Here is a 57,671-nt window from a genome sequence, read left to right as displayed (position 1 = left end):
ATTTTATAAATTTCATAGAGTTATCTTCAAATTAATAAAGTGCAATCAGTTTTCTCTAGTAATAGAGTTCACTGTTTTCTTAATCTCAATCTTTTATCGAAAGTTTACCTGACGGGTTGATTTGTTATTTACCCGAATTGGTAAGTTAAATTCACCCCAATTGGAAAAATGGGGAATTAGGAGAAAGTTTAGTAATAACTTCAAAGAGGCAAAGATATACTAAATAGAATCCTTAGCTGACAGGTATTTTTAGAAGATGCATTAGCGTAGCTCGCCGCAGACATCGTCTATTCACATATCTAAAGATTTTTTGCTTAAGGCTATCAATCGAAATTCAACTTTGTTTTGGTAATTAACTTTCCATACCAATATGCTAGAAAATCTTTATGATGGAAACAAATGCTTTTAATTTTCCAATTGATAAAAAAAAGTGATTGCAATTAATATCTAGAGGAAAATCCTCCAACTCATTGCCTTTTCGTGACTTCTGAACTATTTTGGCAGCGTTACGGTTCCATAAATTCACTACAAATAAGCTGATAGTGTCAAAATGTTATATGTATAGTTTATTTACAAAGTCATTTATGCCGAAAGCAATTTGGAATGGAGCTGTTTTAGCCGAGAGTGATAATACTGTAGTTGTGGAGGGCAACCATTATTTCCCTGTTGACACCATTAACAAACAGTACTTTACTGAAAGCAACACTCACACTACTTGTCCTTGGAAAGGTGTTGCCAGTTACTACAGTATCGACGTTGATGGGCAAGTCAATAAAGATGCTGCTTGGTATTATCCCAGCGCTAAGGAGAAGGCTAAGAATATTGAAGGCCATGTCGCCTTCTGGAAGGGTGTAAAAGTTGAGGCTTAATCAAGGTTCCTGAAAGTATTTAGTTTCAGGTAATTGATATTACATTCGACTAATTGCCCATAAAATACTTAGCCCGTGCACGTGGGCTAAGTATTTAAATTTATTTGCGAATTTATTTTAATACGTAATTATACCTTTGCTTTGCGAAATGCTGCTTGCTTTCTCTTCGCCAGCCAAGCCAGACTAACAGCAAGTATAGTACCAGCGATCGCACTTGGTTCGGGTACTCTTGTCAGTAAAACAACGTCACTGGCTGTAACAACTATATTGCCTCCTGCTCCTGAATTATTGCTACCACCAGCGATCGCACTTGGTTCGGGTACTCTTCTCAGTAAAATGTCACTGGCTATAAGAGTAATGTTGCCTGCTGCTCCTGAATGATTGCTACCAGTAGCGATCGCACTTGGTTGGGGTACTGGTTTCGATATAACAGCACCGGGTCTCACTGTAAGAGCATCGGTTGTAATAGTTAGGGTGCCTGCTGCTCCTGAATGATTGCTACCAGCAGCGATCGCACTTGGTTGGGGTACTGGTTTCGATATAATAGCACCGGGTCTCACTGTAAGAGCATTGGTTGTAATAGTTAGGGTGCCTGCTGCTCCTGAATTCTTGCTACCACCTTTAATATACAGTTTATCAGTAGAGATAGTTAAATTGCCGCTAGATGCAGTTAAATTGCCGCCGATGGTGATGCTATCGAGAGCCGTTACATTACTATCATCGATTCCCGTTAGTCCACCATTGATTACCAAACGCTTGCTGCTGATAGTACTATTAATAAGTTTTAGATTACTATCTATATTTACATTGTGACCGCTAATAGAGCTATTAGTAAACGTTATGTTACTAGAATTGTAAGCATTGAAATTACCAGCGATCGCTAACCCAGAAAATTTAACATCGGCGTCACTAATGTCAAATACGGGAAAGTTATTATTGCTACTGATAGTAAGTAAGTTAGCACCTGGGCCATTAATAGTAAGATTTTTAGCAATCGCAAGTGCCCCACTTGTCAGGGTAATTGTATTGGGATTACTACCCAATAGGAACTCTATCACGTCATTGCTAGTTGCAGTGTTGATAGCGTCTCGCAATGAGCCAAAGCCACTGTCATCAAGATTGTTAACCGTCAAAGTAGCAGCTTGGGCTGATTCCACTTGCATTATCACCCAGCCCAGAGCAACAGCTGTGGAAATAGCTTGAGCAACAGCCTTTTTTCTATTATTTTTTGTCACTTAAAATTCCTCAGATTTAAAGTAAGCATGTATATTGAATGATGTTCAAGTTTATAACGTTTAAGAAAATAAAATATAAGTATAATCTAGGGGTGCTGATGTTGATTGATTAAACATACGCTTGACTATCCAAATTTATGCCATCCCAGACTGAAGAATTTACTATTGGTGTCGAAGAAGAATATCAAATTATCAATCCCACGACGCGAGAACTAAGTTCGCGTGTCGAGCATATTCTTCCAAAAGCCCAGAAAGCAATTGGTTCAGAGGTGCAGCCAGAAGCCCAGCAATCGCAGATAGAAATTGGTACGCCCATCTGTAAAACACTTGCAGATGTACGCTCTGAGCTTGTTCGTTTGCGCTACGAAGTGATTGCGGCGGCTGCTAAGGACGGTAAGCAAATTGCTGCTGCTGGGACGCACCCGTTCTCACATTGGGATGAACAACAGATCACGCCCAAAGAACGTTATGAAGATTTGATGCGAGATTATCAACAACTCACCCGTGAACTAGTCATCTTTGGCTGTCATGTGCATGTGGGAATTAGCGATCGCTCTACTGCTATCCAGGTGATGAACCGGACTTGTATATGGCTTTCCCCACTCTTGGCACTGGCAGCATCTTCACCTTTTTGGTTAGGTAGGGATACAGGCTATGCAAGCTATCGTACCGGAATTTGGAGCCGATGGCCTATATCTGGAGTACCACTGATTTTCGAGTCCTTAACCGATTACGAAGCGCTTGTACAAGTTTTAGTAGAGACAAAAAGTGTCGCAGAGGCGACGAAGATTTATTGGGATGTGCGTTTGTCTGAGCGCTTTCCAACAATAGAGTTTCGAGTCACAGATGTCTGCCAGACAGTAGACGAAGCAGTAATGGTAGCAGGGCTTGTACGTGCTTTGGCGCGAACTTGCTACGAAGAAGTCATAACTGATAAACCGTTTCACCCAGTGCGTCACGAACTTATACGTGCTGCTCACTGGCGTGCCGCACGTTATGGATTAGATGAGGATTTAATTGACGTTAGCGCTATGAAAGCTGTTCCGGCACGGGAGATGGTTGAGAGCTTTCTCAGTTTCGTGCGTCCATCGCTTGAGGAGTACGGAGAATGGGATGAAGTCTCGTCTCTTGTACATAGAACGATGGAGTTTGGAAATGGTGCAACACGACAACGCGAAATTTACAAACAAACGGGGCGTTTTTCAGATGTCGTCGATTTAATCGTCCAAGATACAGCAAAAGGGATAGCTTCAGTATAAAGCTTTGGATATTGCAGTCCTAGCCAAAACAAGTGGATTGTCTGGATTTGCCTGCTTCGGTGTACCATACAAATAATGATCGTGTTCGCTAGACCAATCCTGGGGTACATCAACAGTTCCCGTCATCGCCTCCAGAACATCCCAAGCATCACCCGATGATTCTGGCAACTCTTGAATTGTAATTACGTAACGTGTGTTAGGTGCTAAATCCAAAGGAACATCTGGGCGCAAAACACCTCCATCAAATACAACTGTTACCATCTTGTTCATAAAAAAACCTTTAGAACTATTGCAGTCGTGTAATTTAATGTAAACTACCCGACGCTGATTAAGCATCAATACTACAGCTATACAGTGCCAGACATGATTATTTATAAGTTTTGCTTAAGCTGTTGTAACGATCGCATAAGCGTTTGCCACAAATGGATAAGCTTTGGTAACGAAACAACTTCATTGATAAGTTTTATTTAAGCGTTGTTAACGAGCGCATAAGCGTTTGCCACAAATGGATAAGCTTTGGTAACGAAATAACTTTATTGATAAGTTTTATTTAAGCGTTGTTAACGATCGCATAAGCGTTTGCCACAAATGGATAAGCATTCGTAACCAAACAGGTTGTGTTAGTGACGAACGCATAAGTTTTCGTTACCAACGGATAAGCATTCGTAACCAAACAGGTTGTGTTGGTAACGAACGCATAAGTTTTCGTTACTAACGGATAAACATTCGTAACCAAACAGGTTGTGTTGGTAACAAATGGACAAGCTGTTGTTACCACAGGAACTTCATTTGTAACGTTGCTGCTGCAAAATTGCTCAAATTCTTCTGAAGAGGATTTTCTTTAAGCTTTGCATCGCATGAGTAACAACATGATGCTGAGATGTATGTAGGGTAGAGCGATTGCGACACCCAACACCAAGATCCATATTGGGTTGGACTGCGCTTCACGCAACCTACATCTAATTTAAAACAACCTCTAATGCTTAACGTGAAACGATCAGATAATAGAAAAAATGGACGCAGTTATAGCCGTAGTCATATAAGTTAGCACATAATGACAATCGTGAACGTCAGGAAGAGTAATGTTTTTACCTCTTGCCTTCTACCTCCTGCCCCCTGCCTCCTGCATAATTCTTCAATCTAATAACCCCACATAGCGAGGTAACAACCATGCAAAATCTCACCAGAATTACCCGCAATCCAGAAGTGATGGGTGGTAAACCCTGCATTCGAGGAATGCGTATTACTGTTGGTACTATCGTTGGGTTAATGGCATCTGGACACAGCAATAACGATATTCTTAAAGCATATCCCTACCTCGAAGAAGCTGATATTTATGAGGCACTCGCCTATGCTGCATGGCGAGTTGAAGAAATTGAAGTGCCTCTAAAAAGTGCATGAAAATTTTGATTGATATGAACCTTTCCCCTGATTGGGTTGCGGTTTTTCAGAGGTACAATATTTCGTCTGTCCACTGGTCTACCATTGGCAACCCCCGTGATAAAGATGCAATTATTATAGAGTGGGCAAGAACTAACAGTTATATCGTCTTTACTCACGATTTAGACTTCGGTACTTTGTTAGCTGCAACAGGTGCTGATACCCCCAGTGTAATTCAAGTTCGTGCTCAGGATATTTTGCCAAACAGTATCGAAAATCTAGTCATTTCAGCCCTGAATCAGTTTGAGTCCTTACTGGAGTCAGGTGCATTGGTTACTATTGACCAAGCTCAATCTAGGGTGCGTATTTTACCAATTTGTAAATAGCTGACAGCTTTGATTTAAGCATTTACCACAAATATGACGAAGTTCGTTACCACCACAACTAGATTTGTAACGTCACTGCTGCAAAAGTAGTTAAATTATTCTTGTGAAGAGGATTTTCTTTAAGCTTTGCATGGCACGAGTAGCAACATTATGCTGATGCCAAGCTTGATAGAAATCGGGGTAAGGCATATTCTGGGCACATTTCCAAGCTAAATTGTAGTATTCACCATTGAATTGCCAATAACCGCTTAAAGCTTTGACTACTGCAAAGCGATGCTTATTATTCTGTAGAATTTCCCCTAAGCTTTCTACTGCCTGCCAACGGATGAAGAAATGCACATTAGTTGATTGCAGCAGTTGTACCAAGGTAGCGATCGCAAATTTATTGCCTGGGTCGATTGTCCCTAAGCTACCTACTGCTCCAATACGGGTGAAGTCATTCACATCAGTTAATTGCAGCAGTTGTACCAAGGTAGCGATTGCAAATTCATTGCCTGGGTCAATTTTCCCTAAGCTTCCTGCTGCTTCAATACGGGTGAAGTCATCCACATCAGTTAATTGCAGCAGTTGCACCAAGGCGGCGATCGCAAATTCATTGCCTGTGCCAATTTCCCCTAAGCTAGATGCTGCCCACCAATGGGTGTTGTCATGCACATTAGTTGATTGCAGCAGTTGCACCAAGGCAGTGATCGCAAATTCATTGCCTGTGCCGATTTCCTCTAAGCTAGATGCTGCGTACAAACGGATGTCGTCGTCATCCACATTAGTTGATTGCAGCAGTTGCACCAAGGTGGTGATCGCAAATTCATTGCCTGGGTCAATTTTCCCTAAGCTTTCTGCTGCTCGCCTACGGGTGGAGTGGGTGTAGTCATCCACATCAGTTAATTGCAGCAGTTGCACCAAGGCGGCGATTGCAAATTCATTGCCTGGGTCAATTTTCCTTAAGCTTTCTGCTGCTTCAATACGGGTGAAGTTATCCACATCAGTTAATTGCAGCAGTTGCACCAAGGCGGCGATCACAAATTCATTGCCTGTGCCAATTGTTCCTAAGCTTTCTGCTGCTTGCCAACGGGTGTCGTAATCCTCATTAGTTAATTGCAGCAGTTGCACCAAGGCGGCGATCACAATTTCATTGCCAGAGTCGATTTTCCCCAAGCTTTCTGCTGCCTGCCTACGGGTGTGGTGATCCACATTAGTTGATTGCAGCAGTTGCACCAAGGCGGCGATCGCTGTTTCATTGCTTGTGCCGATTTTCCCTAAGCTTTCTACTGCCCGCCTACGGGTGTCCTCATCCACATCCTTTGATTGCAGCAGTTGCACCAAGGCGGCGATTGCTGTTTCATTGCTAGTGCTGATTTCCCCTAAGCTTTCTGCTGCCTGCCTACGGGTGGAGTCATCCACATTAGTTGATAGCAGTTGCACCAAGGCGGCGATCACTTTTGTGCGGTCTGTTTGTTGCAGTGCTGATTTAGCTTCCTCTTTGATTGAACTCGGACTATCAATTGTCCACTTGACAATTTGTGTTACTATTTCATCTGCTCTGAAATAATCCTTAAACTCTGCAATTCCTGCGGCAGCTAAAAAATAGGCGCGATATTTATAAAATTTTTGACATCCATCTTTAAAATGAACTAAAGCATCAATAAACTCTTGCTTTTGCTGTTTGAGGTTTTCTTCTTTTTGCCCTAACCAAAGTAATATTGTTTGCTTCCATTGCGGCTCAAAGATGCGATAAGTTCCTTGACTGGGATTTTTGGGAACATGGTTAAGAAAGAAATGCCAGTTATCAATTGCTATAGCAGCAAAATATTCTTGAAATGAAGCATGAAAGAAAGCGTAAACAGGTTTTCTATTTGTATCTATGCCTACACAGTTCAGCCAGCCCTGATTTAGTGCCAATTTTAGCAGCGACTTTTCATCATCAGCATTCCCCAAAAACTGACTAACAAAATCCTCCCGCAAGCGAAAACGGGTTGCTTCTTTGTCTATTGCTGCTTTCGCTAATTCCCCTAATTTGACATTGAGTTGCTGACGCTGGTCAGAGTTTGTAGCAAATTCGTCTTTTTTCCACTTATAGAAGTCATCTACAAATTGCTGATAGAGTCCCGCTTGAGTATCGGGTAATTTACCTTCTCCTGATTGCCAATTCAAGCACAGCAGTGTCAAACGCAGAGGATTTTTCACTAAATCCTGAATCCGTTCTTTACCTGATTCTTTCAACGCAGTACATAACTGCTCCCCTTTTTCTCGATTAGCAGCGAACCATTTATGAATAAATCTCTCTACCTGTTGTGGATAAGAAAAATCTAAACTGCGATAGGTATCAAAATCATCAAGTGCATTAATGCTACCATCCCACAGATTAATCCGACAGGTTAGCACAATTCGCGCTTGAGAAATTAACCTGACTTCACGGAATTGTCGTGCAATTTCTGTGAGAGGATTACCTGAAGATGCGGACATTTCATCTAACCCATCTAGCAGCAACCAGACATTATTTTGATTAAACAGAGCAACAAAATCATTCTTCAGTTGCTCAGTGGGTTCAGCTTTACCTGTTTTTTCGGCAACCTGAGTTAACCAACTCTCGAACAGATAAGACTTTAGTTCCTTCTCTCGCAAATCTGCTAAAGATACCCAAATGACAATTGACTGGTGAATCTCACGAGATACCCAATCAGCAATCTGCTGTAATAATGTTGTCTTTCCTGCTCCCGGTTCGCCAATAATTGCTATTAGCTTACCTTTACTTTTAGGCGTGTTCTTCTGTTTGAGAACTTCTTCAAGAAAAGCATCATGCTCAAATGTTTTGGTGATTTCTGTCTCCTTGTACAGTTGTGACCCCTGTTCTGGAGAAACATCGCCCTGACGCTTGGATTGTTTTTTGCGCTCAACTAATCCCAGTGGTACATAAACATCATCAACTTGCAGGGTGACTCCTTCAGTTGATGTCAGAGGATTTGTAGTCAGCTTTCGCCGTTCTGCGAGTATTTCACAGCAGATTTTACGCCAGTCATCGGGAGTTAACTTTGTCCCATCCTCCCCTGGAGACGACTGTAGTCAAAACGTGATGTTATTAGTTTGATTATTTATCTGTCCTTGATTTACAACCCCAATTTTTTCTGCTAGCTGCGTCAGATTTTGAATGGTTGGCTGTTGAGACTTGAGGGTATTTTCGATTTCTTGAATTTTTTGAGTGAGTTTTGGTTCTGCTTTTGCTGCTGCTTCCACTTCTACAACAGCTTGAGCAATTTCTGGATCTGCGTCTGCTGCTGCTTTGAGTTCCAGCACTGCTTGACCATAATCTAATCGCTGCGGTTCATTTGCCTCAACAGCACTGGTGAGTGATGGCGATTTATTCTTTTGGCGGAGTAATCCGATTAACTTACCACCTAGCGTCCATGTAGCATCACCAATATTTTCGCCAATTTTCTCCTGTGCTTTAGTCCAAAGCGTAGTTGCGATCGCAGTAGCAACAGCTGTCAGTGTTACAGTTACCATAAATTCACTACAAATTGAATTGATATAGAAATTTCTCGGCTCAATACCTTTTGCAATTTTTCACAGAGAATATCACGAATACCACGCACAACCTGGTAAGTTGAATTTTAACCCAAATAATTTGAGTGGTTTGACTGGAATCAGCGTTGAAGAATAAGAACACTTAATTAAAACCCAAGCAAATCCTCAAATGACCAATCAGACTTTCATTAATTCATTGAAGGAAGAATAATCTTATGAAGACGATTATGACGAAAGATGGCATCCAAATCTACCAGAAGGGCTATTTATGTTCATCACATTGATTTCTGCATTTTTCCTTGGATTAGTTGCGGGACTACGAACGTTCACAGCTCCTGCTGCTTTATTTCTGGCACGTGGCGGCATTATAGGGATCATTCTGGCTGTACTGGCAGTGGCTGAGTTGATTGGCGATATGCTGCCGCAAATCCCGTCTCGCACCAGTCCCCCTGCGTTGATTGCTCGGATTGTCAGTGGTGGCATTGTGGGATGGCTAATCACCGGAGCAAACAGCAGTTTTGCACCTGTTGGAGCGCTCTTTGGTGTTGTGGGTGCACTGGTCGGTGCGTATGGAGGTAGGGCGGTACGGATAGCCGCCATTGAAAAGATTGGTGCAGTTCCTGCTGCCCTTGCTGAGGATGTTGTAGCGATCGCTCTGGCTGCCTTTATCGTTACCCGTTGATGTCACGAAGTGCGTAAGTTCTAAGTTAACTGGCATTTTAACTCTATCCAAACCCTACCTTAATGGGTGGAGAGTTTTTAACTTTGAGTGTGACAGTGTTATGAAAGCAAACTATCTCCAAGGAGTTTAGCACTGATGGAAACAGCAGATGTGATTGTAATCGGCAGTGGTCAAGGAGGCATTCCACTGGCGGCTGATTTTGCCAATGAGGGACGTAAGGTTGTCTTGTTTGAGCGGGATGCTTTAGGCGGTAGTTGTATCAATTATGGCTGCACTCCGTCCAAAGCGTTCTTAGCTGCGGCTCATGCAGCAGGGCGGGCGCGCCAGAGCAAGAAGTTAGGCATCCACACGCAGGTTGAAGTGGATTTTCCTGCTGTCATGGAGCGAGCTCGGGGAATCCGCAGCAGCTTTAATCAGGGGATTCGCAAGCGATTGGAGACTGCGGGTGTCAAAGTCATTTGTGCCGAAGCTTCTTTTGTGGGTGAACGGACGGTCAAAGGTGGGGATGTTACTCTTCAGGCTCCTCTAGTAATCATTAACACAGGCACGTCATCGCTGATTCCTGACATTCCCGGACTTGCAGGAACTCCCTACCTGACCAACCGCAACTTCTTTGACTTGAACACCTTACCAGCCCGTTTATTGGTGATTGGAGGCGGCTATATTGGCTTGGAATTGGGACAAGGACTAGCGCGTTTGGGCAGTCAGACTGACTTAATTGTGCGGGGCGATCGCGTCCTTGATCGGGAAGAGGCTGATGTCAGCAAGGTCTTAGCAGAAGCATTAGAACAGGATGGGATTAAGCTCCACTTTGGAGTCAATGTGAATCACGTCGCCCACGAGAGTAATGTGTTTAAACTGACCCTGAGCAATGGCGAACAACTCCAGGGAGAAGCGTTGCTGGTTGTGATTGGACGCAAACCTAATACAAGTCGATTAAATGCAGCGAAGAGTGGAATTGAGCTAGATGATCGAGGGTTTATCAAAATAGATCAGCAGTTCCATACTACCTGTTCTGGAGTCTATGCGATTGGGGATGCTGCCAAACAGCCTGCCTTTACGCACGTCTCCTGGGAGGACTATCGCCGCTTAAAAGCAATTTTGTGTGGAGAAAACCGGACACGGAGCGATCGTGTCCTTGGCTATGCGGTTTACACAGAACCCCAGGTTGGGCGAGTGGGTATGACGTTAGAACAGGCTCAGAAACAAGGCATCAACGTGCGTGCTGTCACCTTACCCATGAGCCAAATTGCGCGGGCAATCGAGTGGGGGCATGACCTCGGATTTTACCGCATGGTGATCGACAGTGACACAGACAAAATCCTGGGAGCAACCCTGGTGGGGTACGAAACTGCTGAATTGGTGCATGTATTTTTATCCCTGATGGAAGCAGGAGCAACTTGGCAGTTGTTAGAGCGATCGGTTCACATCCATCCCACCTATGGTGAAGCTTTACCCAGTTTGGCACGGTTGCTGCTTGGAGATAACATGCCAGGGTGTCCGAATATGTGAAGAGGTTTTATTGAAAGCGACGGGAAACTCCAGAGAGCAAGTGGCGTGGAGAGGGATAGTCGCCCCGTCACTTGGGGCATTGGGCATTGGGCATTGGGCATTAGACCTCTTGCAAAAGTCAAAAAATTAGGAATGTCATTCTGAGCAGAACGCAGTGGAGAGAAGAATCTCATCAGATGTTTCACTCCGTTCAACATGGCAATTTAAGCATTTATGCAAGAGGTCTATTGTACAGGCTTTTTCGTGTTTGTCTAGCCGCAAATTCAATTTTTTACCAAGACTCACGAATACTCAATCACTACAAACACAGGAGAAAATTATGGTTAATTCATCATTGAATCTCTCTGACCTCAACGGCATTAACGGCTTCACTATCAACGGCATCTCAAGCTTTGACTTTTCAGGCTGGTCTGTCAGCAGTGCCGGAGATGTCAACTCAGACGGCATCACTGACCTGATTATCGGGGCATGGCAGGCCAAACCCAACGGCAATTATTTAGGGCAATTGTCAATTTTTAATTAGAAACTGCCTTTTCTGCAACATTACGAATTATTTCCTCCAGCGTTTGGAGTAATTCTTGCTCGTTATAAGGTTTAGAAAAGTAAGCTCGCGCCCCCAATTGCATTGCTAGTTGCCGATGTTTATTGCTACTACGAGAAGTCAGCATCGCCACAGGAATATTTTTTGTATCAACGTCTGAATTTACCTTACCTAAAAAGCCATAACCATCAAGGCGAGGCATTTCAATATCGCAAATTACTGCCTCTACTTTCAAACCACTATGAAGTTTTTCTAAGGCATCTTGACCATCTTTAGCTTGCTCTACTTGATACCCTCCTTTTTCAAGGGTCAAAGCTAAAAAGCGGCGAACATTAATTGAATCATCTACGATTAAAATTGTGCCTTTCTGTTTAATAGATGTTGCTGATATTTTCTCTTCATCAAAAATCAGGAACGGTGTTTTTAACCTTGCTGATGGTAATTGAGTGCCTCTGGGAGTCCGCTGATTCGTAGCAATCCAATACAGCAACTCATTGACATTCACTAGTGGCACGACTCGACCATCACCGAGAATTGTACAGTTGCTAAAGCCTTCAGGTAAAGGTATATTCCCTTCAACTTGGCGAATCGCAACTTCTTGTTCGCCCCAGCAACGATCTATTTGGATTGCGACTGGCTGATTATTACCTTTGACTACTAATACGCTGTTAGTACTAATAGCTGCCGGAATTTCCAACTCTGGGCTATCGTAGCGTAGACAATTAAACTCTAAATAACGAGTTAGGCGAATCAGTGGCAGCATGGTTCCTTGCCAATTTAAAACTTCGCTACCAGCCATCTCGAAAACTCGCTCGTCTTGCAGTAAAGATATTTCGGAAATGACATCTGTGGGAAATGCTAATAGAATTTTGTTAATTTCTACCAGCAGAACTCGGGCAACCGAAAGTGTAAAGGGTACTGAGAGGGTGAAGGTAGTACCAACTCCTGGTTCCGTATCAACTTTTACATCTCCTCGAATCAGTTTGAGGTTGTTGCGAACCACATCCATACCGACACCGCGACCAGATAATGCTGTGACTTGCTCGGAAGTGGTAAAACCTGGTTCAAAAATTAGTGATAACAGTTCTTCATCACTAGCATTAGCAAGTAAAGAAACATCCAATCCCATAGCTAGAGCGCGGGTACGAATTTTCTCTACAGAAATGCCCCAACCATCATCACGGATGGTAATGATAGTGCGATTACTGCGATGAGTAGCTGTAATTTCAATCAACGCTTGTTCTGGTTTACCCAAAAGGCGACGCGTGGTAGAGTCTTCGATCCCATGATCGAAAGCATTCCTTAATAGGTGCATTAAAGGTTCGTTTAAAGCTTCTAAAATGCTGCGTTCAATTAAAGTGTTGCCACCTTCAATTTTTAACTGAACATTTTTCCCATACTCGACATTTAAATCACGTAAAGCTCTCGGAAAACGTTCGATTAAATCAGACAGCGGTCGCATTCGGATGTGATTTAGTTTGGTTTGTAACTGTTTCGATGTTTTATTTAGTTTCCGAGCAATATGGTCTGTATCATCTACACTGAGTTGCACATCTGTTGTCACTTCCTGTACTTGAACAATGGTTTCCATAACTTCCTGCGATCGCAGGTTTAATTCGTTATAGCGATCCATTTCTAAGGCATCAAATTCTGTGTTTGTACCTTGTACTTGGTGGCCATTTCCAACTGGCATCTGTGCCCCATTAGACATGGTAGCTTGAGTGGAAATTTTGTCGGAGACTATACGTAATTCCTGGTTTTCACGGTCGAGAACTTGGACTCGCTGGTTGAGGTTACGAACGAGTTTGCGTAATCTTTCTAGTTGTGAGTTTAACCCATTGCGCTGAACAATCAGTTCGCCAAATAAATCATTAATTTGCTCTAGTTGTTTGCTGGGAACTCTGACGCTGTTTTCATGAATTTCTCGTTCTTTCCCAACGGCAATTGGCTCTCCTTTACCTTCGCTAAATTTGGCGTCTGGAGGATTGTCTTCTCTAGCAAATATTGTATTGTGCTCCGTGACATTGACAGCATTTACCTCATCGGCAAATTCAGCATCTATAAATGTAAAATTAGCTGCGATTGCTTCATCTTTAGTCCAAGTTTCTGGAGTGATCTCTGCTTGCCAAACGCGTGTTGACACCGCTTCTGTATCAATGACATCTGTGGGGAAAAGCTGTGGTATCACTTCTGCTGGTAATAGTGGCTGAGATTGCGTAGAACTATTTAAGTCAATTGCTGTAGGCAAGCTATCTAACTGATTTGTCAGCACCAAAGCTTGCGATCGCCGCCATGCTTGCAATGCTAACTGGGCAATTTCGGGAATGCGCTCGCTACTAGCAGTTTCCAATAGCTGCGTTACTGACTCACAAAGCTTGCTAAAAGCTGGTAACTGGAGCATTTCCCCTAAACCGCCTAATTCAGCTGCCAGGATCGCAATTTCTTCATGCAATCCGGCTTGTTCGCTATCTGCCAATATAGATTCTAGACGCTGCAAACATTCTTCTACTTCTGTGGCAAATAGCAAAGGGATAACGTCTTGTCCATCCTCTGGAGATAGCATGGTTGAGGCATCCTCAGGGGTGGGGTCGCCCAAGCGATCGTGCAACTCATCAAAAATTGGATAACAAAAAGTTGCTAACCACTGCTCTTCAACAACATTCCCTTCTGCCAGCAATTCTACAATTTGACGCAGCCAGTCAACTCCAGATAGCAATAAACTTTGCAACTGAGTATCAATTTCTAAAGAATTTTTTTTAGTTTTTAAAACTTTAAAAGAATCTTCCAGACGGTGAGATAAATCACTTAGCGATTTAAATCCCATCATCGCTGCGCCACCTTTAATAGAATGAGTGGCCCGGAGTGCAGCATTGATTTTATCCAAATCGATGCGGTTACTAGTATCGATTTCCAGCAATACCCCTTCTAAGGTATTTAAGTAATCTGTTGCTTCTTCCAGAAACTGCATCTGGATTTCTAATTCTTTGTCTTGTAGCATAGTTTTTGTCCTTAGTCATTGTTTATTGGTCATTAGTCATTAGTCATTAGTCACTGGTCACTTGTACTAAGCGACTTGTGCCGAGCGATCGCGTAGCGTCTCGTAGAAAAGCCGAGGTAAGTCGAAATATTGGTCATTAGTAAAAGGACAAAGGACAAATGACAACGGACAAATAACAAAAGTCATTGATCATTAGTCACTAGCAAATAGCAAAGGACAAAAGAAAAATGACAAATGACAAACTTAACTAACTTTGAAAGCCTCGACAGTCTCTTGCAACTGCTGGGAAATATCCACAGTTTGTTGCAGAGATTGGGAAACTTGGTGAGAAGAATCGCTGGTGCGTTGTGATATAGCAGCGATATCTTTCATCAATTGGCTAACACTTTGCGATGTTTCCACCTGAGATGCTGTTGCAGTAGAAATCGACTGCACTAAGGAGTCAATTTGACACGATACATCTAAAATTTCACTCAGACTTTGTTTAGCCTCCTCTACAATTCGAGTACCTTCTACCACTTGGGTAGTGCCTATTTCCATTGCTTGTACCACTTCACTGGTTTCTCGTTGGATATTTTCAACAATTTGCTCAATTTCTTGGGTTGCTGCGGCACTCCTAACTGCTAGTTCGCCGACTTCTTCAGCCACTACAGCAAAACCTTGACCTTCTTCACCCGCACGTGCTGCTTCAATACCGGCATTGATAGCAAGCAAGTTGGTTTGAATCGCGATTTGATTAATCAAGGACACCACGCGAGAAATTTGTTGCGAAGACTCTCCCAAACGTTTCACTTTCTTGGCAGTTTCACCCACTGTTTCCCGCAAAGAGAGGATATTTTGTACTGTCAAATCCATCGCGTGTCCGCTATTGGTGGCGGTGTGAGCAGCATGATTAGCAATGAAGGCAGCTTTTTCGGCACTTTCGGCTACAGCTTTCATTGATTGAGTCATTTGGTCAACAGCATCAAGGGTGTGGTTGATTTCGGCAGCTTGGGTGAGCGCTTCCTCTGCTAGGTGGCGGATGGCTCCTTCGTTAGAGCCAATGGCACTATTTACATGAATAGCAGCTTGTTTAACTTGGGTAACAATATCCCGCAGGCTTTCGACAATGGAGTTGAAAAAGTCGGCAACAGTGCCGATTTCTCCAGCGGTTACGTCTGCACGCACTGTCAAGTCGCCTCTAGCTGCACCTTCTACGTCGTTGAGTAGTTGTAAAAGTTGTCGTTGCAGTATTTCGTTTTCTTGCCATTCTTCGTTTGATCCGGTTACAGCAACATTTCTGACTTTTTCTATCTCTTCTAATAACTTGGCTTGTTCTAAGGCATAGCCGACTTGAGTTGCTATTTGTTGAAACAAGTCAATTTCTACCTGTTGCCAAACATGAGGAGTTTCGCAATGATGAGCTATTAACAAGCCTAAAAGTTTTTCTTGAGCAAGAATTGGTACGATCAAATAACCTTTGATAGCAAATTTTTCCAACAGTTGGATGTAACCGTCGGCATTTTTCAGGCTTTGGTCTTGATGAATATTAGCAACCGCTTGCACCTCTCCATCGTGATAAGTTTCTAGATAACGTTCCTGAAAATAGGGGTGATTAATTTGCACTCCCAGCATTTTTGGCCAATTACTAGTTACCGATTCTGCAACGACAACGCCAGCCAAAGTATTTGGATTCAGACTATAAATGATTACCCGGTCTGTTTTTAACGCTTGCTGAACTTCTTTGACTGCTGCATGATAAATATCTTCAGTTTTGAGAATTCTCCGAATCTGTAGGGTAATATCTGCTAGTAATTTTGCCCCTTCAACGTCAAGTTCTTGTTGCTGTTCTTTAACTAAGACCTGCAATTGTTCGGCCATCAGGTTGATATTTGTGCTCAATAACCCTAATTCGTCTTCTCTTTCGATTTGTAGACGGGTATTAAATTTACCTTGACCTAACTTTACTAATGCCGCAGTTGCATCGAGAATTGGCTGTGTAGTCAGTTTAGCTAATCGAGATGCGATCGCACCCACAATCAATGCTGTCACTGCTGTACCAATGGCTATAGTCCACAATAATTGTCTTTGCGGTTCAAATACAGTTGCGGTATCTGTAGATAAAAGTACCTGCCAGTTTAAATCAGGTAAGCCATCTAGGGTACTAGCTGGTACATAACTAACTAGTTTTTGTTTTTTGTGAGTTTTCGGAACTTCTATAAAACTATCTACCTTTTTAGCTACTAGCAGCTTAGGTAAATTAGAATACTCTCTCTTGGCCTCTTTCCCCAATAATTCCTTTTGGGGACTCAAGAAAACTGTTCCCGAAGCATCGAGTAAATGGTATTGTTGTCCATTGGCTACGTAGTTTTTAATGACTTCCTCTAAAGATTTTACAGGTATACGTGCTTGTACTACACCAATGGTTTGGTTTGTCCTTGTCTCTTTCACAGGTGCAGCTAGATAAATACTCACAACACCAGTATTTTTGGCTGCTTCCGGTTTGCTAATCACAGGAGTATCTTTTTGTAAAGCGTCTTGAAAATAGCTACGGTCTTTTTGATTTTCTAGGGGTTCGCCTGTGGATTGGACAATCAAGTTACCTTGGCGATCAAAAACAGCAATACTGTCATAAGCTTTGTAGGCTTCGACAACTTGATCTAAGACTGCTTGCTTTTCTTGAGTAGTGATATTGACACCAGCTTGGGGACTTGTCAAAAATAGCAAGTTTGATATTACCTGAATATCACCATAGCGTCCCAGCATGAAGCGGTTAACTTTATCACTTAAGTCAGCGGCTTGGGCTTGTTGAGATTGAGTAATTTGCTTAGTAATAGATTTGTTGGCAAAACCAAAAGCGATCGCACCGATGCCCAAAACTGGTATTGTACCGATTGCGATCGCTAAAATAGTCGCTTTCTTAATCAATCCCAACCTTGTAAAATAGGCAATCCCCTGATTCCAAGAAGAATTATTAGCACTTTCAGTAGTCAGCTTAGTTGGTGGCTTTACTACAGTTCCAATAGCTTTTTGAGATGAAATCAGCGATGCTCGGTTTTGAGCGCTATTACCTTGATTCGTGTTAGTTTTATTAAACATAAAAGTAGTTCTCCTAAGTATGTGAATAAGAACACTAAAAAGTTTTTTTTAGTAGTAAACTCTAATCACTGCGGAGAATAGAAGACTGCACAATCGCCTGGGCATCTAATACTAGTAGTATTTCCTTCTGTTGCACAACACACCCACATAAATAAGGAACTAAACTGGATGCCACTTGTCCTATAGGAGAATGAATATCATCAACTATGAACTTAGTTGTACCTTTTATTTCTTGTACAACTAAGCCCAACACTAATGATTCAACTTGAATAATGATTACATTGTACTGTCGCAGTCGATAATCTAGAGATTCTAAATTGAGCATTCTTGGTAAATCAACTACCCAAATTACCCGACTCCGCCAATTCATTAATCCTAATATGCAGGATGGCATATTGGGCATTGACGTAATAGATTCAACAGGCACAATAATTGCTTCTTGCGTATGCCTCATTGATAAAACAGCAGTAGTTTGTTGATTTAGCTGAAACTTTAGATAACCATCTGCTAAATTATTTGGGATTGATTTTGAAGAAAGAGTAATGTTTGTACTAGTCATTGATTTAAATTACCACTGATTTAATAGTACGTAGGAGATGTTCGCGGGTGTAAGGTTTAGTTATATAGGCATCTGCACCTTGCCTCATTGCCCACAAACGGTCAATTTCTTGATTTTTGGAACTACAAACCACAATCGGCACTTTTGCAGTAATTGGATTTCTTCTCAGAGAACGACACAATTCAAATCCACTCATTTCTGGCATTACTACATCAGTAACGATCGCATCTGGTTTTTCTAACACAGCTTTTTCTAAACCTTCTTTTGCACCACTTGCTTTAATTACGTTGTAACCACTCTCTTTGAGATAATGGCTCATTAATTCCAATTCGCTGGGAGAATCTTCTACAATCAAAATTGTGCCAAGTAAAGTCAGGCTCACTATCAAATCTCCTGAAAAAGTAAATTAAACATATTTTGTTATTTTTATTTGCCTTATTTCAATCAACCAAGATGCTTAAAAACCATTTTTAGCAATTCTGATTGTGTAAAAGGCTTGGTCAAATATCCTGACGATCTGACCATTTTAGCCTTTGCCCTGTCGATAAATCCTGTTCTACCAGTCACCATAACGATCGGTGTATTTTTAAAAGCTGAATGTTTACGTAATAAAGAACATAGTTCATAGCCATCTAAACTTGGCATTTCAACATCTAGTAAAATTAGATCGGGCTTACTCCGTAGAATTTGCATTAAAGCTTTTACGGGATCATTGATCATCACAACTGAAAATGTGTTTTCATCCAAAAAGTGTTTGATGGAATTCAAAACAGTTTGGCTATCATCAATGCAGGCAATTGTATATAGTTTTTTGCCAACAGGTAACTGAGTATTTTTATTATTTTCAGTAATATCAAAATTGATTGGTATTGGCAATTTTTGCCCAATTTTTATTTGCGGCTGTGGCTGAACTTGAGACGATTGTGTTGTAGAAAAAACTTGAGAACTCCCACCAGCCGGAATTGATGATTGAATATTTTGCCGATTTCGTAACTGCTTTTGACAGTGTTCAACAAGTAACCGTAAATCTAGGCGACAGAACTTTGGTAATTCATCCAAAGAGCTTTCTGGACTGAATTCATAGCTACCTTCTTTTAAACACAAAAATGATTCCATTACTTCTTTTGCTAATTCGTCTATCAGGTTTCCTGCTTGTACAGAGGTAATATATTCCTGATTTACTAACCAACAAATAGCTTGGTAATCCGCATTTGGTATTGATTGATGTTCATTCTTCGTCTCAAACATCAGCCGCATCTGTACACGAGTGGCGCTGTTGAGAGCAGGAATTTGCTGACTCAAGCGCCGTAAGTGACTGTCAAGGCGCTCAAATAGTTTATCTGAATAGGAGGCATAAGTAAGTTTACCGTCCTCTAGATAGATTGACCAAGAAACTATCCCGGTAAATACGCTTAAGCAACCCGTAGTATGTCGACTTGTTAATTGTGCCAACAGAGATAGCGGATGTAGTTTCTGGAACAACCTGTAGTTACCTATAGGAGTTGTGCTCATTTTGCTTTTACTTCAGCTAAATTCGATACGTCTAAGCTAAATTCGTGTAGAGTTATTCCACAATTAAAATCAATTAAAAAGCATTAAACTTTTGTGTTTTAAAGTACATCAGTTTACATCTAGGTTTGTGGTGAAACTCAACGAAAGTAGTGTATTTTCAGATGAGCAAATCTTAGTAAATTCGTAAATTGTGATTAATCTACTTACTGTTACTGAGATTTATAAACATCTTTCGAGAAATAAGACATAAAAATGTCAAGACTAGATGAAGCCACTTTCCATTGAGTAACCCCTATCTGACCACAGGAATAATACTGATTTTGTTGATGGTAATATATTTGAACTTCTGTATTTACACTTAAGTAAAATCTAGTTTTTAAACAAATAAGAACTATATAAAGCCACTTTTCATTAAATAGCCCGATTATGACTACAGGGATAATACTGATTTTTTTGATAAAAATAAAACATAATTCACAAGGGTTAACAACCGTAACAGGAAAAGGTGTGAAATTAACCGACGTCTCCAAGTTAATTTTTCTGGTTGTCCAAAATGCACGATCGCAGAGCAAAATTGTTCCTACTGTAGATATTGTGTGAGTAAGATAATATATTGGTTTTATCGTGCCCACTTCCTTACTCACTTGGGTGTCATTAGTCATTTGTCCTTTGTAATCACAAATTGACTAATGACGCGCCAGCGGCTGACCGCAGGGTAGGACAAATGACCAAGGACGACCATAACAAAAATTTTCACAATCTCATTTAGGATTGCTACATATAGAATTCCTATTTGATTTTTGAACAAGACTCAGTACGTATCTATCCCTTTTTTTCTGTACCCTGTACCCTGTTCTCTGTTCCCTCTCCACGCAAGTAAATTCAGGAATCAAACCGGATTCCTATATACCTGAATTTATGGAACAGGTTAGATATAACCAAAAGTCAATCAAAACTTATGAATCCACAATAAAAACCTGCCATTGGTAAGCAATACAATACAATGACAACCCAATAACAAAAATTGAGTAACATTATGCGTTATTCTGTATTGGCTACTGATTACGACGGTACACTAGCAACTGATAATCATGTAAATGAAAATACTTTGGCAGCACTTTCACGTCTGCGAAGTTCTGGTTACAAACTCATCTTGGTGACAGGTAGACAGCTAGATGAATTGCTGCAAGTTTTTCTAGAAGTAGATTTATTTGATTATGTAGTAGCAGAAAACGGCGCTTTGTTGTACTCACCAGCTACCCATCAGGAGAAACTATTAGGTTCGCAACCATCAGCAGAATTTATTAACGCATTGCGCGATCGCCAAGTCAAACCCCTGTCAGTTGGTCGTGTAATTGTTGCTACATGGCATCCTCATGAAACTACAGTTTTAGAAACTATCCGCCACTTGGGATTAGAATTACAAGTCATATTGAACAAAGCTGCGGTAATGGTGCTACCGTCAGGAATTAATAAAGCCACAGGGTTAGCCGCCGTTTTGACCCAGATGCAGTTATCATCTGAAAATGTAGTTGGGATTGGCGATGCAGAAAATGACTGTGATTTCCTGAGTTTTTGTAGTTATTCAGTAGCAGTTGCCAATGCTTTACCGATGCTCAAAGAGCGCGTGGATTTTGTGACTAATGGTAGTCGGGGGGATGGTGTTATCGAACTAATTGAAAAACTCATCACCTCAGATTTAGATGAATTAAAGCATTAATTATCGGTTTTAATATTAAGTCTTGTAAGTTAATTTAAATGCGTGTAACGTTGTTGCTTTATTGTGGCAACTGCGATCGCCTGTTTGAAAGCAAACCAACGCTCATAGTGCAGTACTGCATTCAATGACGAAGCCCAGCCACAGCCTGAAACTGCCTCTAAATAATTGACAGCTGCGATCGCTGATTTTTATAATTTGTCATAATTTCTGATGGTTGTTTATAACTGATAATACAACTTCTATAAATAGACTATTCAATCCATATTTATATAATTCATCCATGACTCTTCCGAATATTCTTAGTAACTATTTTTGTATTATTTGTAATACGTTTGCAAGTGCGGAAGATGGGCAAAAAGCGATAGTTAAAAAGCTTATACAGTAATACTTTTAGCCTATCTTCTCCCTGGTGTCAGCTATGCTATATTTACCCCTTTACTCATGTTACTCTCTCAGTATATGCTGTCTATTATCTATTCACAGCATATACTGAAAGAGCTTTTACAGCATCTCTTCGACTTTTCAAACACCCTCTAAGGTTGGATGAAGTAGAGGAAGGAATGAATTTTATTACTCGGGGTCAGAAACCGTCAGATCGGTGGTGTTGCCAATACCAAGGTAGGTTTTGTTAATATTTTGATCGACGTTGCGATAGCCAACAGTGCCATCTTCCTTGCGGAAGTAGACTCCGCCTTCGGATTGAGGGTCGCCAACTAACTGCACGCGATTGTCAAGATCGTTATAGATATCCCAGCGCAAATAGGGATCAGGTGCCCAACGTGCCCAGCGCCCATCAGTGGTAATCGCCCATAAGGTACCAGATTTGCCGACTGCGATTTGTTTGGCAGTAATACCAGGGAAAGTCTTATTGACACCTTGGTCAACGTTGCGGAAGCCGACACTACCGTCCGACTTGCGGAAATAAATTCCACCCTCGGACAAAGGATCACCAACTAATTGCACACGATTGTCAAGGTCATCATAGATATCCCAGCGCAGATAGGGAGCATCTGCCCAACGTGCCCAGCGCCCATCAGTGGTAATCGCCCATAAGGTACCAGATTTGCCGACTGCGATTTGCTTGGCAGTGATACCGGGGAAGGTTTTGTTGATATTTTGGTCAACGTTGCGATAGCCGACACTACCATCTGACTTCAAGAAGTAAACGGCACTTTTAGTTGTTGGATCGGCAACTAATTGCACGCGATTGTCAAGATCGTAATAGAAATCCCAGCGCAGATAGGGAGCAGGTGCCCAACGTGCCCAGGAATAAGTACTTTGAACAATCGCCCAGGGGCTTGAGGTATCTGGGCCTGCTAATGCCGAGTCGTGCAGTAAACAAATAATCGAGAAAGTAGTCAGCCCTACCATTGGAATACTTACCAAGGGTTGAATGAATCTCGGAAACTTTGCGATCTTCATAGTTTAACTGTGGTTAGAGTATAGGATAGATTCCAATACTGCTCGGTTAAGGAAAGAAAGTAGGCTCAAACCTTTGAAATATCCTAGTCTATAATGCCCAAAAGAGGCTTAACCGAGTAGTATTGGGATAGATTTTCATTTAGCACTTAAGAGCCTCTCCAAAAATGCAACCGTTCACACTCCCCCCTACTGCTCAAAGAAAAATCAAGAGTTTCGACAATTTTGCAAGGGGGGAGTGAATAATTACCCGAAAACTCTCCAAGGAGTTTCTCGGTTAAATTTTAAGTAACATTACGTAAAAGAAAGCAATTTGTTCTTTAAACGCACAGAAATTATAGAGGAAATCCGTGCAATTACACAATACCTTAGCCAAAAAAAGAGTATGAAGAGAGAGGGCGATCTGTAGTAGAGTTATTGTCTTCCACAACGACAACTCAGAAGCTACAATTCGCCCATGTTCGATATCCTATAACTCTTACAATGCTTGTTACCGCAGATCAACGTTACAACGATGCGGCAATTGAACCATTTTTGCCAAACTTACCTCTCTCGGTCGTATTCACAATGTTTCTACAGCCGTTGAACCTTCGTAAATTGGCGAAGGTATTGTCATTAGATTCATTTATCATTTATCATGCCCATGAGTGCCGAATATTCTGAAGACCGCCTAGTGCAACAAACTCCCGCTAATTTCTTTGAACAAACCCTGAAATGGTACTCGGTTTACGCATACAAAAAGGAAACGTTCGGGATTAACGGCACACTAGGACGCAAGGATAAACGGGAAGTTGTTTTTACACGCTACTTGCGCCAAGCACTGGAAAAATTTAACCCTGATCATCCAAATCAAGTATACGAGGATGCGATCGCCCAATTCACCAGCTACAACATCTCAGATCAATTAATCACCATCAACCAGAAAAAATGCCAACTCATTCGCGAAGGTATCCTAGAAAAACCCTACAAAAACTCAGAAGGTGAAACCATCAATCCTCGCCTGAAAGTGATTGACTTTCAAAACCCAGAAAATAATCATTTCCTAATAGTGCGAGAATTGTCTATTAAAGGTTCTCTCTATTCCAAACGACCCGATATCATCGGCTACAAGAGCCACAATTAAGAGTTTTATTTATAATTACTTGTACAGCGAAGACACAGGTTTACCTCTAGATGCCTATGATGAGCGTGATGTAGACAACCTAAGTAATATAGTATTTCTCCATATTTATCAGCAGTATAAAAGTGCTAATAAACATCCTTATGCAGCGTAAGCACAGATGAGCCTATTGACTCATGCAGTTTTTGATAATTACAAGTGCGGATGAAAGGACTTGAACCTTCACTCCTCTCGGAACTAGAACCTAAATCTAGCGCGTCTGCCAATTCCGCCACATCCGCATCAGTCTACTATATTACCATAAGAAATTATTTTTGGGAATAGAGAATAGGGAATAGGAAGTGGACAATAACAAAGCAGAGCAAAAGTTGTAGTAAGTCTTCTTCCAATGCCCAATGCCCTTCAGGAGTGCTGAGTGCTGTTAGCGGAAGCGGGGCATTTAGCCCGTGCTGAGTGCTGAGTGGGGAATCTCACTTCTTTACTCTAAGCCAAGGAACTCGAAACTCGGAACTATTTTGCCCCATGCCCAATTACATAACTGCAACACGAGGCAGACGATGCTTGAATCCACAAAGAATTTCCCAAGAAATAGTGTTTAATTGTTTTGCCCAATCGTCTGCTGAAATTTGTTCTTTTCCCTGTTTCCCTAATAAGGTGACTACTTCCCCTTCTTGGATATTAGGTATGGCACTTACATCCAGCATCAACTGATCCATTGTAATTGTCCCGATTTGCGACACGCGCTGACCGCGAATTAACGCCTGCATTTTGTTGGAAAGACTGCGAGGAACACCGTCAGCATAGCCAATTCCCACGACGGCGAGGCGAAGTTCGCGCGGGGCAATAAATTGATGTCCGTAGCTAACAGCAGTTCCTGCAGCAATTGTTTTGACTTGGGTAACTCGTGCCTTAAGTTCCAAAACAGGCTTGAGGTTGATCGCATTTTGTAAATGCGGTGCTGGATATAGTCCGTAAACAGCTAAACCTACACGCACCATGTCGTAGTGCAATGATGAATCTGTGAGTGTGGCGGCTGAGTTTGCCAAGTGCAAACAGGGTACTTGAATTCCCATTGCTTTGATTTGAGCGATCGCCTCCTCAAATCGTTTATGCTGTTCTTCCATTGCCGTGGTATTGGAATCGTCTGCTGTCGCCAAATGAGAATAAATACTGGCAATGTCAAGATGTGGTAATCGCTGCACTAATTGCACAAATTCGCCAGCTTGCTGCCAATTAGTTCCCAACCTCGACATTCCCGTGTCTAATTTAATGTGTACGGGCACTGGAGAACCATGATTCATCGATTCTAGGGTATCAGAAAATACTAAAGCTTGTTTAGGGCTACAGAGTGTGGGCTGAAGTTTCCATTGGGCGATCGCATGAATCTGCTCTAGTGTATGAGTTGCCCCTAAAATCAAAATGGGCGCTTGAATCCCGCCTTCTCGCAATTGAATAGCTTCTGGAACTGTAGCCACTCCTAACCAACTAGCTCCCGATTGGATGGCAATTTGAGCGACTGTTACGGCTCCATGTCCATAGGCATCAGCTTTTACTACTGCCATCAACTGGGTACGCGGCGATAAAAACTGCACCAATTGCTTTACATTGTACGACAACGCCTCTAAATCAATTTCAACCCAAGCTCGTTGCGAAAACCACGCGTAGGTGTCGCACTGCTGATTAGAAACTACACCAGGGATTTGTTTGCGACTTAACATTTGTACTGACTCCTATCCCACCACGGCTAAACTTTCAAGTTATCTATCTATACACGCTCCTAAAAGCGAGATCAGATTAAATAGGAAGTTTAACCTTCAGATTGGAACTGATACAAGATGTTGCGGCGCTAAAGTAGAATAGGACTTACGCAACGCCGATATTGTAATTGCGACCGAAACGGAGTGTAGGGAAGCAATAAGAGCGTCAGGGGGATTACTTCTCTACGAGACGCTCCGCGAACGCTATCACTCGTAATGACGAAATTACGTTATTTTTGCGTAAGTCCTGTAGAAGTTATGAGTGAGAAGTTAGGAGTTAGTCCGTTCTTCTTTACGAGACACTGCGCGATTGTGTCAGTCTACGTAAGCTATTTATTTTAGTTATAAATTTTATCTCATAACTTATAACTTAATTTCCAAATTCTCTCCCAAGTATAATTTCTTCTCATCTCCTTAGCAGGGTGTATTTGTGTTAATATATTGTAAAACTCATACCCTGAGCGCAAATAATGGGGAAGGTTTTAGTCTTAAATGCCTCTTACGAACCTCTCAATATAACGAGTTGGCGTCGTGCTGTAGTTCTTTTAATCAAGGGTAAAGCAGAACGCGTGGAACACAACGGTAAATTTCTGTACACGGATTTCCCGTTGCCGACCGTGATCCGGTTGCGTCATTATGTACGCGTTCCTTATAAAGAAATCCCTCTAACTCGCCGAAATATATTGCACCGTGATGGTCATGCCTGTCAATACTGTGGTTATATAGGGGATGAGTTGACACTAGACCATGTAATACCGCGATCGCGCGGTGGGGGCGATACTTGGGAGAATATTGTTACCGCTTGTGTCCGTTGCAATGTCAAAAAAGGCAGTCGGACTCCTCACGAAGCTCACATGCCTTTACGTCATCCCCCACGCCAACCTTATAGTAGTCTTTATTTCGAGGTCAGCAAACATCTTAAGAGTGGACTACATACAGAATGGCAAAAGTATGTTATAGGTCTTTGAGCAAAAAATTAGAGGAGCAAAGGTAAAAGAAGAAATACCCTCTTTCTTTAAGACACAGCCAATAACTTTTAGTAGTTATGGAGTGTTAAAAAATTGGTAGCTATATGGCTTGCAACGAAGGCAATTGTATCAACTATCAAGCTTTCAAATTTGTTGTATGTATATGGAGTTTCCCCTTTGCTGTTTATTCTCCCTGTCTTTTGCCTTTTCCATTGGACTTTACTCTAAATTCTCAGAATTCTCAAAGGGGATACGAAACACACGTTGTTCATCAAAAATAAGTGTTAATTGCTCAATAGTCACAATAATGAGAATATTAAGCATAAAAATATTTCAAATATCAAGGACTAATCCTAAAGTATAAAATAGAGAGTAGACCCTAAGTTAGATAAAAATCACCCCGATTCAATTTACGAAAGAGAACAAAACTCCTAAAGCATATTTATCCTGCCAGATACAGCCCGATATTCTAAACTTCTTTACTGTATGCCCTTTAGTAGAAGTTAGTTGATTGTTAAGCGCTGTTACTGACAAGAAGTATACTTAGATGTATAGTGCAATGTCTTAAGATTTTTGCGAAGATCATAATAATGTGGCTAAATTCAGTGAATTGCTGCTCGTAGTATTTCTGAATTAAAGGAGCCTCACACTTTAAAAAAGTTCCCTATGTACTTTAATTCTCCCGTTACTCAGTTTGAGAGTTTGTCATCGACCACAGAGCCAAACCCAGAGGAACCTGAAATAGAAAAAGCGCCAGTGGAAGTTTCATTTAAAACTCCCTCATTACCGCCATCGGTAGGTGAAGGAGCTATATATCTGAGTCAGCGTGGTAATTCTCTGGCACAACAAAAGTCAGAAGAACTGCAAAGAACCCTTCTGGCACACCGTCATGATCGCCAACTGGTCATTCTGCAAGATTTTCCTGACCCTGATGCCCTTTCCTGCGCCTGGGCTTATCAGTTAATTGCCCAGCAATATGATATCAAGTGTGAAATCATTTATGCTGGCGCATTGAGCCATCAAGAAAATATTGCCTTGGTAAGGCTGACTAATTTACCTATCCAACGCTGGACAACACAAACCTTAAAAACAAAAGATTTGTCATCTTATCAAGGTTTTGTCTTAATTGATAATCAGGGAACCACTTCACAACTACTGTCAACGGTACAGCAGGCTGGAATACCCCTAGTGGTACTCGTCGATCATCACAGCATCCAAGGCGATCTGCAATCAGAGTTTGAGGATATCCGTCCTTATGTAAGAGCGACAGCAACAATTTTTACTCAATACCTGCAAACGGGATTATTAGCATTAGATAGCAGCATAAATCAACACGTTAAATGCGCTACTGCCTTAATGCATGGCTTGCGATCAGATACAGATCGGCTCATGCAAGCGCAAGAAGAAGATTTTATGGCAGCAGCGTATTTAAGCCGATTTTATGACGCCCAACTGCTGAATGCGATTTTACAGGCGAACCGTTCCAAGCGGGTAATGGATGTGATCGAGCGATCGCTAAAAAATCGCATCGTCCAAAATAACTTTTCCATCGCTGGTGTTGGTTACTTACGCTATGAAGACCGTGACGCCATCCCCCAAGCGGCTGATTTTCTTGTCACTGAAGAAAACGTTCACACCGCCGTAGTTTACGGCATTGTTCACGATGAAGACGAAGAACTAGAAATAGTCATTGGCTCCCTGAGAACTAGCAAACTTACCCTTGACCCTGATGAATTCATCAAAGAAGCTTTTGGGCAAGATAGCACAGGGCGCTTTTTCGGCGGTGGAAGAACAAGCGCAGGTGGCTTTGAAATTCCGATGGGCTTCTTATCTGGCAGCAACGAAAATTCCGCTTATGCGAAAATGAAATGGGAAGTATTCGACACTCAAATTAAGCAAAAACTGTTGAGATTGGTTAATCCCAGAGACAACCCGATTCAGTCGGAGTAGAGATATCAAGGAGACGCAAAGAACTCCTAACTCATGCAGCAGTCAAAGTGTTTGTTCAGATAGTATCCCTAAGTCATTCGCGATCAAAATTCCCGACGTTTCTTCTCAAAAGTCGGGAATTTTGATCTTTTCACAGAGGTTGAACTGATTGAGAATTTAGTTCGTACCTAATATTAAATACTGGAGTTTAGACTTGCTGTTTAGACTTTTATCCTAACGTTGACGAATAACCATGTAGAATTTTTGTATAAGTGTAGATATGCTCAATATGAGAAGGAGTCATCTATGAAAATTGCTGTAAGCTTGAAAACTTTTTATCAAGATATGTACTTGGAATGCGAATAATACCTTTTGAATTTCTCATTCCCAGACGACCTGTTTCGTTACAGACAAAGAAAAGAGAAAATCTTCAGGCATGGAAGAGTTTTGTGCGCGTTGAAGCCCAAAAGGTTTGGAAAGATAACAGTCCCATTAAAGACGGCGATCTACAACTGACGCTAGTTTATCTTTGTGATGAGTTTCCGGCTGACATCGATAACATTATCAAGCCAATTCAGGATGCACTTGTCAACTTAGTTTTTGAAGATGATAGTTTAGTATCAGATGTAGATAGTCATCGTCGATTTATATCTGACCCGATTGAGATTATAAATCTACCTTCCTTATTACAGCGCGCTATCATTACAGGTAAAGAGTGTGTTTATGTAAAAGTGAGTGAATCTCAACCACTGGAAAAATACTTATGATTAACAATACTAAAACTCTATATGATGAAAAAGTAAAATCTCTGGCCGAGAAGTACGAAAGCAAAGGATTTCGTGTTTTCATTGAACCTAAAATAGATGAATTACCATTCGATTTTGGTAACTACCAGCCAGATATAATTGCTATTAAAGACGGCTCAGGTTTGGTAATTAATGTAAAAACCAGCCTCAGCCGAATGTCAGTTGATCGTTTACAGGCTTTAGCAGAGGAAGTGAGTAAACATCCAGGCTGGCGTTTTTTATTGCTAACACTTGAAGACATACAAGCCAAATCCTTGCCTGGAACATCCGAAGAACTTCCTTCATGGCAAGATTTAGCTGATCGTTTTCACGAAGCTCATAGGCTGATTGAGAATGATGAAATTGAACAAGCCTTTAAAGCAGCCTTTCTTTTGCTATGGAGTACTTTTGAAGGAGCGTTAAGAAAGCGAGCAGTTGATGTATCGATTCCTATTGAATATTTCCCAGTTATAGGCTTACTGAAGCACATGTACTCTTTGGGAGAATTATCAATTTTTCAATTTGACTTTGCTCAGTTTTGTTTTGAAGCTTGGAATAGTTTTGCTCACGGATACATTGGAACTCCATATTGTGGAAATGTGCTAGAGTTTGATAATTTGGTTGGTGAATTGTTGGACGAATGGACACCTGAGGATCAAAAGGAGTCATTAATAATTAGTGCCTCGCGCGAGTTTTTGAATTCTGTAGTGAATGATGCTTTGGTAAAATCGCAAAAAACATATCCACTAGTTGAACCTGCCTTCCAGTCACCAGATTTTGACTCGATAAATGATAACTTTATTGGCATGTGGAGCGAGCGCCAAGATTTAACTGATAGTACTATTTGGGTACGTGGTGTTCGAGAAAATCAGTGGTCAAAGTCACATGACTAACTCAACTATCATTGATACTGATATTCTAATTGATACAGGTCGCGGTGTTCTCAAAGCAGTAAAGTGTTTGCAAAATCTGAAAGCTAGTTCTGGCATAGCAATTAGCATAATCACACAAATGGAACTAATGGTTGGTTGTGCTAACAAAGCAGAGCTACAAATACTAGAAAATTTCCTCAAACAGTTTTACATTATTAAGATTGACCAGGCTGTATCTGACACAGCAGTTGATTTGTTGCGGTCTTATCGGTTTAGTCATGGTTTAGTCATTCCTGATAGTCTTATTGCAGCTACAGCAATAGTGGGAAATTACCCGTTTATCACAAAAAACCAACGCGATTACAGATTTATTCAAGGTTTAAACCTATTGCCATATCCATAATACTTAGAATGTCTAACACCTTACTGTAAAGGACAGATGGCAGATCGACGAATACGTAATAATGATTAAGATTAGGATAGATGAAGTCACACCAGACTTAACTCCTAATTCAGTACAGGCTATACCCCGCTACGCTAATAATATTAAAAATATGGAACTATATTTAATTCGTCATGGCATTGCCGAAGACAAGGAATTAGGCATCAAAGATGAGGAGCGCAGCCTTACCAAAGAAGGAAGGCAAAAAACCGAAAAAGTTGCTCAGAAACTTGTTAAATTAGGTTTAAACTTTGATTTAATTCTCACCAGTCCCTTAGTGCGTGCCCGCCAAACGGCTGAAATCCTGATAGCAGAAAAACTAAGCTCCCAGTTAGAGGAATCTAGCCACCTCGCCCACGATGGTCAAATTTCTAGTTGGCTAAAAGACTGGTTAGAACCGAGAAATTATTCCCAAAATATCCAACTGGCGCTCGTTGGACACGAACCTGATTTGACCAGATGGGCAGAAATTCTCCTGTGGGGTACCGAACTTCTGATCGGCGGAAGCCGCCGCTCAGAGTTCTCGGAAGTCAAAGCAAGCTTCGTCTTGAAAAAAGCAGGTATGATTGGGATAAAACTACCAGAAACAGGTTCTGCTCTGGGTCGTAGTCAGATGTTTTGGTTGACACCACCCAAGTACCTGCTATAACAGTTTTTCAACATTTTCGATTGTTGTTAGAACGACTACTGTTATGGCGACAATAAATTTCTGGTAAGTTAGCTCCAGCAAATATTTCAACAAGCAAATGGTGTTGCCATGATGGTGTGTGAATACAAGCCTGGTTTAGAAGGCATTCCCGCCGCTCAATCAAGTATTAGCTATGTTGATGGGCAAAAGGGAATACTAGAATATCGTGGCATTAGGATTGAAGAACTAGCAGAAAAAAGTACATTCCTAGAAACTGCTTATCTCTTAATCTGGGGCGAACTTCCAAGCAAAGAAGAACTGGAAACATTTGAACATGAAGTTCGTTACCATCGGCGGATAAAATACCGCATTCGGGACATGATGAAATGCTTTCCAGAAAGCGGTCATCCAATGGATGCCTTGCAAGCCTCCGCTGCTGCTTTAGGCTTGTTTTATTCGCTCCGCGATTTACATAATCCTGTCTATATTCGAGATTCAGTAGTGCGCCTGATAGCAACCATTCCCACAATGGTGGCGGCGTTCCAACTGATGCGAAAAGGCAACGATCCGGTACGTCCCCGTGATGACTTAGACTACTCCGCTAACTTTTTATACATGCTCAATGAGCAAGAACCCGATCCCCTGATGGCGCGGATTTTTGATATCTGCTTGATACTTCAGGTCGAGCATACAATGAATGCTTCCACTTTCAGTGCCAGGGTGACAGCTTCCACCTTGACCGATCCTTACGCTGTGGTTGCTAGTGCTGTGGGAACCTTGGGCGGGCCTCTGCATGGTGGAGCCAATGAAGAAGTAATTCAGATGTTAGAAAAAATTGGCTCTGTGGAAAATGTCCGTCCCTACATAGAGGACTGTCTGCAAAGTAAATCTAAGATTATGGGCTTTGGACATCGTGTGTATAAAGTGAAAGACCCACGAGCCACAATTTTGCAAGGACTTGCAGAGCTATTGTTTGAGAAGTTTGGGCATGACAAGTTCTATGACATTGCTCAAGAAATGGAACGAGTGGTAGAGGAAAAACTTGGTAGCAAGGGGATTTATCCCAATATTGACTTTTATTCCGGTTTGGTGTACAGAAAGATGGGAATTCCCACAGATTTGTTTACGCCAATATTTGCGATCGCCCGCGTTGCCGGTTGGCTAGCCCACTGGAAAGAACAACTAGCAGAAAACCGGATTTTCCGTCCTACACAGGTTTACAACGGTCATCACGAAGTTACTTATACTCCCATTGACCGACGGTAAATGGGCATTGGGCATTAAAAAGTCAAAAGTCAAAAGTCAAAAGTCAAAAGATTCTTTTTTTACTTTTGCCTTTTAGCTTTTGACTTCCTCTCTTGTCCCCGCGTCCCCATCTCCCCTCATTCCCCGTCTCCTCAATAGCCAATTTCAATGCCAACCATAAGTAGAAGTTCTCATCTCGCTTCAGGGTGCTCAAACCATCCAACGATATACTAGGCATGGGAATTGGCAACAAATCTTCAATCGGGCGTCATCACAGTAAAAATTAAAAATGAGTGAATTTACAGGTATTAATTTAACTAATAGTTGTAACTCACCATGACTCGATGTCTTAAAGAGCACCAAACATGAACTCAGGAATTGACCTCCAAGGAACTTTTATTGAATCCCTCCGGGATTTAGGTATACCAGCAGGAACAGCCAAAGCGATTTGGATGCCGCTGCCAATGATACTGATGCTGATTGGGGCGACAGTAGGAGTATTGGTTGCTACTTGGCTAGAACGGAAAATTTCTGCCTCCGCACAGCAGCGAATTGGGCCAGAGTACCAAGGGCCTTTTGGGTTGCTGGTACCTGTAGCAGATGGTCTGAAGCTAGTATTTAAAGAAGATATTGTACCAGCCAAGTCTGACCCTTGGCTGTTTACCCTTGGCCCGATTATTGTTGTAATTCCGGTGTTTCTGTCGTTCCTGATTGTGCCCTTTGGACAGAATATCGTAATTGGCAATGTGGGCATGGGCGTATTCTTGTGGATTGCCTTGTCAAGCATTCAACCCATTGGCTTGCTGATGGCTGGCTATGCATCTAATAACAAATATTCCCTCTTAGGAGGCTTGCGGGCAGCAGCGCAATCTATTAGTTATGAAATTCCTTTGGCGCTGGCGGTGTTAGCGATCGCTATGATGTCTAACAGCCTCGACACCGTTGATATTGTCAATCAACAGTCTGGCTACGGTATTCTGGGCTGGAACATTTGGCGACAACCAATCGGTTTTGTGATCTTTTGGATAGCCGCCCTCGCTGAATGCGAACGATTACCCTTTGACTTACCGGAAGCGGAAGAAGAAATCGTCGCCGGCTATCAGACTGAATACTCAGGTATGAAATTCGGTCTGTTCTACCTGGGTTCCTACGTTAACTTAATCCTTTCTTCCTTACTAGTAGCGATTCTCTACCTGGGCGGTTGGGACTTTCCTCTTCCCCTCAACCTCATCGCTGGTTGGCTGGGAGTCAGTGAAGTAAATCCCGTGTTCCAGATAGTAACTGCGGCTTTAGGTATTACCATGACCGTGTTCAAAGCCTATTTATTAGTGTTTGTCGCCATCCTGTTGCGCTGGACAGTGCCACGGGTACGGATTGACCAACTGTTAGATTTAGGATGGAAGTTTTTGTTGCCAGTTGGTTTAGTTAATCTGCTATTAACCGCCGCCTTGAAACTAGCCTTTCCCTTCGCTTTTGGTGGTTAGTTATTAGTCATTAGCATACACAAATGATTAATGACGAAAGACAAAGCGCAAAGTCGAGCCAGTCGCACAGTCAGGGTTTCCCGACTTGGGCGAACTGGCGTTGAGCGGAGGTTTCCGACGCTTGCGGACTCGCTAACGCTGCGCTATCCGTTGCCGCAGCCCGCCGCAGGCATCAGACGGCAGTTCCTTTAAGCGGAGGAACCCCGCTAACAGACTGCCTCAACTTTGTAAGAAAGGACAAAGGACAAGGGACAAATAAGGCTGATAGCTTGAAAAGAGAGAGTGAAACACAATGCTAAAGTTCCTAAAACAAGTTGGTGATTACGCCAAAGAAACGGTACAAGCCGCGCGTTACATTGGTCAGGGACTTTCTGTCACCTTCGACCACATGCGGCGGCGTCCAATTACTGTACAGTACCCTTACGAGAAACTAATTCCTGGCGAACGGTTTCGCGGTAAGATTCACTTTGAATTTGATAAGTGCATCGCTTGCGAAGTTTGCGTTCGCGTTTGTCCAATTAACCTACCTGTAGTAGATTGGGAATTCGACAAAGCCAGCAAAAAGAAAAAACTCAACCACTACAGCATTGACTTTGGAGTTTGTATCTTTTGCGGTAATTGTGTGGAATTTTGCCCAACTAACTGTCTATCTATGACAGAAGAGTATGAGCTTTCCACTTACGATCGCCATGAATTGAACTACGACAGCGTAGCGCTAGGTCGTCTGCCCTATAAGGTAACAGATGATTCAATGGTTACACCACTGCGCGAACTAGTTTACCTACCCAACGGCGTCCTCGAACCACATGGATTGCCCGCAGATGCCCCGCGTGCAGGTGCGCGTCCAGAAAACCTGGTAGAACAAACAGAAAAATAAATGTCATTTGTCCTTTGTTATTTGACCAATGACCAATGACTAATGACCCTTCGGGTGACGCTCCTGCGTCGCTAGCGCTGCGCTAACGCCAGTTGCTCATGGGGGAAACCCCCAAGACCGCACTGGCTCACCAATGACTAATGACCAATGATTAAGGACAAAAAACAGTGAATCTAGCAGAAGGAGTACAGCTTGTATCGCTTGGCATATTGGGCGTGATGATGATTGGGGCGGCCATTGGTGTGGTGCTGTTCTCCAACATCGTCTATTCTGCCTTTATGCTGGGGGGCGTGTTCATCAGCATAGCGGGAATCTACCTGTTGTTAAATGCTGATTTTGTTGCAGCTGCACAAATACTAATTTACGTTGGGGCGGTTAACGTGCTGATTTTGTTTGCCATTATGTTGGTGAACAAGCGGCAGAATTTTGTAGCATTTCCCAACTCTTGGGTGCGGAAAGCACTTACGGGTGTAGTCAGTGTAGGATTGTTTGGTCTTTTAAGTACGATGGTGCTGGCTACTCCTTGGGCCTACTCAACTGCTTCTGTGGCTGGTGGTAAAAGTTCTATAGTTTTAATTGGAGAACATTTTTTCACTGACTTTTTACTGCCTTTTGAACTAGCTTCCATTTTGCTGCTTATAGCAATGGTAGGAGCAATTATTTTGGCACGCCGCGAGTATTTGCCAGACCTATTGACACCATCCCAACTGGGGCAAACTGTTTTGACTTTGCAAGAACGCCCTAGAGAACTAGTATCAACAACCAGTGAAACAAAAGAGTAAGATTTGCGACCTGAGTCACAGATAAACAGCCAGATTTTTGAGGAGGAATACTTAGATTAATGCAACTTCAGTACTTCTTATTACTAGCAGCAGCTTTATTCTGTATCGGTATCTACGGTTTAATTACCAGCCGCAACGCTGTGCGGGTGCTGATGTCAATTGAATTACTGCTCAATGCTGTTAATCTGAATTTAATGGCATTTTCCAACTTCCTCGACTCAACATTAATTAAGGGTCAGGTTTTCACAGTATTTGTGATTACCGTGGCCGCAGCCGAGGCGGCGGTGGGTTTAGCGATCGTGCTGGCCATTTATCGCAACCGCGATACCGTCGATATGGAGCAGTTTAATCTCCTGAAGTGGTAATTGTGCGTGCAACTCAAGCAGGTAATCATTGCTTATAAAGCGCGAGATGCCCGGAGTAAACAATGGGCAGAAATTTGTGCGAAACAACTAGAAAGTCGCGAGTGCCAGGTGTTGATGGGGCCTAGCGGACCGAAAGACAACCCTTATCCAGTCTTTTTGGCTTCGGCGGGTCAACCAATCGATCTCGCTTTGGTACTCGGTGGCGATGGTACTGTTTTAACTGGTGCCAGACATTTAGCCCCAGCTGGTATCCCAATTCTGGGAGTGAATGTGGGAGGTCATCTGGGGTTTTTAACTGAGTCAGTGGAAGAGTTTCAGGATACAGAGAAAGTTTGGGATCGGCTGTTTGAGGATCGCTATGCTATCCAACGACGGATGATGTTACAAGCTGCGGTGTATGAGGGTCATGGGTCTAATTTGGAACCAGTGAGCGAACGTTACCTGGCTTTGAATGAATTTTGTGTCAAACCTGCCTCCGCTGACCGAATGATCACCTCAATTCTGGAAATGGAAATCGATGGTGAGGTAGTCGATCAATACGTCGGGGATGGGTTGATTATTTCTACTCCCACAGGTTCTACAGGTTATACCGTTTCTGCTAATGGCCCAATTATGCATGATGGTATGGAGGCGCTTACCATCACTCCCATTTGTGCAATGAGCCTTTCTAGTCGTCCCCTCGTTTTACCCCCTGGTTCTGTGGTAAGTATTTGGCCTTTGGGGGATTACGATTTAAGTACTAAGCTGTGGACAGATGGCGTGTTGGGGACTTCGATTTGGCCCGGACACCGTGTTGATGTGCGGATGGCAGAGTGTCGGGCTAAATTTATTATTTTGCGCGAAAACAATTCCTACTATCAGACGCTACGGGAGAAGTTGCTGTGGGCAGGTACAAGGGTTCACTACAGCAATAATCACCGTAATTAATTAAGTATTTTAGAGTGCATTTACCACAGATTGCGATCGCGTAACGACTGTAGGCGATCGCAACCAAAATTATCGCAGCCCTTGGATTCATCCGGGGGCTTTCTGCTCTGATGGTGACTTTCTTTGCTGATAACGTTTATTGGTGACAATATAGAGTGATGTGAAAAAAGTCAAGTAGGGAAAGCCTCCTTTGCTTCCACCTCTTCTTAACTCCGCCGCAACTGTTTCTTTAAGGCTTCTGGCACATTCACTGCTGTATCAAGTCCTTCCACATTTTCCCAGTTTGTATTTTCATCCCAGTCCATATCTCCCCAACTCTTCTGGCTGAGATTTGCGCGGCTGAGGTTTGCGCCCCAGAGGTCAGCACCACTAAGGTTTGCACCTTTGAGATTTGCGCCTTTGAGATTTGCGCGGCTGAGATTTGCACCTTTGAGATTTGCGCCACTGAGGTCTGCGCTGCTGAGATTTACGTAGCTAAGGTCTAAGAAGATAAGATTTGCGCGGCTGAGATTTGCGCCTCTGAGGTTTGCTTCGCCAAGGTCTGCGCCTCTGAAGTTTGCACTGCTGAGGTTTGCTTCGTCAAAAACTGCGAAGAAAAGATTTGCGCCGCTGAGATTTGCGCCGCTGAGGCTTGCGTAGCTGAGATTTGCACCATAGAGGCTTGTAGCACTGAGGCTTGCGTAGCTGAGGTTTGCACCATAGAGGCTTGTAGCACTGAGGCTTGCGTAGCTGAGATTTGCACCATAGAGGCTGGCGCCGCCAAAATATGCGTCACTGAGGTTTGCGTAGCTGAGGTTTGTACCACTGAGGTTTGCGAGGCCAAAGTATGCGCCACTGAGATTTGCGTAGCTGAGGTTTGTACCACTGAGGTTTGCACCTTTGAGGTCTGCGCCGCTAAGGTTAGCGTCGCTAAGGAATTGCCCAACTACACTATTAAAAGTTCCAAGCTGAAAGCAATCACTGTAATTGATGACACGAGTTAATTGGTATTCTTCAAAATTGTCTGCACCAGTTTGACCAGACGGATAGAAAACAATTTCTTGTTTGAGATCATCTCGCCCTTTAGCATAACGGTGCAACACCAAAAGCAAAATCATCACATTCAACCTAGTATAAATATCCACTTCACGCTGACCTAGCCCTTGAATCCCATACTGTTGCAACTGTTGTAGTTTTTTCTGAGGCAAAGTCTGTTTCGCAGAATCAATAAACTTCCCCTTACACCAGTTATAGTAAAAATTTTCTAAGCGTTTAAACAATTGCTCCCAAGGGAAATCTTGTTTTTTAGTCAGCAACCCCATCAAATATTCCACAATTTCTGGTGTGAGTCTGCCAAAACCCAGCAAATCATAAATTTGCCAATTCATTTCGCCTTCGAGAATAACTAGTTGTCTTCCGTCTTCTGTTTCTTCGTATTGTGTCCACGCTTTTAGGTGTTCAGCGGCTTCCAAAACTGCCTTGCCAGTCTCAACTGTGGTGTTCAGACTCTCTTCTATTGAGAAGGATTGCTGAAACTTCTGCTAGGTTTGCGATAAACGCTTGTTCATTCACCGGGACTCGTATAATTACTGATTATTTAGAGTTTAGTGTAAAATTTGGGGTTGAAGGGTGTGGGAAGAATGACGTAGACGCGCAGCGGCTTGCCGTAGGCTACCACAGAGGTGCAGAGGACACGGAGGAAGAGAAAAGACGATCGCATCAAGCTTGGGTTTTACCTTTCTCCTCATCTGCCTCATCTTAATTCAGTCCTAGTTCTTCCTTCAACGCCTCCGGTACATTAACTGCTGTTTCTAATCCCCGCACACCTTCCCACTGCTGTTTTTTACCCCAAATCATCTCTTCTAGATTGGCGTCGCTAAGGTCTGCACCACCCAGAATGGCGTAACTGAGGTTGCTATGACTGAGATCCGCACCGTTGAGGATAGCACCACTAAGGTTACTGCCACTGAGGTTAGCACTGTTAAGGTTGGCATAGCTGAAGTCTGTGCCAAAGAGGATGGCGTCAGTGAGGTCAGCACCACTGAGGTCGGCGTCGTTGAGAATCACGCCGCTGAGGTCAGCTTCGTTGAGAATCACCCGACTCAGGTCTACACCGCTGAGGTCGGCACCTAAGAACATTGCACCGTTAAGTCTGGCATTGTTAAGTTTGGCACCGTTAAGTTTGGCATAGCTGAGGTCTGCGGCAGCAAGAATAGCATTGCTGAGGTTGGTACTGAAAAGAATTGTGTCACTGAGGTTAGTACCGTTAAGGATGGCGTGACTCAAATCAGCACCACTGAGGTCGGCGCGGCAAAGGTCGGCATGGCTAAGGCTGACGCTACTAAGATTGGCTTCACTCAGATTTGCACCGAAAAGGATGGCGTTACTTAGGTCAGCATGGCTAAGGTTAGTGCTGCTAAGGTCGGCGCGGTTGAGATCGGCGCGGCTAAGGTCGGCACGACTAAGGTTGGTATTGCTAAGGTCGGCGCGGTTGAGGTCGGCGCGGCTAAGGTTGGCACAGCTAAGGTTAGCACCGCTGAGGTTGGTGCTACTGAGGTCGGCACAGCTAAGGTTGGCACCAGTGAGGTTGGCACCGCTGAGGTTGGCATCGCCGAGGTTGGCACCGCTAAGGTTAGCACCGCTGAAGTTTACGCCAGTTAAGTTGGCATCGCCGAGATAAGCTTGACTGAGGTCAGCACCACTAAAATCTGCCCCTGTAAGGTTGGCATCGCCGAGGTAAGCATTGCGAAAGTTACCGCCTTTAAGGAATTGTCCAACTATACTGCTAAAGTTGCCAATTTCCAGGGCATCGCAATAATTGATAATCCGCAGCAGTTGGGATGTGAAAAAATTGTCTATGTCCGGTTGGGCAGATGGATAGAAGGTAATTTTTTGTTTAAGTTCATCTTGCCCTTGGGCGTAGCGGTGTAACTCTAATAATAAAATCAGTACGTTCTGTCCTGTATATATGTCTACCTGTCTCAACCCGATCGCAATATTTTGTGCCGCTAGCTTTAACTTTGTTTTCTGAGGCAGGTTATCATCTGGTGTCTCATCGATAAATTCCCCCTGACACCAGCGACGATAAAAATCTTCTAGCCGCCAAAAAAGCAATTCTGGGCGATTTTTTTGACTAGTCACAACCAATTCCATTAGTTGGTTGACTGTTTCAGGTTTCAGGGCAGCATTGCCCAATAAATCATAAATTTCTTCATGCATCTGGCGATCGCATACTCTAAAGCAAAACTCAGGGGGTAAAGTTCTCAATGTCTGATCGTCTATCTGAGAAGTCAAACCGCTTTTTGGTATTGTCCATTTTTCTAAGCTTTTTTGCAGTCTTGGAGAGTATAAATATTCCTGCAAATTATTTTGAGCCAATTTAACGCTTTTGTCTGGTTTTTTAATATTTTTTTCTATAGGTAAAACTGCTTCAGTTTCTAGCGATATGGTCTTTGGCATCTCTTGTAACCTTGTACCCCTCACATAATTTCTCAGCAGTTGCCAGACTTGAGATAAATATGTTGACATTTTTGTTTCCGTTGTTACATTTAAATAACTGTTTTTGATAATCCTGAATTAAAAACTTTTCTATGCTGGTTTGCTTTGCATTCTCAACATTCACTAGTATAAATAAATACTATAGTCAAAAAATCATAAGTTGGCGATGTTTACGGCGGGCTACTTTTGGTGAATTTGCCAACGACATTCTAGATGGCGACTTCTTGCTCACCTGTAGTAGCCTTAAGCTTCTTCTCATGATGTAAATAAAGTGTTAGCTTAAAAATTCTTTCAAAAATCAAGTAACTCCATGATTTAGCTAAATTTTTATATTTTTTTCCCAGAAATTTACAGTCTGATGTAAAAATCATACTTACTGTTTGTTGTAGATGCAATTGTTAGGAAAAATCCTACACTAAAACAGTACAACAAAGTTGAAAAATGGCAATTCAAATTAAACTTGAAAGTTTGTTGCCTAATATAAAGCAGTTAAGAGAGAGAATCGCCAGAAGGCAGGTTATCTGGCTTTGCAAAAGTTAAAAATTAACGAGAGATAGTTATCAGGTCATGAATGCGATGAACAGATTAACCTTTTATATGATTTTGTTACATAGTTTGTTTTTAGGGATAGCGACAGCTAGTGCTAAGTCACCGTTTCTTAACAATGTTGATACAGATTTGTCAGCTAACCAAATCGCTGTAAAAAATGTAGTAACAGCCAGAAATGGGGAAAAATCCAATAGTCACTTATCGACAAAAACTTCTTCAACTAAAATTTCAGCATTATCACTAAAGGATATCAATAATCCTCAGAAACGGAGGCTACCGTCAGGGCAAGTTTGGGTAGTTAATCAAAATAAACACGTACAGCCTCAACCGTTTATTTGGATAGTAGAAAATCTGAAAAAAGCAGGTCAGCAACCATTCTTACAAGTTGCAAAACCCTCAGAAAAACCGGATGCAAAGCCCGATTCTAATACTAAACCAGCAGCAAAGGATGATTTAGAGCCATTTAACGAAGTAATTAAAAACACCCAAAAGTCAGGAGGATTGTTCACACTTTATCGCAATAAAGAAAAGAATAAGATTTATCTAGAAATTAAGCCAGAACAACTTAATAAAAATTACCTAGCTACAGCAACCCTGGAATCGGGTATTGGCGAACGGGGTATTTACAGTGGTATGCCTCTACAAGATTTTTTGTTTTATTTCCAACGGGTGGATGATAAACTACACTTTGTCATCCGCAATGTGAATTTTCGCACTCGTGAGGGAGATCCGCAAGTGCGATCGCTGACACGATCTTTTAGTGACTCCGTTCTCTACACCATTTCCATTAAAAGCATTCATCCACAACGCAAAACTATTCTCATTGACTTGGGAGATTTGTTACTCACAGACTTAGCTGGATTATCTGCAAGTTTAGGAGTCCCGCCAAGCACAGACCAGTCTTATTTTGGTACTGCTAAAGCCTTTCCCCAAAACTTAGAAGTCGAGTCAGTTTTGAATTACTCTGATAGCGCCGAATCTAAAAGTGAAGTAGCAAGCTTTGCATCGCTAGCTGACAACCGTGGCTTTACCCTGCGCGTTCACTACAGTCTTTCCCAACTACCAGACCTAGATTATCGACCACGCCTTGCTGACGATCGCGTCGGCTATTTCATCACCGCCTATCAAGATTTATCCAAAGACGACGATCGCAGCGATTCTTTTGTCCGCTACATCAATCGCTGGCATTTAGAAAAACAAGACCCGAAAGCAGTCATTTCTCGTCCCAAAAAACCGATTGTCTTCTGGATTGATAACGCTGTACCCTTAGAATACCGCGATGCCATGAAAGAAGGCGTTCTCATGTGGAACAAAGCCTTTCTCAAAGCCGGATTCAAAGATGCAATTGAAGTCCGCCAAATGCCAGATGATGCTACCTGGGATCCGGCAGATATTCGTTACAACACGATTCGCTGGATTAATACAGTCGATGGCTACTTTGCAATGGGACCATCCCGCGTTAACCCATTGACAGGGGAAATTTTGGATGCAGATATTCTCGTAGATGCTAGCTTTATCCGGGCACTCAAGAGTGAATATCGCAAAATCGTCCAACCCAGCCAAACAGAAAATCGCACTACCTTATCAGCTTTGATGCAAAATCGTCTACTTTGCGCCAATGGTTTAGATGCGAAAAACAATGGTGTGCCCCAGAAGATGCAAGGACAAGAGGGGTTGTTGAGTCGTCTATCGAAAATGGCAGGCGAATACGATTTATGCTACGGGATGGAAGCTGCTAACCAGTTTGCCTTTGGTTCGCTGGCGATGTCACTGCTGCCTGATACTATGGCTACTCCAGACCAGATGAAAGAATATATCAATCAATATTTACGTTTAATCATCGCTCACGAAGTTGGACATACTCTTGGTTTGCGTCATAACTTCCGTGGTAGTACACTGCTACCACCACAGGAGATGAATAATACGGAAATTACTAAAACTAAAGGCTTGACAACTTCCGTAATGGACTATATTCCCCCAAATATCGCCCCTCAAGGGACAAAACAGGGAGATTATTTTCCTAGTATGGTGGGGCCTTATGATGAATGGGCGATTAAGTACGGCTACACAACAATTCAGACATCAACTCCTCTAGCAGAAAAGCCAATTTTGGAGGAAATTGCTGCACAATCCTACAAGCCAGAGTTAAGTTATTCCACAGATGAAGATGTATATGACCTTGATCCCACAGCTGATGCTTGGGATAACAGCGGTAATGTGCTGCTTTATTCTCAGTGGCAGTTGAATAATTCGCGGGTGATGTGGGAACGTCTCGATAAGCGTTTCCCAATGGCTGGTGATAGTTACAGCGATGTCAGCGAACGTTTTAGCACAGTATTGGGTAACTATTTTCAGCAAATATATTACACCACAAAATACATCGGTGGACAATCTTTCTATCGCATTCACCCCAGCGAGATACCTTCTGAGAAAGTTTCTGGAGTCCCCCAACACCGTTTACCATTTGAACCAGTGCCCGTTGAAGAACAACGGCAAGCTTTAGAAACGCTGCAAAAGTATGTATTTGCAGAAGATGCCCTCAGTTTTTCACCAGAATTACTGAATAAATTAGCACCTTCCCGTTGGCGACATTGGGGTAGTTCTCCGCAAGTTGGTCGTTTGGATTTTCCCATTCATGACTTGGTGCTACTGATGCAGGGTTCTGTGTTGCGAGATTTATTTTCAGGCGATCGCCTCTCTCGTCTCAAGGATATTGAACTCAAAACTCCCGAAGGAAAAGCACTGACCCTGCCGGAACTATTTGATACTTTACAATCAGATATTTGGACAGAAGTCATCAAACCAAAAGGTAAACCAATGAAGATTACCAGTTTGCGGCGAGGCTTGCAGCGTCAATATTTGGACATTTTGACTAGTATGGTATTGCGAAAAGAAAATGTTCCAGAAGATGCTCGCACTTTAGCTTGGTATAAACTAAAACAGCTTGATGAGAAGCTCAAGGGTGTTAATTCTGAAGATGAATATACCAAAGCGCACTTATTAGAAACGCGCGATCGGATCGAGAAAGTCTTGAATGCACCGTTGCAAACAAATTAAAAAAGTTAAGAGTGAATAATGAGGAGTTAATAGTAAAATTCCTAACTCCTCTTTTTATCTTATAATTTTTGCAAAATATATTGATTATGCTGTGGGTTAAAGGCTTGTTGCTAAACTACTTAGAAAAATATCATTTACGTTTAATGTGAATTAAGTGTAATCTCAAAACCCTTACGGTACAAGAGGCGTTTTTAATTCACATCAGGCGTGAATTATATAGTGCGATCGCCGAAGTTGTTGCTCTGCCGAAACAGCGATATCTAGCAACAAATCGCTTTGCGTCTACGCACTCCCCAACAAACTGAAGCAGTCTCTCTCGTGACGAAAGCAGTCTTCCTCGTGACGGGAGCGTTCTCTCTCGTGACGGGAGCGGTCTTCCTCGTGACGGAAGCGGTCTTCCTCGCAACAGGAGCAGTCTTCCTCGTGATGGGAGCGGTCTTCCTCGTGACGGGAGCAGTCTTCCTCGTGACGGGAGCAGTCTTCCTCGTGACGGGAGCAGTCTTCCTCGTGACGGGAGCAGTCTTCCTCGTGATGGGAGCGGTCTTTTTCGTGACAATTTACTATCAAAGGATAAATAAAAAACTTAAAATGAGGCAGCAGATGATCAACTTTCCTCCTGCTACCTCTGCTTTATTTCCTTTCTCCTAACTACTCAACGCCTTTAAAAACCGTTGCAAACTCTTAAACACGCTGGGCTTTCTTGCAGGTGCCGCATCTGTTGTTGTTTGCGGTTGTCCCTTCATGAGGATGAGATCCAACTCATCACCCGATGGTTTTGTGGGTAATTCGGCAATTATTTGATATTCACCGCCGGTTTCCAGCCAAACTTCCCACTGTCCTGGGTAGCAGCGACATAGGGCACTTTGATCGTCTACAGGGCGGAGGTAATAGACGGATTCAATGGTATTGGTGAAACGCTCGCGAGTTTTCCTTGCTGCATAACCAATGCCCACAACCCCGGAATCTTCTAAGCGGGGATTTAACAAGACTACAGGGCGATCGCCTATTACTTCACACAACTTTTCTAACTGCGGCACTTCTACGGATGTTGGGGCGATGAATAAGAAAATTTCATCCTCTGGCTGAATTTTTGTCTGCAAGGAAGCAGCCCTACCCGTACCAATATCCAAAATTTGAAATGGTGCATCTACCCAATCACGCCGGGCTAGGGCCGCAGCCCCAGCGTCAGCAAAGAAAATCTTCAAACGGGAATCATAATCTGTAAAGGCTGGCAGAAATTGTTCCGCCACCGGCATAAACTTCAGTTCTGGGAACAGGAATTCAACTTGTATGCGAGTACAGCCATCTGCAAGGGCAGCTTGGACAGCTACACGAGATTGGGCGATCGCATCTTCAAGACTATTTGGAAGTTCACTCATAATCTGCATGGTTCTGTAGTGTCTACTCCCATTGTTTCAGTATTAGCTCTTAATTAGGACTTACGCAGAGGAGATTGCCCAATCCCCTTAAAATGCAGGACTGTTTCACTTGAATATTTCTCTAAATAATATAAATCCTCAAATATCTCCATTGAACTCAGTCGCCAGCAGGAGGATACTTAGCTCAATATTTTTTATACTTGGAAAGAAATCTTATAAACAACTGTAGGAACAGTGTATGCCTCTTCATAAACTTGAACATTTCGACCAAAATTATCGAGATACTTTTGGCGGAGACGATCTCAAAGCGCTGGATCTTTATACTGACGGAGGAGACAGAGTTGGCTCAGTTGCTGATGTTTTAGTTGATGATGATGGTCATTTCCGCTATTTAATTATTGATATAAGCTTAGATTTTGTTAGCAAGAAAATCTTACTACCAACTGGTCTTTGCCGGATCAGTTATCTAGAAAGACGCGTCTATGTTGATGGGTTAAGCAGACAGCAAATAGAAGGTTTACCCGATCATACAGAAGATGCGATCCTTAATAATGATTACGAAGAAAAGGTACGTAGTGTATTTCGTTCTCCAACTAGCGGTGTGACTTCCAATCGCGATACATACAATTACCAAGAAGATCCAGATTTATATGGGTTGAATGAGCAATCTCATCAAACTTTTAAACTCTATGAAGAACGATTAATTGCTAACAAACATCGCATCAAAACCGGAGAAGTAACGGTTGGTAAGCATATTGAAACAGAAACTGTAAGCGTTACAGTACCTGTTCAAAAAGAACGAGTTCTGATTGAGCGAGTTACGCCAACAGAAGCAGGAAAGGTTGTAAATTCTAATGAACTTCAGTTTCAAGAAGGGGAAGTAGCACGCATAGAAGTGTATGAAGAAACACCTGAGATACATAAAGAAGCGTTTGTGCGTGAAGAAGTCCGGGTGAAGAAAGTAGTAGAACAAGACACTGTGGAAGCACAAGACACTATTCGTCGAGAAGAGTTAGATGTTGATACTGCGGGAGATTTACATGTGCAATAATATGGTATTACTGCACATGAAGCTATTTAATTAGCTGGTTTATACATTTGTTTGATAGATTTATCTGAAAATAATCATGCAGGCAAAGTTAATTTTTATCTTTGCCTGTGTTTTTTATTCAATAACAAGATTCTCGACTTTCTATAAAGTTGGAAATCTTAATATTTAAAAAAAATTACAATTTGAGAAATTATGTACAGATCCAAAAATACAAAACTTTGTATTGAAAATTTTAATATACCTGATTAATACAGTTTATTAAAGCTAGACATATCTTTACAAAAGCAAAGTGATGCTCGCAATTTCATGTCTCTAGTTAGCCAGATCATCAAAAATTTCTATAACTTTCGATTATTTAACTCTGGAAATAATTCATTCGGCAGATGGATGTACAAAAATAAATAAATGTCTAGTTTAGATGTTAAAGGATGAAAAAAATATTTGAGGTTAAACATATCATGGTTCTTTACAAATTAGAAGATTTTGAGCCTAGCTATCGAGAGAGTTTTGATAATCATGACATTAAGGGGCTAGGTGTATATACACAGGGAACTGATGAAAAAGTTGGTACAGTTAGCGATGTTTTAGTTGATGAAGAAGGTCATTTTCGCTATCTAGTTGTTGACTTAGGCTTCTGGATTTTTGGTAAAAAAGTATTACTACCAATTGGCCGCGCCCGTATCGACTATAACGTTGATCGCGTTTACACAATTGGCTTGACTAGAGAGCAAGCTGAAGATTTGCCTGAGTTCGATGAACGTCAAACCCTTGATTACGATTATGAAGAACGGGTGCGTGGGGTATATCGTCAACCCACAAACTACAATAATCTTCCTGTAGAAGCTGCAACACCATTAGACCCTTTAGCAGGATTAGATCCTTTAGGAACGCCTGTAACACCATTAGGTACAACTCCTACTTACGCCAGTGGTAGCTATACTTATGAAAATGAGCCTCCATTAGGTACAACTCCTACAACTCCTACTTACACCCGTGATAGCTATACTTACGAAAATGAGCCTGCTTTATACGGGTTAAATGAGCAAGATCATCAAACTCTGAGATTGTATGAAGAACGGCTAATTGCTAGCAAACGACGCCAAAAAACTGGAGAAGTAACAATTGGCAAGCATGTTGAAACTGATACTGCACGGGTTGCAGTGCCAGTAGAAAGAGAACGAGTTGTGATTGAGCGTGTAACTCCAGCAGATGCAGGTACGGCTGTTTCTGGGCGCGAAGCAGATTTCCGTGAAGGTGAAGTTGCTCGCATAGAAATCCATGAAGAAACTGCTGATGTTCGCAAAGAAGCATTTTTGCGTGAAGAAGTCAGAGTTAGAAAAGTAGTCGATCAAGACACAGTTGAAACTCAAGAAACCGTGCGTCGTGAAGAGTTAGATGTAAATTCTGGTAATCTTCCAATTGAAGAACGCTAACTAAACATAGTCATTAGCTAGTAACTAATGACTAATGACTAATAATTAATTCTACACAGTGCAGGTAAGGCTGTTGAATTAGCTTTACCTGTACTTGTAATACCTAATACCACTTTGGAGTTGGGATTGCAAATATTACTCTGGATATGAGTTGGAGAAATGCATTGATCGCAAATATTTTCTAAATGGTATCCAGATGATTAATACATTTAATTTAGCTAAGTAGAAAGCAGTTCGTAAATTTTCCAGATGAATAGCCAAACTATGGCAAAAAACACTTTACAGGCAAAGGGTAATTCTCGCACTAGCTCCTCGCTGGCAGATTTAAGAAAGAAGGTGAATAATTTTGCTGTGTTTGATAATCAAGGTCAGCTAGTAGGAGTAGTTCATGATTTAATTGTGGATGATAATCGTCGGCTAAACCTCGTTATATCTAACCAGGCTAATCAAAAAACTGCTGAATATAACCAGCAGTTAGCTGATAAACATCCTTCTTTATTTCAGTTGCAGAGCCAGAGAATAAAAAAAATAGACAAGCCGACTCAATCTGTTTTCATAGACTTAAACAAATCAGAAATTGAATATATGCCTGAATATTTAGAATCAGAAACACCAGGCGATTTTAACTCAACTGAGCAACTAGCTAACAATCAAATGACAAATAGCCCAGTTGAGTCATTAAATAATTTAGAACAGGTTCCTGAAGAACAGATTATTCGTCTAATAGAAGAACGACTAGTTGTTGAAAGCAGTAAGCGTAAAGTTGGTGAGGTAATTGTTCGCAAAGTAATTGAAACCCAGATGGTACAAGTTCCTGTCCGGCGTGAAAAGCTGATTGTGGAACAAATTAGCCCAGAACACAAACAACTTGCAGAAATTGATTTAGGACAAGATGAAATTCCTGGCGTTGATTTGACCGAAGCAGAAAGACTTGAAGCTACACATTTTGACAACAATGGTTTAACGGTAAGCGGCGAATTTAGCTCACCAAGAATTGCTAATTTATTATTGAATGCGATCGCACTAGAGCGAAATCACGGCTGCAAGCAGGTGCGTGTTACCATTGCTGTTGAAGATGAGTTACACCAAAAAAAATACCAGGAGTGGTTTGATCGCTGTTCTAAAGGTCAATCACTAAAGCCATAACAAAAAGTTTCTAGCAGATAAATTATTAGGGTGGTCAATGTCCACCCTATTTTTTTGCTGATTTAACAAAAGAAAGTTTAAGTAGAACGAGTGGAAAAAATTAAATTATGTTAATAAAAGTAAAATAGGCTAAAATCCTCTTTCCTCTTGTCTCCTGTCTCTTCCTGATAAATATTCACACCGATTTACTTAAATTTCCACTTACTACTCTCTAATCGTCTAAAGTGAATGTCTCTAAAGCAACTTAATTTACAATACTAAGTAGTTGCCGTTCTTTTGGCTACTTGCAATGAAATTTCGACTGAAGAGACTTTTACCCAAGAAACGACAGCGTCTGATCCCACCGATTAAGATTCAAGTTCAAGACGGAAAATTTGAGATTATAGGTATGGGTGCATGGCATTCCTACTGGCGCGATCCTTATCATCTGCTGCTAACCATTCCCTGGACTGGCTTTCTGCTCCTGATCTGTACTTTCTATATAACTATTAACGCTCTATTTGCCCTAGCTTATTTGATCGGAGGAGATTGTATTGCCAACGCCCAACCTGGCTCTTTTTTTGATGTCTTTTTCTTTAGCGTCCAAACCCTAGCATCCATCGGCTATGGGGCAATGTATCCCAAAACAACTTATGCCAACATTATCGTCACGATTGAATCAATGATCGGTTTAGTGGGAATTGCTGTGATGACAGGACTAGCATTTGCTCGATTTTCTCGACCTACAGCCCGTGTACTCTTTAGCCGTGTTGCTGTCATTACAGTTCATGATGCGATGCCGACTCTTGTATTTCGCAGCGCTAATAAGCGTCGCAATACGATTCTGGAGGCGCAGATGCGAGTATACTTGATGCGCGACGAAGTAACCCTAGAAGGACGATCCATGCGTCGGTTCTACGATCTCAAACTGGTGAGGAACCAAACACCTAGCTTTACGTTAAGCTGGTCAGTGATGCATGTCATTGATGAGTTTAGTCCTCTATACGGGATGACACCAGAATCGTTAACCCAGACAAATACTACGCTGATTGTCTCTTTGAGTGGCATTGATGAAACGGTTGTCCAGGTCGTCAATGCCCGTCATAGCTATAGTGCTAATGAGATTTTGTGGAACAATCAATTTGTCGATATCTTTTACCACACACCCGATGGACATCGCTACCTTGATTACAACCGCTTTCACGATGTTTTACCTTTAGAGTGAAGAGATTAAATTTCTGAAAGTTACTCGGAAGTCTGATTGAGTGGTGATTGTAAAGGTTTAATGACCACTCGACCATTTTCAATTACAGTGCGACTTTTAACCGCGTTCTTACTGTGGTTAACTTGTACATCCTGGCACTGGTTTTTGTGGGAGATATTCTGCTCTTGTTGTTGGTTGAGGACGACAACACAACAGGCGCAGGAAGCAGGGGACATATAACTTAATTTTGATCTCTATATCTATTATCGCGCTACTGATGCTGTTTGGCTGAAAAATTTACTACCCATGTCTTTTGATCTTTCAAAGCTCTTGTCAAATTTTTGGTAAGTACTTGCTTTATTATGCTTGTAGCCTGTTTGATATATCTAAACCAATTAAACAGGAAAGCGGTTATATATCCCGCCCCGCTTTCCTCCCTGCCCAAACTTGTTTGCCAGGGTTAGATAGTGGGTTTTTCTAATGAAAAAATTTTTGAGATATCTGGGTTTAGGTTTGCTATCTACGTTCTTGACTGCTACTCCCGGATTGGGGGCTGAACGCATTAGCTTTTATTATCCTCCCTTCGGCGAATTTTCCTTATCGGTGGATTCGTTGGAAACCTTTGCTAAAGAAGGCAAAATCGATCAAGATTTTTCATTTTATGCTAGTCGTGCGACTCCCGAACAACTTGCTCAACTGCGGGATCTACTCCAGCAGCGCTTTGATGTCACTCCTACACTAGTATCTCAAGTTACCTACTCACCGATAGGCGAGCAGCTGGTGCAACAACTGGGAAAATTACTCCTCACTGAGTCTCGAAAAAATGGCTTTTATGCCATACGTGCCTCTTTAATTTTGTCTGCTGCCGATCAAAAAGAAGGGTTAACGGTTGTGAATTTACTGCGGAAATTTCCTAGCGATACTATCCGAGTAAATTTCACAGAGGGGTTAAGGATAGTTGATGACTTGTCGCAATTGATCAAAAAAAAGGATGAAGTTTTTGCCTCTCTGCAAAAAGAAGCGATCGCTCAAGCAGCCACTTCCAAAATTGATTTCTCCCAAAAACCAGATTTGCGATCGCCAGGAAAATTCACCTGGCAGAAAAAAAGCCTGGAGTTAAATGACATTCGTCGCTCACGCCGTTTACCTGTGGATATCTATCTGCCGTCAGCAGGTTCACAAAAAGCTGGAGAATTACTCTCACCACCCTTTCCCCTGATTGTAATTTCTCACGGACTGGCCTCAGACCGTTCTAGCTTTGTCTATCTGGCTGAACATCTAGCATCCTATGGTTTTGCCGTTGCTGTACTAGAACACCCTGGTAGTAATGCCGAACGCTTTCAGCTATACTTTGCGGGTTTGGCAGGGCCGCCTGATGCAGCAGAATTTATCAACCGACCTTTGGATATCAAATATCTCCTCAATGAACTCCAGCGTCTAGATAAATCCGATCCCACCCTCCAGGGAAAACTCAATTTTCAGCAAGTTGGGGCGATTGGTCAGTCTTTTGGTGGTTATACTGTTTTGACTTTAGCAGGAGCGAATATTAACTTTAGCCAACTGAAGCGAGATTGTAATCCCAATAATTCTTCCTTAAATTTGTCTGTGTTTTTACAGTGTCAAGCAAACGATTTACCACCAATAAATTACGAACTCAAAGACGATCGCATCAAGGCGGTCATGGCGATTAATCCCATTGACAGCTCAGTTTTGGGTCAGGGAGGAATTAGTCAAATTAAAATTCCCGTCATGCTGGTAGCAGGTAGTCAAGATGTTTTTGCACCACCTGTTTTTGAGCAAATTCGCCCCTATACCTGGCTTTCTGACTCCAATAAATACCTGGCTTTGATTGAAAATGCCACCCACTTTTCAGCGATCGCCAAACCTACTCCTCAAAACAATGTCTTACCTGTGCCACCTGCCTTGCTAGGCCCCGATAGCGCTGCTGTTTATTCCTATCTCAACGCCCTCAGCGTCGCTTTTTTAGAAACCCATCTCCTCAATCGCCCTGAATATCGTTCTTATTTGCAGCCTTCCTACGCCAAATTTATCAGCAAAGAGCCACTTAATCTCAGTCTTTTACAGTCGTTGTCGGTAGCTGAGTTCAATCAAATTTGGAGTGGGCCAACTCCCCAGTCCAGCAAACCATCAAATCCTCAACCTACTCCTACCTCTAATCAACCTTTGAGACAGTGAAACAGTCGGCGTTGCTTTTGCAGGGGGGTTAAAGGGATCAAAAACCTGTGGTGTAACTCTCAAATACTTGTGTGTACACACAAGTATTTGAGGAGAATTAGGGAGGATCTAGGTTTCCGGTTTTCAATGGGTAAATCCTGAGTGGTTCTCAATGGCGTCGAATATAGGAAGAAGCCTACAAATCTGTTAGCAGCCTTGCTTTTCTCAGAATAAATGTCATTACAGTTTCTTTTTTGGAAATGATATCAGCTGTAACTTCCATTCCTGGTTGAATGGGATAGGATTTATCGCCCTTTTTTAAATAAAGTCTCTCTGCCTCAATTGTCACCTCATAGTAAGGCGCAATTAGATTGCCGTTAACTTGAGATGTAATAGCGTCGGCGGTTATGGCTCTAACAGCTCCTTTGAGGATGCCGTAATCTGGGTACGGATAGGCAGAAAGCCGCATTTGTACTTCCCCCTGTGAACATTTTGTTACTTGTACGGCTTTACATACCTGCACTTTGCTAATATCAGAAGCGGCAACACGGGCTTTGATTACCAGAGCAGCCCTACTAGGAGCAATTTGAGCGATCGCATCCCCAATCCGCACAACTTGCCCAGGATTTCTTAATTCTAGTTTCAGGATAGTACCTGACTCTGAAGCCTGAATTACAGTTTTTTGCAGTTCTGTTGAGAGTTGTTTTAGCTCTTCTTGAGCGCTGCTAATTTGATTTTGAATGTCTACTTGACGCCCAATAAGTTCTTGTTTTTCTTTGTTCAATGCCGCAAGCATAGACTCACCCTTTGCCCGTTCTTGGGCAATGCGTTCTTGGGCGATCTCCACATTGGCGCTAGTGGGATTGAGTCCAGTTTTGATCCCTTTTGATCTGGCAAATGCAGCCTTAAAAGCTTGTTCTTTTTCTTTAATCTGTAAAGCTGCGATCGCTCCAGTATTTGCTAGCTGCTGATATCGCTTCAGTTCCTCCCTTGCTAACTCCACAGAGGCTTCTACTTCATCCACTTCTGCCTTAGTGGTAATTCCCTTGTCTTTATAATCCCGTTGATTACGACTAAGATCGGCTTGCGCGGAGATAATCGCCTGTCCCATCGAATTGGATTCAGCTGTGATTTGAGTCTGTAGCGCTCTTAGTTGTGCATCGATTTGCGTTCTTTGTAAATGATTCTGCCGAATATTGCCGGCAATTTGGCTTTTTTTACTTTGTAATTGGGTGTCGTAGAGCAGTGCAATTTCATCTCCCCTTTTCACAACTTGATTTTCTTTCACCCTAATGCTTCTAACCGTCCCCTCTGCTGCTGCTTGCACTAACCGTATTTCTCCCGTGGGACGGACAGTACCATCTGCTCTCACGACTATGTTGTATTGAATGACACTTGCAAGACCGAAAGCAGCGCCAACACTTCCAATTAAAAATATCCCTCCCAGCCATGTCCAACTGCTAATCGGAGGAAGATATTCGTCGCTTTCAACTGGTCGGAGAAAGTCCGGTTGGGGGTCAATAAGCATATACGTTAAAAATATTTTGGTTGTGCAAACAATCTAGCAAATAGCTAGTTAGTGCAAGAAGGTAATAGTTATGAACTTCGTACACTACCAAGTATGAAAATGCCGAGCGACATTACATCTATATATATAGATATTTATTGAAAGAGCATTTTCAAGTATAGGAGCCTTTTTTCTGCACTCTGAGAGGTTGTTTGAAAAGTATTATTGCTAACATCTAAGCCTCAGAAATCTAACGTCTCTATACCCCTTTTCTTTTAGAAAAGCGAGGTTTTAAAAGCCTCTCGACCTTTTGGGGAGAGGTTTAGAAAGGGTTTTCTAGTATACTTTGCGACTTTTCAAACATCCTCTGAAAGCTTAGTCTTCTTAGAGCCTCTTCCCTTGGGAGAAGATAAGCCGCTGCTGTCTTAGAGGTTTCTTCATCAGCAATAGCTAAAAACTGATCCATAGCCTAAGTCTATATAACAATTAGTGTCTTTTAGTAAAAAGACCAAATCTTTATAATTTTCTTCTAAAACTTTACCCTTTCTTTATTTACTTGCAAAAATTTCTATAATAGAGAGAAAACTTTTCTTTTCTCTTCTAATTAATAAGTAGTTAAGCTAGTTTAAAAGCGTTGTTATTACAATATTTTATGTATTTTCGATAGTCTCTGTATAAGCAAAATAAAAATGATACTTACGTGATAATACGTAAAATAAAATATTAAGTAAAATTTTTGGAGTTCTCTAAATTTGCTTTTTCATAAATTTGTATAACAAAATACTATTTAACTGATTTAAGGTTTTGGACTTCACAACAGTATTAATACGTCAATTTTTTATTTTCTAGTATAAAATCAGACACTGCTTATTGCAAAAATCTTTATATGCATATATATTTTTGCCATACAATTAAATCCAGAATATTTATCTCTTTAAATAGAATAAAATTTATGGTTTTTTCAGAAAACAGTATAAATATTAGCCAAGTAGTATCTTTACTAAGAATTTGTAATACATATTTCTTAAGAAAATAGTTGTTTTATCAAACTAGTTTCACCCATATAATGTTCGTAACAGCATACAAGCACTCATGAATGCTTTGTTTGCATTGATGAGCAACTGTCAATAAGACTTATGTTCTGCTTTTTGCTCAAAATATCCATCACTTTTGAGTAGTCGTAAAGACAGGTAAGCATAGTAAAAGTTGATACAGTCCGTATCAACTTTTATTTAACAAAGCGAATTTAATATAAACTAATGTAAGTTGCTAGTTACATTCCTTTGAGCATCAAAATCTGATATTTTGTCTAGTGTATTAGAACTATAGTATGACTAAAGTATGGGCTACATTTTTAATCATGCAGGGATAAGACCCTGCTATTTTTTTGGGTTTTGTCACGATGTTATTGGATACTGGAGTGCAAAATGAAATACCAAGTTGTTACACAACATAGTGAAGAAGATTGTGGAGCTGCTTGTCTTGCTTCCATTGCCAAGCACTATCGACGCAACTTTACACTAAATCGTATCCGGGAAGCTGTAGGCACTGGTCAACTAGGAACAACATTGTTAGGACTGAGGCGGGGAGCCGAGGCGCTTGGTTTTAATGCACGCTCAGTCAGAGCATCTAATGAAATATTAGACCGGATGAACCAAGCGCCATTACCAGCAATTATTCACTGGCAAGGCACGCACTGGGTTGTTTTGTATGGTCAAAAAGGTAAGAAATATATAGTTGCCGACCCAGCCGTTAATATCCGTTATGTCTCTAAAAAAGAATTAATCGAAGGTTGGTCAGATAAAGTGATGCTTTTACTAGAGCCAGATTCGGTTCGCTTTTATGCTCAACCTGATGATAAAATAGACGGTCTTGGGCGCTTTATGCGGCGTGTATTGCCTTATGGAAATATACTATTCGAGGCTTTTCTCTGCTCCCTACTTATCGGTCTGCTTTCATTAACTTCTCCATTCCTAATCCAAATTCTGACGGATGATGTACTAGTTCGGGGTGACACCCAGCTTCTTGCTGCTGTAATTATTGCCGTTGTGGTGATGAATCTTGTGTCAAGTAGTTTAAAACTAGTTCAATATAACCTGATTGCCCATTTTGCCCAACGGCTTGAGTTAGGATTAATTTTAGAATTTGCTAGGACAATCCTGCGGTTGCCTTTGACTTACTATGAATCGCGTCGCAGTGGCGAGATTGTAAGTAGATTGCAAGATATTCAACAAATTAATCAATTAATATCTCAAGCAATTATTAGTTTACCAAGCCAATTATTCATTGCAGCAGTTTCTTTAGGTTTTATGCTGTTCTATAGCTGGAAACTTACCTTAGTTGGTGTGATTATTGCGATTGTAATGAGTTTATCTACAATTGTTTTTCTGCCTACGCTTCAACAAAAAATTAGAAGTGTATTAGTCTTAGATGCAGAAAACCAAGGTGTTCTTGTTGAAAGCTTTAAAGGCGCCCTGACACTCAAAACTACTACCGCCGCTCCCCAGTTTTGGGAAGAATTTCAGAACCGATTTGGTCGTTTAGCAAATCAAACATTTCGTACAATTCAAATTGGAATTATTAACGGTATTTTCTCTAGCTTAATTTCTAGTATTGGCAGCATTAGTCTGATTGGTTTCGGCAGCATCCTAGTTATTAACAAGGAACTCAGCATCGGTCAGCTGTTGGCATTTAGCGGGATGAATGGTAATTTTTTATCATTCATTAGTACTGTGCTCAACTTTATAGATGAATTCACTCGTGCCAAAACTGCCACGCAACGCTTAACAGAAGTTATCGATTCCACACCTGAAAATCAAGGCGATACTAAAAAACCTTTTACGAAGATTCCTAGCAACGCTAATATTATTTGTACAAATCTAAATTTTCACTACGCTGGGAGACTAGAGTTACTGCAAGATTTCTCCCTAACTATTCCTGGCGGTCAAGTGATTTCCCTAATTGGTACATCAGGATGTGGCAAAAGTTCTCTCGCTAAACTGATAGCAGGATTATATACACCTAACTCTGGTAACATTCGCATTGGTATTTATAATCTGCAAGACATAGCCCTTGATTGTTTGCGACAACAAGTAGTCCTTGTTCCCCAAGAAGCTCATTTTTGGAGTCGCTCAATTATTGAAAACTTTCGGTTAGGTTCTCCTCACGTCACCTTTGAGCAAATTGTCGCTGCTTGTCAAATTGCAGAAGCAGACGATTTTATTAGTAAACTACCTGAAAAATATCAAACTGTATTAGGTGAATTTGGCTCAAATATTTCTGGTGGACAACGGCAAAGATTGGCTATAGCAAGAGCCATCATCAACGATCCACCAGTCCTGATTTTAGATGAATCAACAGCTGGACTCGATCCAGTTAGTGAAGCTCAAGTTTTGAATCAGCTGTTGTTGCATCGCCAAGGCAAAACTACGATTCTGATTAGCCACCGTCCGAGAGTAATTACTCGTGCTGATTGGATTGTGCTACTAAATGAGGGCAAATTACAAATTCAGGGGACTGTGGAAGATTTGCGTGCCCAATCAGGAAACCATTTAGACTTTTTAACCCCTTAATTAAGCTGATGGACTTTATGGCATTTTTTAGGTACTTAGACTACAACTTAGACGGGGAATAGGGAGTGGTGTCAATACTGGGTAGGTTTTGCCTAAAAAATAGAAATGTGTAGCGACTGTTTTAAAGTGTAGTTGATCGCGGTGCGACAAAGTTTGAAGTACTCCAACACGACTTCGGAGTACCTCAACACGATTTTCAAGTACTTCAACACGACTTCGGAGTACCTCAACACGACTTTCAAGTACTTCAACACGACTTCGGAGTACCTCAACACGACTTTCAAGTACT

Annotated in this window: 48 protein-coding genes and 1 tRNA gene (1 of these 49 running past the window's edge); 29 read left to right on the top strand and 20 right to left on the bottom strand. The window is 41.8% G+C overall.

Going from position 1 to position 57,671, the window contains the following annotated elements; all coding sequences use genetic code 11:
- A protein-coding gene (locus tag V7K56_RS23720; protein ID WP_334914189.1) for a hypothetical protein crosses the window boundary here: on the bottom strand, positions 1-16 show its start. 386 nt of this gene lie to the left of the window's left edge; 16 of the gene's 402 nt are visible here — the first part of the coding sequence; it begins with the start codon at positions 14-16; its stop codon lies off the left edge, out of view.
- Between the two features lie 568 nt (positions 17-584).
- Here V7K56_RS23720 and V7K56_RS23715 point away from each other — a divergent pair.
- Positions 585-869: a DUF427 domain-containing protein gene (locus tag V7K56_RS23715; protein WP_334914187.1), complete on the top strand. Its 285-nt coding sequence runs from the start codon at positions 585-587 to the stop codon at positions 867-869.
- Positions 870-997: 128 nt separating this feature from the next.
- On the opposite strand, the gene V7K56_RS23710 is transcribed toward V7K56_RS23715, so the two are convergent.
- Positions 998-2,104, bottom strand: a complete 1,107-nt coding sequence (locus V7K56_RS23710) for a PEP-CTERM sorting domain-containing protein (RefSeq protein ID WP_334914185.1) — start codon at positions 2,102-2,104, stop codon at positions 998-1,000.
- A gap of 137 nt (positions 2,105-2,241) precedes the next feature.
- Between V7K56_RS23710 and V7K56_RS23705 the strand changes: the two genes are divergently transcribed.
- Positions 2,242-3,363, top strand: a complete 1,122-nt coding sequence (locus V7K56_RS23705) for a carboxylate-amine ligase (protein ID WP_334914183.1) — start codon at positions 2,242-2,244, stop codon at positions 3,361-3,363.
- Here the strand turns inward: V7K56_RS23705 and V7K56_RS23700 are convergent.
- Complete coding sequence (locus V7K56_RS23700) at positions 3,355-3,633, bottom strand: antitoxin family protein (RefSeq protein ID WP_334914181.1); 279 nt, start codon at positions 3,631-3,633, stop codon at positions 3,355-3,357. The two genes, V7K56_RS23705 and V7K56_RS23700, sit on opposite strands and share 9 nt — an antisense overlap.
- A 280-nt stretch (positions 3,634-3,913) precedes the next feature.
- Positions 3,914-4,141: a hypothetical protein gene (locus V7K56_RS23695; protein WP_334914179.1), complete on the bottom strand. Its 228-nt coding sequence runs from the start codon at positions 4,139-4,141 to the stop codon at positions 3,914-3,916.
- A 392-nt stretch (positions 4,142-4,533) separates the two neighbouring features.
- Here V7K56_RS23695 and V7K56_RS23690 point away from each other — a divergent pair, with 392 nt between their 5' ends.
- Together V7K56_RS23690 and V7K56_RS23685 are read left to right on the top strand one after the other, a co-directional pair.
- Positions 4,534-4,764 carry a DUF433 domain-containing protein gene (locus V7K56_RS23690; RefSeq protein WP_292779210.1) on the top strand — a complete coding sequence of 77 codons (231 nt, stop codon included), beginning with the start codon at positions 4,534-4,536 and terminating at the stop codon, positions 4,762-4,764.
- Positions 4,761-5,129, top strand: coding sequence for a DUF5615 family PIN-like protein (locus V7K56_RS23685; RefSeq protein WP_334914177.1), 369 nt, complete (start codon positions 4,761-4,763; stop codon positions 5,127-5,129). The genes V7K56_RS23690 and V7K56_RS23685 overlap by 4 nt, the downstream gene beginning before the upstream one ends.
- A gap of 90 nt (positions 5,130-5,219) precedes the next feature.
- Here the strand turns inward: V7K56_RS23685 and V7K56_RS23680 are convergent, their stop codons facing one another.
- A complete protein-coding gene (locus V7K56_RS23680) occupies positions 5,220-8,033 on the bottom strand; it encodes a HEAT repeat domain-containing protein (RefSeq protein ID WP_334914222.1) in 2,814 nt (937 codons plus the stop codon).
- Positions 8,034-8,189: 156 nt separating this feature from the next.
- Positions 8,190-8,630, bottom strand: a complete 441-nt coding sequence (locus V7K56_RS23675) for a hypothetical protein (RefSeq protein ID WP_334914176.1) — start codon at positions 8,628-8,630, stop codon at positions 8,190-8,192.
- A 289-nt stretch (positions 8,631-8,919) separates the two neighbouring features.
- Here V7K56_RS23675 and V7K56_RS23670 point away from each other — a divergent pair, with 289 nt between their 5' ends.
- The 3 genes from V7K56_RS23670 (at position 8,920) to V7K56_RS23660 (ending at position 11,368) form a co-directional block, all read left to right on the top strand.
- Positions 8,920-9,333: a hypothetical protein gene (locus tag V7K56_RS23670; protein ID WP_334914174.1), complete on the top strand. Its 414-nt coding sequence runs from the start codon at positions 8,920-8,922 to the stop codon at positions 9,331-9,333.
- Positions 9,334-9,468: 135 nt separating this feature from the next.
- The gene (locus V7K56_RS23665) at positions 9,469-10,845 is read left to right on the top strand and encodes a dihydrolipoyl dehydrogenase family protein (RefSeq protein WP_334914172.1); all 1,377 of its coding nucleotides are present in this window, start codon (positions 9,469-9,471) and stop codon (positions 10,843-10,845) included.
- Between the two features lie 319 nt (positions 10,846-11,164).
- Positions 11,165-11,368, top strand: coding sequence for an integrin alpha (locus tag V7K56_RS23660; RefSeq protein WP_334914170.1), 204 nt, complete (start codon positions 11,165-11,167; stop codon positions 11,366-11,368).
- Here V7K56_RS23660 and V7K56_RS23655 read toward each other — a convergent pair.
- The 5 genes from V7K56_RS23655 to V7K56_RS23635 form a co-directional block, all read right to left on the bottom strand.
- Positions 11,361-14,384 carry a hybrid sensor histidine kinase/response regulator gene (locus tag V7K56_RS23655; RefSeq protein ID WP_334914168.1) on the bottom strand — a complete coding sequence of 1,008 codons (3,024 nt, stop codon included), beginning with the start codon at positions 14,382-14,384 and terminating at the stop codon, positions 11,361-11,363. The genes V7K56_RS23660 and V7K56_RS23655 overlap by 8 nt on opposite strands.
- Positions 14,385-14,627: 243 nt before the next feature.
- Positions 14,628-17,462, bottom strand: a complete 2,835-nt coding sequence (locus V7K56_RS23650) for a methyl-accepting chemotaxis protein (protein WP_334914166.1) — start codon at positions 17,460-17,462, stop codon at positions 14,628-14,630.
- A 61-nt stretch (positions 17,463-17,523) separates the two neighbouring features.
- A complete protein-coding gene (locus V7K56_RS23645; RefSeq protein ID WP_334914164.1) occupies positions 17,524-18,021 on the bottom strand; it encodes a chemotaxis protein CheW in 498 nt (165 codons plus the stop codon).
- A gap of 4 nt (positions 18,022-18,025) precedes the next feature.
- Positions 18,026-18,403, bottom strand: a complete 378-nt coding sequence (locus V7K56_RS23640; RefSeq protein WP_069071198.1) for a response regulator transcription factor — start codon at positions 18,401-18,403, stop codon at positions 18,026-18,028.
- 62 nt (positions 18,404-18,465) lie between these two features.
- Positions 18,466-19,533 carry a response regulator gene (locus V7K56_RS23635; RefSeq protein ID WP_334914162.1) on the bottom strand — a complete coding sequence of 356 codons (1,068 nt, stop codon included), beginning with the start codon at positions 19,531-19,533 and terminating at the stop codon, positions 18,466-18,468.
- 1,036 nt (positions 19,534-20,569) lie between these two features.
- On the opposite strand from V7K56_RS23635, the gene V7K56_RS23630 reads away from it, so the two are divergent.
- Positions 20,570-21,253: an HAD family hydrolase gene (locus V7K56_RS23630; protein WP_334914160.1), complete on the top strand. Its 684-nt coding sequence runs from the start codon at positions 20,570-20,572 to the stop codon at positions 21,251-21,253.
- A gap of 570 nt (positions 21,254-21,823) precedes the next feature.
- Here V7K56_RS23630 and V7K56_RS23625 read toward each other — a convergent pair.
- Complete coding sequence (locus V7K56_RS23625; protein WP_334914158.1) at positions 21,824-22,675, bottom strand: hypothetical protein; 852 nt, start codon at positions 22,673-22,675, stop codon at positions 21,824-21,826.
- Between the two features lie 640 nt (positions 22,676-23,315).
- On the opposite strand from V7K56_RS23625, the gene V7K56_RS23620 reads away from it, so the two are divergent.
- Positions 23,316-23,795, top strand: coding sequence for a type I restriction endonuclease (locus V7K56_RS23620; protein WP_334914156.1), 480 nt, complete (start codon positions 23,316-23,318; stop codon positions 23,793-23,795).
- Between the two features lie 196 nt (positions 23,796-23,991).
- Here V7K56_RS23620 and V7K56_RS23615 read toward each other — a convergent pair.
- Positions 23,992-24,073 (bottom strand) — tRNA-Leu (locus V7K56_RS23615).
- 249 nt (positions 24,074-24,322) lie between these two features.
- A complete protein-coding gene (alr, locus tag V7K56_RS23610; RefSeq protein ID WP_334914154.1) occupies positions 24,323-25,510 on the bottom strand; it encodes an alanine racemase in 1,188 nt (395 codons plus the stop codon).
- 509 nt (positions 25,511-26,019) lie between these two features.
- Here alr and V7K56_RS23605 point away from each other — a divergent pair.
- The 12 genes from V7K56_RS23605 (at position 26,020) to V7K56_RS23550 (ending at position 36,853) form a co-directional block, all read left to right on the top strand.
- Positions 26,020-26,517 carry an HNH endonuclease gene (locus V7K56_RS23605; protein WP_334914152.1) on the top strand — a complete coding sequence of 166 codons (498 nt, stop codon included), beginning with the start codon at positions 26,020-26,022 and terminating at the stop codon, positions 26,515-26,517.
- 666 nt (positions 26,518-27,183) lie between these two features.
- A complete protein-coding gene (locus V7K56_RS23600; protein WP_334914150.1) occupies positions 27,184-28,467 on the top strand; it encodes a DHH family phosphoesterase in 1,284 nt (427 codons plus the stop codon).
- 335 nt (positions 28,468-28,802) lie between these two features.
- Positions 28,803-29,213 carry a RusA family crossover junction endodeoxyribonuclease gene (locus V7K56_RS23595; protein WP_334914148.1) on the top strand — a complete coding sequence of 137 codons (411 nt, stop codon included), beginning with the start codon at positions 28,803-28,805 and terminating at the stop codon, positions 29,211-29,213.
- Positions 29,210-30,124, top strand: coding sequence for a hypothetical protein (locus tag V7K56_RS23590; protein ID WP_334914146.1), 915 nt, complete (start codon positions 29,210-29,212; stop codon positions 30,122-30,124). Before V7K56_RS23595 ends, V7K56_RS23590 begins: the two co-directional genes overlap by 4 nt.
- A complete protein-coding gene (locus tag V7K56_RS23585) occupies positions 30,117-30,506 on the top strand; it encodes a type II toxin-antitoxin system VapC family toxin (protein WP_334914144.1) in 390 nt (129 codons plus the stop codon). Before V7K56_RS23590 ends, V7K56_RS23585 begins: the two co-directional genes overlap by 8 nt.
- Positions 30,507-30,657: 151 nt before the next feature.
- A complete protein-coding gene (sixA, locus tag V7K56_RS23580; protein WP_334914220.1) occupies positions 30,658-31,194 on the top strand; it encodes a phosphohistidine phosphatase SixA in 537 nt (178 codons plus the stop codon).
- 108 nt (positions 31,195-31,302) lie between these two features.
- Positions 31,303-32,439: a citrate synthase gene (locus V7K56_RS23575; protein WP_334914142.1), complete on the top strand. Its 1,137-nt coding sequence runs from the start codon at positions 31,303-31,305 to the stop codon at positions 32,437-32,439.
- A 344-nt stretch (positions 32,440-32,783) separates the two neighbouring features.
- Positions 32,784-33,902, top strand: coding sequence for an NADH-quinone oxidoreductase subunit NuoH (gene nuoH / locus V7K56_RS23570; protein WP_334914140.1), 1,119 nt, complete (start codon positions 32,784-32,786; stop codon positions 33,900-33,902).
- A 292-nt stretch (positions 33,903-34,194) separates the two neighbouring features.
- Positions 34,195-34,779 carry an NAD(P)H-quinone oxidoreductase subunit I gene (ndhI, locus tag V7K56_RS23565; RefSeq protein WP_334914138.1) on the top strand — a complete coding sequence of 195 codons (585 nt, stop codon included), beginning with the start codon at positions 34,195-34,197 and terminating at the stop codon, positions 34,777-34,779.
- A 167-nt stretch (positions 34,780-34,946) separates the two neighbouring features.
- A complete protein-coding gene (locus V7K56_RS23560) occupies positions 34,947-35,561 on the top strand; it encodes an NADH-quinone oxidoreductase subunit J (RefSeq protein WP_334914136.1) in 615 nt (204 codons plus the stop codon).
- A gap of 59 nt (positions 35,562-35,620) precedes the next feature.
- Positions 35,621-35,926, top strand: coding sequence for an NADH-quinone oxidoreductase subunit NuoK (gene nuoK / locus V7K56_RS23555; RefSeq protein ID WP_006199065.1), 306 nt, complete (start codon positions 35,621-35,623; stop codon positions 35,924-35,926).
- Between the two features lie 6 nt (positions 35,927-35,932).
- The gene (locus V7K56_RS23550; RefSeq protein ID WP_334914134.1) at positions 35,933-36,853 is read left to right on the top strand and encodes an NAD(+) kinase; all 921 of its coding nucleotides are present in this window, start codon (positions 35,933-35,935) and stop codon (positions 36,851-36,853) included.
- A 206-nt stretch (positions 36,854-37,059) separates the two neighbouring features.
- On the opposite strand, the gene V7K56_RS23545 is transcribed toward V7K56_RS23550, so the two are convergent.
- Positions 37,060-38,304 carry a pentapeptide repeat-containing protein gene (locus V7K56_RS23545; RefSeq protein WP_334914132.1) on the bottom strand — a complete coding sequence of 415 codons (1,245 nt, stop codon included), beginning with the start codon at positions 38,302-38,304 and terminating at the stop codon, positions 37,060-37,062.
- A gap of 286 nt (positions 38,305-38,590) precedes the next feature.
- Positions 38,591-40,360 carry a pentapeptide repeat-containing protein gene (locus V7K56_RS23540; RefSeq protein WP_334914130.1) on the bottom strand — a complete coding sequence of 590 codons (1,770 nt, stop codon included), beginning with the start codon at positions 40,358-40,360 and terminating at the stop codon, positions 38,591-38,593.
- A 546-nt stretch (positions 40,361-40,906) separates the two neighbouring features.
- Between V7K56_RS23540 and V7K56_RS23535 the strand changes: the two genes are divergently transcribed.
- Positions 40,907-43,936, top strand: a complete 3,030-nt coding sequence (locus V7K56_RS23535; protein WP_334914128.1) for a zinc-dependent metalloprotease — start codon at positions 40,907-40,909, stop codon at positions 43,934-43,936.
- 318 nt (positions 43,937-44,254) lie between these two features.
- The gene (locus V7K56_RS23530; protein WP_334914126.1) at positions 44,255-44,584 is read left to right on the top strand and encodes a hypothetical protein; all 330 of its coding nucleotides are present in this window, start codon (positions 44,255-44,257) and stop codon (positions 44,582-44,584) included.
- On the opposite strand, the gene V7K56_RS23525 is transcribed toward V7K56_RS23530, so the two are convergent.
- The gene (locus V7K56_RS23525; RefSeq protein WP_334914124.1) at positions 44,581-45,315 is read right to left on the bottom strand and encodes a DUF1995 family protein; all 735 of its coding nucleotides are present in this window, start codon (positions 45,313-45,315) and stop codon (positions 44,581-44,583) included. The two genes, V7K56_RS23530 and V7K56_RS23525, sit on opposite strands and share 4 nt — an antisense overlap.
- A 238-nt stretch (positions 45,316-45,553) precedes the next feature.
- Here V7K56_RS23525 and V7K56_RS23520 point away from each other — a divergent pair, with 238 nt between their 5' ends.
- From V7K56_RS23520 to V7K56_RS23505, 4 genes are all read left to right on the top strand, one after another.
- The gene (locus tag V7K56_RS23520; protein ID WP_334914122.1) at positions 45,554-46,366 is read left to right on the top strand and encodes a DUF2382 domain-containing protein; all 813 of its coding nucleotides are present in this window, start codon (positions 45,554-45,556) and stop codon (positions 46,364-46,366) included.
- Positions 46,367-46,824: 458 nt separating this feature from the next.
- A complete protein-coding gene (locus tag V7K56_RS23515) occupies positions 46,825-47,799 on the top strand; it encodes a DUF2382 domain-containing protein (RefSeq protein ID WP_334914120.1) in 975 nt (324 codons plus the stop codon).
- 264 nt (positions 47,800-48,063) lie between these two features.
- Positions 48,064-48,945, top strand: a complete 882-nt coding sequence (locus V7K56_RS23510) for a YsnF/AvaK domain-containing protein (RefSeq protein ID WP_334914118.1) — start codon at positions 48,064-48,066, stop codon at positions 48,943-48,945.
- A gap of 289 nt (positions 48,946-49,234) precedes the next feature.
- A complete protein-coding gene (locus tag V7K56_RS23505; protein WP_334914116.1) occupies positions 49,235-50,149 on the top strand; it encodes an ion channel in 915 nt (304 codons plus the stop codon).
- A gap of 20 nt (positions 50,150-50,169) precedes the next feature.
- On the opposite strand, the gene V7K56_RS23500 is transcribed toward V7K56_RS23505, so the two are convergent.
- On the bottom strand, positions 50,170-50,364 hold the full coding sequence (locus V7K56_RS23500; RefSeq protein ID WP_334914114.1) for a hypothetical protein: 195 nt from the start codon (positions 50,362-50,364) through the stop codon (positions 50,170-50,172).
- A gap of 244 nt (positions 50,365-50,608) precedes the next feature.
- Between V7K56_RS23500 and V7K56_RS23495 the strand changes: the two genes are divergently transcribed.
- On the top strand, positions 50,609-52,324 hold the full coding sequence (locus tag V7K56_RS23495; RefSeq protein WP_334914112.1) for an alpha/beta hydrolase: 1,716 nt from the start codon (positions 50,609-50,611) through the stop codon (positions 52,322-52,324).
- Between the two features lie 175 nt (positions 52,325-52,499).
- Here V7K56_RS23495 and V7K56_RS23490 read toward each other — a convergent pair whose 3' ends face one another.
- Positions 52,500-53,831, bottom strand: coding sequence for an HlyD family efflux transporter periplasmic adaptor subunit (locus V7K56_RS23490; RefSeq protein WP_334914110.1), 1,332 nt, complete (start codon positions 53,829-53,831; stop codon positions 52,500-52,502).
- A 1,406-nt stretch (positions 53,832-55,237) separates the two neighbouring features.
- Here V7K56_RS23490 and V7K56_RS23485 point away from each other — a divergent pair.
- On the top strand, positions 55,238-57,382 hold the full coding sequence (locus tag V7K56_RS23485; RefSeq protein WP_334914108.1) for a peptidase domain-containing ABC transporter: 2,145 nt from the start codon (positions 55,238-55,240) through the stop codon (positions 57,380-57,382).
- A gap of 27 nt (positions 57,383-57,409) precedes the next feature.
- On the opposite strand, the gene V7K56_RS23480 is transcribed toward V7K56_RS23485, so the two are convergent.
- Positions 57,410-57,671 (bottom strand): hypothetical protein (locus V7K56_RS23480; RefSeq protein ID WP_334914106.1); only part of this gene is annotated, 262 nt, incomplete at its 5' end.

It is taken from the genome of Nostoc sp. (genome assembly GCF_036917535.1).
Classification (GTDB): Bacteria; Cyanobacteriota; Cyanobacteriia; order Cyanobacteriales; family Nostocaceae; genus Nostoc.
This window is presented reverse-complemented; position numbering and strand designations above follow the sequence as displayed.

Bases quoted from the DNA above. Each gene is read 5' to 3' on its own strand.
- V7K56_RS23540 (WP_334914130.1), bottom strand. From the start codon at position 40,360: ATGTCAACATATTTATCTCAAGTCTGGCAACTGCTGAGAAATTATGTG.
- V7K56_RS23685 (WP_334914177.1), top strand. From the start codon at position 4,761: ATGAAAATTTTGATTGATATGAACCTTTCCCCTGATTGGGTTGCGGTT.
- V7K56_RS23585 (WP_334914144.1), top strand. From the start codon at position 30,117: ATGACTAACTCAACTATCATTGATACTGATATTCTAATTGATACAGGT.
- V7K56_RS23630 (WP_334914160.1), top strand. From the start codon at position 20,570: ATGCGTTATTCTGTATTGGCTACTGATTACGACGGTACACTAGCAACT.
- V7K56_RS23520 (WP_334914122.1), top strand. From the start codon at position 45,554: ATGCCTCTTCATAAACTTGAACATTTCGACCAAAATTATCGAGATACT.
- ndhI (WP_334914138.1), top strand. From the start codon at position 34,195: ATGCTAAAGTTCCTAAAACAAGTTGGTGATTACGCCAAAGAAACGGTA.
- V7K56_RS23675 (WP_334914176.1), bottom strand. From the start codon at position 8,630: ATGGTAACTGTAACACTGACAGCTGTTGCTACTGCGATCGCAACTACG.
- V7K56_RS23495 (WP_334914112.1), top strand. From the start codon at position 50,609: ATGAAAAAATTTTTGAGATATCTGGGTTTAGGTTTGCTATCTACGTTC.
- V7K56_RS23600 (WP_334914150.1), top strand. From the start codon at position 27,184: ATGTACTTTAATTCTCCCGTTACTCAGTTTGAGAGTTTGTCATCGACC.
- V7K56_RS23515 (WP_334914120.1), top strand. From the start codon at position 46,825: ATGGTTCTTTACAAATTAGAAGATTTTGAGCCTAGCTATCGAGAGAGT.
- V7K56_RS23575 (WP_334914142.1), top strand. From the start codon at position 31,303: ATGATGGTGTGTGAATACAAGCCTGGTTTAGAAGGCATTCCCGCCGCT.
- V7K56_RS23700 (WP_334914181.1), bottom strand. From the start codon at position 3,633: ATGAACAAGATGGTAACAGTTGTATTTGATGGAGGTGTTTTGCGCCCA.
- V7K56_RS23500 (WP_334914114.1), bottom strand. From the start codon at position 50,364: ATGTCCCCTGCTTCCTGCGCCTGTTGTGTTGTCGTCCTCAACCAACAA.
- V7K56_RS23670 (WP_334914174.1), top strand. From the start codon at position 8,920: ATGTTCATCACATTGATTTCTGCATTTTTCCTTGGATTAGTTGCGGGA.
- V7K56_RS23620 (WP_334914156.1), top strand. From the start codon at position 23,316: ATGAGTGCCGAATATTCTGAAGACCGCCTAGTGCAACAAACTCCCGCT.
- V7K56_RS23525 (WP_334914124.1), bottom strand. From the start codon at position 45,315: ATGAGTGAACTTCCAAATAGTCTTGAAGATGCGATCGCCCAATCTCGT.
- V7K56_RS23605 (WP_334914152.1), top strand. From the start codon at position 26,020: ATGGGGAAGGTTTTAGTCTTAAATGCCTCTTACGAACCTCTCAATATA.
- V7K56_RS23665 (WP_334914172.1), top strand. From the start codon at position 9,469: ATGGAAACAGCAGATGTGATTGTAATCGGCAGTGGTCAAGGAGGCATT.
- V7K56_RS23625 (WP_334914158.1), bottom strand. From the start codon at position 22,675: ATGAAGATCGCAAAGTTTCCGAGATTCATTCAACCCTTGGTAAGTATT.
- alr (WP_334914154.1), bottom strand. From the start codon at position 25,510: ATGTTAAGTCGCAAACAAATCCCTGGTGTAGTTTCTAATCAGCAGTGC.
- V7K56_RS23715 (WP_334914187.1), top strand. From the start codon at position 585: ATGCCGAAAGCAATTTGGAATGGAGCTGTTTTAGCCGAGAGTGATAAT.
- nuoH (WP_334914140.1), top strand. From the start codon at position 32,784: ATGAACTCAGGAATTGACCTCCAAGGAACTTTTATTGAATCCCTCCGG.
- V7K56_RS23490 (WP_334914110.1), bottom strand. From the start codon at position 53,831: ATGCTTATTGACCCCCAACCGGACTTTCTCCGACCAGTTGAAAGCGAC.
- sixA (WP_334914220.1), top strand. From the start codon at position 30,658: ATGGAACTATATTTAATTCGTCATGGCATTGCCGAAGACAAGGAATTA.
- nuoK (WP_006199065.1), top strand. From the start codon at position 35,621: ATGCAACTTCAGTACTTCTTATTACTAGCAGCAGCTTTATTCTGTATC.
- V7K56_RS23690 (WP_292779210.1), top strand. From the start codon at position 4,534: ATGCAAAATCTCACCAGAATTACCCGCAATCCAGAAGTGATGGGTGGT.
- V7K56_RS23645 (WP_334914164.1), bottom strand. From the start codon at position 18,021: ATGACTAGTACAAACATTACTCTTTCTTCAAAATCAATCCCAAATAAT.
- V7K56_RS23655 (WP_334914168.1), bottom strand. From the start codon at position 14,384: ATGCTACAAGACAAAGAATTAGAAATCCAGATGCAGTTTCTGGAAGAA.
- V7K56_RS23650 (WP_334914166.1), bottom strand. From the start codon at position 17,462: ATGTTTAATAAAACTAACACGAATCAAGGTAATAGCGCTCAAAACCGA.
- V7K56_RS23535 (WP_334914128.1), top strand. From the start codon at position 40,907: ATGAACAGATTAACCTTTTATATGATTTTGTTACATAGTTTGTTTTTA.
- V7K56_RS23705 (WP_334914183.1), top strand. From the start codon at position 2,242: ATGCCATCCCAGACTGAAGAATTTACTATTGGTGTCGAAGAAGAATAT.
- V7K56_RS23635 (WP_334914162.1), bottom strand. From the start codon at position 19,533: ATGAGCACAACTCCTATAGGTAACTACAGGTTGTTCCAGAAACTACAT.
- V7K56_RS23590 (WP_334914146.1), top strand. From the start codon at position 29,210: ATGATTAACAATACTAAAACTCTATATGATGAAAAAGTAAAATCTCTG.
- V7K56_RS23595 (WP_334914148.1), top strand. From the start codon at position 28,803: ATGCGAATAATACCTTTTGAATTTCTCATTCCCAGACGACCTGTTTCG.
- V7K56_RS23485 (WP_334914108.1), top strand. From the start codon at position 55,238: ATGAAATACCAAGTTGTTACACAACATAGTGAAGAAGATTGTGGAGCT.
- V7K56_RS23660 (WP_334914170.1), top strand. From the start codon at position 11,165: ATGGTTAATTCATCATTGAATCTCTCTGACCTCAACGGCATTAACGGC.
- V7K56_RS23510 (WP_334914118.1), top strand. From the start codon at position 48,064: ATGGCAAAAAACACTTTACAGGCAAAGGGTAATTCTCGCACTAGCTCC.
- V7K56_RS23505 (WP_334914116.1), top strand. From the start codon at position 49,235: ATGAAATTTCGACTGAAGAGACTTTTACCCAAGAAACGACAGCGTCTG.